The following is a 57,138-nucleotide window of genomic DNA, read 5'->3' as shown; positions in this document are numbered from 1 at the left end:
TTCCAGGTCGAGCGCTACAGCCAGGTCATGCACATCATGTCGGAGGTGGTGGGCCGGCTGCGCCCTGGCCTCGATGCGCTGGACGCGCTGGCGGCGGGCTTCCCGGCCGGCACCCTCTCCGGCGCGCCCAAGGTGCGGGCGATGCAGATCATCGAGGAGCTGGAGCCCTCCCGCCGCGGCATCTATGCCGGCGGCGTCGGCTATTTCGGCGCCGACGGGGACATGGACACCTGCATCGCGCTGCGCACCGCGCTGGTGAAGGACGGCGTCATGCATGTCCAGGCCGGGGCCGGCGTGGTGGCGGATAGCGATCCGGAAGCCGAATACCAGGAGACGCACCAGAAGGCCCGCGCCCTGTTCCGCGCGGCCGAGGAAGCGGTGCGCTTCGCGGCGCAGCGGCGGTAGGGGCGCTGCCCATCGGCAGTTCGAGCCCTACAACCGACGCCGATTATTGTTGCTGGACCATACCGTTCCGTTCTAACCCCATGAGCGGAGAGGCAGCACCGGCGTGATCGGCACCGCGCCGTGATCATCCGGGGCATGGGCAGCAGCGAAAGGCGGCGTGTGCCGGCTCGGCCGCTTGGCTGAGGCCGGCGCCAAGCCGGTGGTGAGCCATGACACTCGTATCGGATTACGCCGTGGCTGGGATCGAGGCCATGCCCAGCTTCATCCGTTTCCCCGCCGAACTGGCCTTGGCTCTCCCAGGTCGGCGATCGCCCGCCGAACGCCTGATCACCGGACTGGATCAGGGCAAGCTGATCTTCCAGGGCGCCGATATCGGCACGGCGAAGCTGTCAGCCGAAGCGGTGGAGCGACTGCGCGCCGAAGGGGCCGAAGTCTACGCTGACATCCAGTTCTCCGCGGTGGATCCGACCCCGACGGCGGAGTCGTCCTCCGTCCATTTCTGGGATGTCGCCCTTGGGGCGGCCGGCAATCATGGGTCCATGGCCGACGTCATGGATCATATCCATGCGCCCCTGGCCTGGACCAGGAGCCGCGGCCGGGGCGTTACGATCGCCATCGTGGACACCGGCATCTGCGGAACGCTGCCCGACTTTCCGGTCGATCGCCGGTCACAGGTCGATCCCGGCGGCCGGTACACGGGCCAGCATTGGGTCGACCTCATCGGGCACGGGTCGATGTGCGCCGCCATTGCTGCTGGCAGCGGCGGGTCGATCTCGCCTGGCGTGGCGCCGGAAGCAACGATCCTCGCCGCGCGTACCGACCTCACCGCGGTCGATATCGCGTCCATCTACGGGGGACTGATCAGTGCACGCCGAAGCGGCGCGATCCCGGGCCCCCTGGTGATCAGCAACTCCTGGGCGTTGTATACGTGTCAACCTCCTGACATATTGCCGCGTGATCATCCGTTCATGGATGTGATCCTGCAGGCGATCGTCGAGGGCATCGTTGTCGTGTTTGCCGCCGGCAACAATCACGGGCACCTGAAGTGTGGATACCGCTGCGACGCCGATGGCCCCAACAGCATCTGGGGCCCCAACTCCCACGATCGCGTCCTCTCGGTCGGTACCGTGGATCGGCTGGAAAGCAACCGGACACCCGGCACCGATCACTGCAATTCAAGCCGCGGACCCGGCGAATGGGCCAGCCGCCGGCCGAAGCCGGATTGTGTTGCGCCAACCTATGGTAGAGTCGTATGGGGTTGCGAGACGCGGGATATGCCGTGGTGGGGCACAAGCGGAGCCTGCCCGCAGGTGGCGGGACTAGCGGCGCTGCTCCTTTCACAGTCGCCCGAACTCAGGGTGGATGACGTGCATTCACTTGTCCTTGATGGTTGCCGTGCGATCCCCGGGGGCCCGAACTGCGTTGGCAGGGGCATCATCGATTGCGAGGCAAGCATGCGCCTTCTGGCGAACAGGCTCGTGAACGGGACCCCGGTCAGGTGATGCCCGCGGCGCACAGCGATCGCGTCCAGACTGGAGCCGGCTCATGAGCCTCATCCTGAAATTCCCGGACGCCAGCCGGCGCGCCGAGTTCCTGGACGTCGTGAAGACCCAGCGGCCGGAACTGCTCCAGTTCCTCGAACCCAGCGCGATCCTCCCCCATCTGATGGCGCGAACGGACCCTGCGGCCGATGCCTGGCTGCGAGCCCGTGCCGACGGCTACGGGAAGGCGTTCGCCGACGTGCAGTTTCGAACGCTCGCCACCTCCTGACCACGACCGACCAGGCCCTCCGAACCACGCCGGTTCCGCCGCGTTCGATGTCGGCAGAGTCGGAACGTCATCTTGCCTCCTCGTATCGAATGGTGTTGCCCGCCGCGCCGCCATGGCATAGGCGCACGCATGGTCGCCCTGACCCGCCGCGCCGCCCTCTTCGCCATGCCGGCCCTCGCCTCCTGCGGCGCCGGGCCGCGGCCGGGCGTGGTGGGCGGCATTCCGGCGGGGGAGATGGCGGTCCCGCGCCTCGCCGCCCTCTCGGCCCATGGCACCCTGCCCGGCGAGCCCGATGCCGCGATGCGCTGGACCGCCATCCCCGCCGGTGCCACGCAGTTGCGCATCGTCATCCACCTCCACGGCTTCAGCGCGCCCAACGAGCCGCTGCGCCTGGTGCAGGGCCGGCTTCCCGGCAGCGGCCTGGTGCTGCCCGCCTCGCCCCCCACCATCGCCATCCTCCCCCGCGGCCGCCCCGTGCCCGGCCGCCCCGGCGCCTTCGACTGGCCCGCCATGGGGGTACCCGGCGGGCTGCAAGCGATCGTCGAGGAAGCTCTCGCCCCCTTCGGCCCTAGGCTGCCGGCGCCGACGCAGCTGATCCTCACCGCCCATTCCGGCGGCGGCTCCGGCCTGGCCCGCATCCTGGAAACCAGCCTCCGCGGCGCGCTGCGCGTGGATGAGGCGCATCTCTTCGACGCGCTCTATGGCGACCACGGCCCCGTTCTGCGCTGGGCGCGCGCGCGGTCGCAGGACATCCGCCCCGGCGTGCCGCTGCCGGCGCTGGCCGTCATCGCCCGCCCCGGCACGGCGACGGAAGCACCGTCACGCCGCCTCGCCGCCGGGCTCGGACAGGCAGGCCTCGGCGCGCCGCGCTTCCGCGTGCTGCTGACCAGCGCGCCTCACAACGACATCCCGCGACTCTTCGGCCCGACCCTGCTGGCCGATGCCGCGGCGCCGCTGCCGGCGACCTTCCTCGCCTGATCAGGCGGGGTTGATTGGGATCTCCACCTCCAGCAGCGGCGCGTGCTGCTGCGCGCCATAGACATCCGTGTCCCCGAAATCCCCGGCCGGGACCAGGCGCGGCAGCGTCGCCTTGAAGGCGGAGGCGGTGTCATAGGGCGTGAACAGCACATCCGCCTCCGCCACATTGTAGAGCCGCGCGAAGAGCGCGGCGTTCAGCACACCGGTCGCCTTCACCTGCCGGTAGACCGCCGCATCCTCGAACAGCACGTCGATGGTCAGCATGAAGGGGCCGGCATTCTTGCTCTTGCAGATCTGCGCGATGTCGCGAAGCCGGGCCATCAGCCGACCCTCTCATGCTCGATGGGGAACATCTCATAGGGATCGTCCGGCGCCACCGTGTGGAAGACGCTGAAGCGATAGAGCGGGCCGAGCGCGATATCCGAGGGCGAGAAGGGAAACGCCATGTTCCCTTCCTTGCAGAGCCGGCCCTTGAAGTCCGCATGCAGCAGGCTGGTCCGCGCCATGGCGAGGACCGCATTCGCCACCTCCTGCGTCTCCGCCAGCACCTCCACCACGAAGCCGAGTTCATGCGGCTGAGCGCCCTGCACGATCTCCCGCGCCCCCATCACGCCATCGCGCCCGATGGTGCGGATCGCCATCTTCCAGGCGGAGGCCGGCACGCCGAAATCCGCCGCCTTGGCCTCCACCTTCGCGCGATGGGTGGCGAGATACTCGTCGATCTGCGCGATCAGCCCGGGGTCGCGCGTGCCGCAGAGCGTGATGGCGCGGTAGCCCGCGAGTTCCACGCCCTCCAGCTTCACCGTGTAGGTGTCGGCGGGATGCCAGGTCATGCCGCTGACGCGGACGATGCGATCGGTCACCGCCTCGAACCGCACCGCGGAGGTATCCAGCAGCCCGCCGGGCTCCGTGTGGTGGATCGGGCTCGCATTCTCATGCAGCGCGAAATTGGCGACGGAAAGCGGTGTGCAGCGGCGGATCGGGTTGGGCGGCTCGCAGACCAGGTGGTCGGGATGCACCGTCACCAGCAGGCAGTCCGGCTCCTTCGGCGTCGTCGGCTCCGCGCCGCATTCCAGCATCTTGCCGGCATACCAGCAGGGTGCCGGCGGCAGCCCTGCGCGCATCGCCGGCGCCACCCATTGCGCGGGGTCGCTGCTGCGCCCCGCCAGCACCACCTGCGCGCCCTGGTCCAGCGCACGGGCGATGGGCTCCGGCCCCATCATGCCGACGATGCGGGTGGCGCGGTCGACCGTCGCCTCGTCCAGCGCCGGCAGCTTCGCCAGCGCCTTGACCCGCCCTTGCCCGACGCGGCGCTTCAGCACCGCGCGATCGGCCTCCGCATGGATCAGCGCCATGGGGAAGCTCAGCCCCTCCTCCCGCGCGATCTCCCGCACCAGCGCGGCCGTGTCCTGCAGATGGGGCTCCCCGCCCGCACCGCCGGAGGTCCCGATGATGCAGGGGATGCGCGCCGCCACCGCCGCCTGCAGCATCAGCCGCAGGTCGCGCTTGACCGAGAGGCGGGAGCAGAAATTGGTCCCGGAGCCGAGATAGTGCGGCCCAGGATCCGTGCTGCCCCCGTCGCAGCCGATCACCTGCGGGTTGCGGGACATGCCGATGCGCAGCGATTCCTCGGCGAAGCCGTAGCCGAGGATGCCGCTGGTCGACAGCATGGTGTAGCCGGTGGTGCTCATGCGTCAGGGCTTCGGCAACAGGCCGGCGCGCGCGGCCTCGGCCCAGAGCTGCTCTTCCCGCACCAGGGTGCGGGCCAGCGCGGCCAGGTCCATCGGCGCCGCATCCACCGCCAGGCTGCGCAGCCGCGCCTGCATGGCGGGCGTCGCGGCGATCTCGTTCAGCGCCGTGTTCAGCTGCACCGTGATCGCCTCCGGCAGTCGCGCGGGACCGAACAGCCCGAACCAGCCATCGAACTCCACATCCGGCACGCCGCCTTCCCGCAGCGTCGGCACATCCGGCATGGTCGCCGAACGCTGCGGGGAGCTGACGGCGATGATCTTCATCCGCCCGCCCGGCAGCAGCCCCATCGCGGTGGCCGGGCTGCCCCAGGCCAGCTTGAGGTGCCCGCCGGTGAGGTCGCCGAGATAGGCGCCGCTGCCGCGATAGGGCACTTCCGTCAGCTGCAGCCCCGCCGCCTGCGCGAAGCGGTTGGCGGTGTAGGAGGATTGCGCATCCGACGTCGCATGGGCGAGCTGCCCGGGATTGGCGCGGGCATAGGCGATCAGCCCCGGCAGGTCGCTGAAGGGCGCATCGACATTCATCATCAGCACCAGCGGGTAGCGCGCCATCAGCCCGATCGGCGTGAAGTCCGTGGCCGGGTCGAAGGGCAGGCGCGCCACCATCTGCCGGTTCATGACATGCGTGCTGGTGACGGCGAGCAGCGTGTAGCCATCGGGCGCGGATCGCGCGACCGCATCGGTCCCCACCACGCCATTGGCGCCGGGCCGGTTCTCGACGACGAAGGTCTGGCCGAAGCGCTGGCCCAGCGCCTCGGCGAAGGCGCGCGTCGTGATGTCCGTGCCGCCGCCCGGCGCATAGGCGACGACGATGCGCACCGGCCGCGCGGGCCAGGCTGCCTGCGCGAAGGCCCGCGGCGCCGCGAGCGTCAGCGCCATGCCGCCCAGCAGGCGGCGTCCGATCTTCTGATTCATGAATTTCCTCCCTTCCATGCGCCGATTCCCGGCCTTGGCAGTCCCAGATTCTCGCGCAGCGTCGCGCCCGCGTAGTCACGGTGATAGAGGCCGCGCCGCTGCAACTCCGGCACGACGAGCCGCGAGAAATCCTCGAAGGAGCCGGGATATTGCGACGCGACGAGCACGAAGCCGTCGCAGGCGCGACCCTCGAACCACTCCTCCATCTGGTCGGCCACCTGCTTCGGCGTGCCGGTGAAGTTCGGGAATTCGCGCGTGGTGCCGCGGCCGGAGAAGCTGACGAAATCGCGCACCGTCGGGTTGGGCTTGCCGCTGAGCTGCACGACGCGGTCCTTGAAGCCGCCCCAGGACAGGCGCTTCAGCTCCTCATCGGTGAACTCGCTGTCCATGTCCTTCGAGGCGAAGTCGAAGTTCAGCGCTTCCGACAGCAGCACCACGGCATCGACCGGCTTGGCCAGCGCCTCCGTGAAGGCGCGCTTGTCTTCCGCCTGGGCGCTGGTCTCGGCGACATTGACGTAGCAGGCGGGCGCGACCGCGACGCTGTCGGGGTCCCGCCCCGCTTCCGCCACCGCCGCCTTCAGCTCCGCATACTGCTTCTTGCCCGCGGCGAGGTTGGGATAGACGACGAAGATCAGCTCCCCCCAGCGCCCCGCGAAGCGGCGGCCGCGGCCGGACTGCCCGGCCTGGATCAGCACGGGATGCCCCTGCGCGCTGCGCGGCACCGGCAGCGGGCCGTGGGTGCGGAAGAACTTCCCTTCATGCTTCAGCGCATGGACCTTGTCGCCGTCGGCGAAGCGGCCGCTTTCCTTGTCGAGGATGATCGCGTCATCCTCCCAGCTGTCCCAATGGCCCATGACCGCTTCCATGAACTCATCCGCGCGGTCGTAGCGGAGGTCATGCGCCAGATGCTCAGTGCGGCCGAAATTCGCGGCCTCCGAATCATTCAGCGAGGTCACGACATTCCAGGCCGCGCGGCCGCGCGACATCAAATCGAGCGTGGCGAAGAGGCGCGCGACGTGGAACGGCTCGTAATAGGTGGTGGAATAGGTGCCGCCGAGGCCGAGCCGCGTCGTCGCCGCCGACATCACCGCCAGGATCGTGGCGGGATCCATCTTCACCACGCGGATGCCGTTTTCCACCGCCGCACGGTGGTCGCGGCCATAGATGTCGGGCATGGCCAGGCGATCATCGAAGAAGGCGAGGTGGAACTTCCCCTCCTCCAGCACCCGCGCCACCCGCGTGAAATGGTCGGGGCCGAGATAGTCGGTGGAGGCGGCGGGATGCCGCCAGGACCCCGGGGCGATGGAGCAGTTCTGCGCCTGCAGGAAGCCCACCATCTTGATCGTCCGGCCCTTGGTGGCCATGCGCTTCTTCCCTTCTCAGTCTAGATGACGCCATTGCCGCGCAGCGCAGCAATGTCGCGCAGTGCCAGGCCGAGCCATTCGCCCAGCACGGCATCGGTATCGGCCCCGCGGCCACGCCCGGCATGGCGCAGCGTCGCGGGTGTCTCGGTCAGCCGCGGCACGGGGGCGGGCAGCACCAGCTCCCCGGCGCGCTCATCCAGGATGCGCAGCAGGTTGCCGCGCTCCGCGATGTGCGGATCGGCGAAGATGTCGGCGATGCTGTTGATCGGGCCCCAGGGCACTTCCGCCGCGTCGCAGGCCGCGCCCAGCTCCTCCATCGTCATGGTCGCGGCCCAGTCGGCGACGATGCCGTTCACCTCCGCCCGCCCGGCGATGCGCTGCTTCGTCGTGGCGTAGCGATCGGGCGCCGCGAGCTCCGGCCGCCCCATGCCGTGTGCGAGGCGCGCGAAAATCTTGTCGCTGGTGCAGGCGATGGCGACCCAGCGCCCTTCCTTCGTCTGCCAGTGGCCGTGCGGCACCACGGTCGGCACATCGGCGCCCATCCGCTCCCGCACCGTGCCGTTGCGGGCATAGGCAGGCGCCGTCTCGTCCAACAGGCGGAAGACGGATTCATAGAGGCCGATATCGACATCCTGCCCCCGCCCCGTGCGTTCCGCGACGCGCAGCGCCATCAGCACGCCGACCGCGCCCCAGATGCCGGAGAGGTAGTCGGCCAGCGAGGTCGATCCCGGCACCACCGGCGGCCCATCGGCCTCCCCGGCCAGGTAACTGAGGCCGCCGAAGCCATGCGCCACGCGCGCGAAGCCCGGCAGGCCGCGCTTCGGCCCCGTCTGGCCATAGGCGCTGACCCGCAGCACCACGAGCTTCGGATTGATCTCCCGCAGGCTGTCCGGCGACAGGCCCCATTTCTCCAGCGTGCCGGGCCGGAAATTCTCCAGCAGCACGTCGGATTGCGCGACCAGGCGGCGGAACAGCGCCGCGCCCTCGGGGTGGCGCAGATCAAGCGTCATGCACTGCTTGTTGCGGGCCTCGCTCAGCCAGGCCAGCGTGTCGCCGCATTCGGTCGGCGTGCCGAAGGCGCGCATCGGGTCGCCCATGGCGGGATGCTCGATCTTCAGCACGGTGGCGCCGAAATCGCCGAGGATCGTGCCGGCGAAGGGCGCGGCGAGGAAGGTCGCGATATCCAGCACCTTCACGCCCGCCATGGGCTGCGGCCTCGCCGTCTCCGTCATGTCACCTCCCACCTCGACCTTCGCACCCGTCACTGTCACGATCCCCTGCCCCATTCGGCGCGCGCGATGTCGGTCAACCTCAAGCTGCTCAACGCCTTCCTGCTGATCGCGGAACACGGCAGCTTCCGCCGCGCGGCGGAGCTGTCAGGCCGTTCGCAATCCGCGCTCTCGCTGCAGGTGCGGGAGCTGGAGGGGCAGCTCGGCGCCTCGCTCTTCCACCGCACCACGCGCAGCGTCTCCCTCACCCGCGAAGGCCAGGCGCTGCTGCCGCATGCCCGCCGTGCGATCGCGGAGATGGAGGCGGGGCTCCGCCAGGTGCGCGCCGCCGCCGGCATGCAGGGCGGCATGATCTCGCTGGGCTGCCCGCCGCATATCGCGGAACGCGCGTTGCCCGCGCTGCTCGCCCGCTTCCACGCCGCCCATCCCGGCGTCGCGCTGCGGATCCGGGAGATGCCGCAGGCCGAGGTGCTGGAAGGCATCAGGCGACAGGAGCTGGATTTCGGCATCGGCCCACGCCCCGCCAATGCGCCGAGCCTGACCTTCCTGCCGCTGATGGAGGAGGAGATCCTGGCCCTCGCCCCCGCGGGCACGGCCGGGCGCGACGGCAGCATCACGCTGGCGGCGCTGGGGTCGCTGCCGGTCATCATCACCTCCGGCACCAACTCCATGCGCGCCATGGTGGAGGAGGCCGCCGCCAGCATCGGCGTGTCCTTCCAGTTGCGGTGCGAGGTGCAGACGCCGGAGACGGCGATCGCGCTGGCGGCGGAGGGGCTCGGCGTGGCGATCGTGCCGCAGCTCGCCCTCGCGGGCCGGCGCGTACCGGGCCTCGCGGCGCTGCGCATCACCGATCCGCCACTGCTGCGGGAAGTCGGCATCGTGCAGCTGCGCGGCCACCGGCTCTCGCCCTCCGCCGCCGCCTTCCAGGCGCTGCTGCGGGCGAGCTTCCCCTCCATGCCGATGATGGGCGCGACGACGCCCCTCGAGCCCGGCGACTGCGCCAAGACCATTTCCTCCGAACCCGCCCGCTCCGTGGCGCTGGCCGGATCAAAGCCCGCCGGCCGGCGTCACGGCAAACGAGTTTCGGCGAGCGATTGATCGCTTTTCCGAATTGGAAAGGCGGTCAATCCAGCAGCGCGGGGGTGATGGCGCCGAGCCTGTCCACGCCCGCGAGGCGCATCGCGGTGGCGAGTTCCGCCGCCAGCCGGTCCAGCATCGCCTGCACTCCATCGGCTCCGCCGCTTGCCAGCGCCCAGGCGGCGGGCCGGCCGACCAGCACGGCATCGGCGCCGGCGGCGAGCGCCTTCAGCACATCCTCGCCCCGCCGTATGCCGCCATCCATCAGCAGGGGCACGCGGCCGCGGACCGCATCCGCCACGCGCGGCAGCGCCGCGAAGCTGGCGGGATGGCTCTCCATCTGCCGGCCGCCATGGTTGGAGACGATGACGCCGCAACCCATCGCCGCCGCCCGCGCCGCGTCATCGGGGTGCAGGATGCCCTTCAGCACCACGGGCAGTCCTTCCCGCTGCAGCGCCTCGATATCCCGCCAGGTCGGCGCGGGGTCCGTGCCGCCCTGCAGCGGCCGCGCATAGCCGGGCCGGTCATTGCCGTTGCCGCGCGCGGGGTCGGGCGCGAAGCCGTTCGCGATGTCCCGCTCCCGCCAGGCGGCGACGGGGGCAGAGAGCGTGACCACCAGCGCGCCGTAGCCGGCCGCCCGGGCCCGCGCCGCCAGGTCGCGCGTCGCGCCGCGATCGGCCTGGAGGTAGATCTGCATCCAGCGCGGCGCGCCGGGCGCGGCCGCGGCCACCGCCTCCAGCGACCGCGTCGCCACCATCGGCACGATGAACAGCGCCCCGCCGGCACCGCGTGCCGTCGCCGCTTCAGCCTCGGGGTGCATCAGCCCATGCAGGCCGAAGGGGGCGATGCCGATGGGATGCGGCAGGTCGATTCCCGCCAGGCGCAGCCAAAGCTCCGCCTGCCCGGCGCCGGTCAGCAGGCGGGGGGTGATCGTCGCGGCTTCCAGCGCCGCACGGTTCCGGCGCAGCGCCGCCTCCCCGCCCGCGCCGCCGGCGATCCAGTCCGCCACGCCGCGCGGCAGCACCCGCGCGGCCTGCTCCTCCGATGCCGATACCGGCGCGGCCGCCAGCATCCCGCCGGCGAGCACGGCGCGGCGCGGCGCCTTCACCCCCCTTCCTCCGGCCAGCAACGCGCGACCGTCTCCGGGTCCACCCGGCGCTCCGCCGGCGTGGCCAGCAGCGCCGCCAGTGCGCCCTCGGGCCAGGGGACCACGTAGTGGGACCAGTCCGTGTCGGTGAAGACGGATTGCGCCGCGGCTTCCGGCAGGGTGCAGCCGCGGCTCGGCGCCCAGGGCTCGTTGAACAGGATGGAGGCCTCCATCGCCTGACCCAGCGCGGCGACGCCGAGCAGCCCCGCGAGCATGGTCCGCCGCCAGCCCGGCGCGGCGTGCAGCAGCGCCATCGCCGCCGCCACGGCGAGGCAAGCCAGCGCCGCGATGCCGCCGCGCATGGTCATCTCATTGCCCGGCCCGAAGACATAGAGCGGCAGGATCGCCAGCAGCCCGACCGCGACGGCCAGCAGCCGGGACGTCGCCAGCAGCCGCACGGCCAGCGCCACCGCGCCGACCTCCACCAAAAGGAACAGCAGCAGGCGCGGCAGGCTGTCCCAGCCATGGACGCTGAACAGGAAGCCATGCGGGATGGAGGAGGACCCGGCCATCAGGAAGAGCCCCGCCGGCACCACCAGCGCGACCGACAGCCAATTGGCCGGCCCCGCCAGCGCGGCCCGGATCATCGGCCATCCCCCCAGCAGGAAGGCCGCCCCCGCCAGCACGCCCGCCCCCAGCGCCGAAAGCGGCGCCCAGACCGCCGCCGCCGCCAGCGGCAGCCCCGCCACCGCCGCAAAGCGCGGCATCCTTCCGTGACGCAGCAGCAGCAGCGCCGGCAGCCAGGCCGGCAGCGCGTGGTTCGGCACCCAGAGCAGCAGCGTCACATGGCCGGAGAACTGGAACTCCCGCGCCCACCATTCCCCGCCCCGGCCCCAGTAGCTGGCGATGCCCGCGCCCTCGACCCCGTCCAGCCAGAGGTTCGGCAGCAGGTCGAGCCCGCCGAAGGTGACGAAGACCAGCGCCAGCACCAGCGCCGCGTGGCGCCGCCCCGGCAGCACATCCCGCGCCAGCGCCGCCAGCAGCGCCAGCACGAGGAAAAGGCCCAACGCGGTCCAGAGGAACAGCGCGAATTGTGCCAGGCCGACACCGCCCAGCCGCCCGACCAGCGCCGCCGGCATGTAGTAGCCAAGCGGCGCGCGCAGCAGCCAGGCGAGGTCGCCGATGGCGTAGAGCACCGGCCAGGGACCGGTCGCGAGGTCATGCAGCACCGCGTCCCGGATCTGCCAATCCATCGCGGCGTAGAGCCAATGATGCGTCCCGCTCGCCCCGAAGCCCCAGGCCAGCGCGGCAAGGCCGCAGGCGAGCGTTGCCCGCCGCGACAGCGGCCAGGCATGCCGCCACCCCGGCGCCAGGGCGAAGGCCGCCCCACCCGCCGCGAGGCTCAGCAGCGCCCAGCGCCATTCGAGAAAGCCGCCAGCGAAGATCAGCGCCGGCAGCAGCAGGTAAGCCGTGGTGGCAAGAAACAGCCGGTCCGGCGCCGCGCGGGCCAGCGCGGCGTCGAGGTCGATCCTTCGGTGGCCTAGGCCCGGCTTTCCCGCACGCTCGCCCGCTTGCGCGTGTCCGGCTGCAGCGCCGTCCCCAGCCCCGGCCCCTGCATGGGCAGGCAGTAGCCCCGCTCCACCCGCGGCAGCACCGTCACCAGATCCCGGTACCAGGTGGCCAGCGTCGCCCGCACCACCTCCTGGAAGATCGCCGTCGCGGCGTGCAGCGCGAAGTGGAGCGACGCCACCAGCGTCACCGGCCCCGTGCAATCGTGCGGCGCCACCGGCCGCGCCCAGGCTTCCGCCATGGCCGCGATCTTCCGCGCCTCCGTCAGCCCTCCGCACCAGGTCAGGTCCACCATGACGATGTCGGTGGCGCCAGCCACCAGAAGGTCCCGGAACGCCACCTTGCCGCCGAGGGTTTCACTGGCGCAGATCGGCACGCCCGGTGCCATGCGCCGCAATTCGGCCAGCGCCGCCGTGTCATCCATCTTGAGGATCGGGTCCTCCACCCAGAAGGGCCGGATGGGCGCGAGCGCGTTGCAGATGCGCGATGCCGCCGGCAGCGACCACATGGAGTGCAGCTCCGCCATCACCTCCATCCGGTCGCCCACGGCGGCCCTGATCTTCTCGAAGAGCTCCATGCCCTTGTTCAGCGCATCGAGGTTGATGAGCTGCCCGCCCGATTCCGCCGCATGGATGTCGAAGGGCCAGATCTTCATGGCGGTGAACCCTTCCTCGAGCAGCGAATGCGCCAGCTCGTCGGGGGCGTTCATGAAGGCGACCTGGTCGTCATAGGGGCCGGCGCGATCCTCCGCGCCCTGCACCTCCCGCCGGTTGGGGCGGGAATTGTAGTCGTAGCCCGCGCAGGTGTTGTAGGCGCGGATGCGGTCGCGGGAGAGGCCGCCGAGCGCTTCATGGACGGGCACGCCGAGCCGCTGCCCCGCCAGATCCCACAGCGCGATATCGACGGCCGAGGCCGCACGCATTTCGGCGCTGGAAGCCCCGAAGCCGACATAGGGCGTCATCAGGAAGCGATGGTGCCGCTCGATGTCCCGCGCATCGCGGCCCAGCAGATAGGGCGCGACGAGGTCATGGATCTGCCCCTCCACCGCCGCGGCGCCCCGGAACGCCTCGCCAAGGCCGGTGAGGCCTTCCGCCGTCTCGATCTCCACCCAGCAGAGATTGGCGCGTTCCGGCACCCGCAGCGTGCGGACGCAGGTGATCTTCGACGAAGCGCTCATTCCGCGCGGATCCCCTGCTTGCGAACCACGTCGGCCCAGCGCGCGACTTCGCCGCGCATATAGGTGTCCATCTGCTCCGGCGTGCCGCCCAGCACGACGACGCCGAGTTCCGCGAGCCGCCGCCGCACCGCCTCATTCTCCAGCGCGCGGCCGAAGGCGGCGTTCAGCGCGGCGATGGCGGGGGAAGGCGTGCGCATGGGCGCGAGAAAGCCGAACCAGCTGTCGATCGCCATGCCCTCCACGCCCTGTTCGGCGAAGGTCGGGAGGTCCGGCAGTTCCGGCAGCCGCGCCGCGGAGACCGCCGCCATCGGCCGCACCGCGCCGGCGCGGATATGCGGCAGGATGGAGGGGAGATTGTCGAAGAAGACGTCGATGCGCCCCGCGATCAGGTCGGTCGTCGCCGGCCCCGATCCGCGATAGGGCACGTGCTGCATCTCGATCCCCGTGAGCGACCGCAGCAGTTCCGGTCCGATGTGGTTGGAGGCGCCGACGCCCGACGACCCATAGGTCAGCGCCCCCGGCCGCGCGCGGGCCAGCGCCAGCAATTCCTGCACGTTCTGCGCCGGCAGGTCGCGCCGCACGCTCATCACGTTGCGCACCGCGCCGGTCAGGATGACGGGCGCCAGGTCCCGCAGCAGGTCATAGCCCGGATTGGCGTAGAGCGAGGGGTTCGCGCCGCAGGGACCGAAGCTGCATTGCAGGATGGTCGTGCCATCCGCGACCGCGCGCGCGACCTCGGCGGCGGCGATGTTGCCGCCGGCCCCGCCGCGGTTCTCCACAACCGCGCCGCGCGGCAGCAGCGGCCCCGCGGCCTCCGCCAGCACCCGCGCCATGATGTCGCTGGTGCCGCCCGGCGGCGCGGGCACGATGATGCGGATCGGGCGCTCCGGCAGATCCGCCGCCGCCGCGGGCAGCACGAACAGCAGCGCGGAGAGCGCGCCCAGCAGGCGTCGCTTCATGACACGTTTCCTTCCCCAACCGGCTACTTCAGCCGGCGTTCTTGTCCCAACCCGGCGGCGGCGTCAGCCGCTCGCCTTCTGCCACCCGGCCAGCACGCCGCGCAGCGCATCCGTCGCCGCCGGCGCCAGCGGCCAGGCCGCGGGCGGTCGCGCCGCACCGACATCCTCGCCCTTGAGCGCCAGCGACGCCTTCACGACGGAGACATTGGCGCCATTGCCTTCCTGCGCCCGCAACTTCTCGAAGCTCTCGATCGCCAGCACGGCGCGGTCTGCCGCCTCGAAATCGCCCGCCTCCAGCGCACGGAGCACCGCCATCGACAGATGCGGCGCCACGTTGATGACGCCCGACGTAAATCCGCGCGCCCCCATCGCCGTCATCGGCGGCGCCCAGGGCTCCGCGAGCCCGCAGATCCAGGCGAGGTGCGGCGCCGCGCGCCGGGCCGCCGCCAGCGTCAGCAGGTTCGGCGTCGCCCATTTCACGCCGGCCACCCCCGGCACCGCGCAGAGCCGCGCGATGGCATCGAGCCCGCCGCTGTCATCCCGGAGATACAGCAGCACCGGCAGCCCATCCGCCGCCTCCGCCACCCGCTCCACATAGGCCGCCACACCGCGCGGCGCGCGGAAGGGGTCCGGCGGCTGGTGGATCATGATGGCGTCGCAGCCATCCGCCTTCGCCGCCTTCGCGAGCGACGCCGCCTCCTTCACGCTGCGTCCCACGCCCGCCACCACGATGGCGCGGCCGCCGACCAGCCCCGGCACCGCGGCCTGCATGCGCCGCGCCTCCTCCAGCGTCAGGCCGTAGAACTCGGAGGTATTGCCGTTGACCGTCAGCGCCCCGATGCCGGCGCCGACCGCGCGATCGATGATGGGCGAGAGCTTCCCCGGCACCGGCTGGTCATCGCCATCGAAGGGCGTGACCAGGATGCCGGAAACGCCGCGCAGCGCCGCCGCCACGCGTGCCGATACTGCCATCAGTCTCTCACTCCACCCGAAGATTGGCGCGCCGCGCCACGTCGCCCCAGCGCCGCGTTTCCGCCGCGATGAAGGCCCTGAACTCGTCCGGGCTGCTGCCGACCAGCGTGAAGCCCAGCTCCGTCAGCCGCGCCGCCAGCGCCGGCTCCCGCAGCGCCGCCACCGCTTCCGCATGCAGCCGCGTCACGATCGCGGGCGGGGTGTTGGCGGGGGCGAAGAGGCCGTGCCAGGACAGGCTCTCGAAGCCCGGCAGCGCCTCCGCAATCGCGGGCACGTCCGGCGCCGCCGCGATGCGTTCCTTGGCTCCGACGCCGATCAGCCTGACGCGGCCTTCGCGGGCCAGCGGCAGAACCGAGGACAGGTTGTCGAAGGACATCGGCGTCTCGCCCGACATCACCGCCGTCATCACGCCGCCGCTGCCGCGATAGGGCACATGCACCACTTCCGCGCCCACCAGCTGGGCGAAGGATTCGCCGGCCAGATGGGTGGAGGTGCCGACGCCGGAGGTGGCGTAGCTGTAGAAGCCCGGCCGCGCCTTCACCAGCGCGATGAACTCGGCCAGATTCCGCGCCGGCACGTCGTTGTTGATGACCAGCGCATTGGGCTGGTGCGAGAGCTGCGTGATCGGCGCGAAGTCGCGCAGATTGTCATAGGGCATCCGCGCCATGATGGCGGGGTTGATCGCGTGGCTGCTGATCGTGCCCATGCAGATGGTGTTGCCATCGGGCGTCGCGCGCGCGCAGGCCTCCGCGCCGATATTCCCGCCCGCGCCGGGCCGGTTCTCCGCCACGAAGGTCTGGCCAAGACGGCGGCCCATCTCCTGCGTCACCAGCCGGCCGAGCGTATCGGTCACGCCGGCGGCGAAGGGGATGATCACGCGGATGGGCTGGGACGGCCAGGCGCGGGCCTGGGCGAAGGCCGGCAGCGGCAGCGCGGCGGCGGCAAGCGCCCCCAGCAGGTGGCGACGGTTCATTGTTCTTTCCTCCCTCGATGCGTTGACGCCGCCCCGTCAGGGCAGGGCGACGGATAGTGATCGCAAGGCATGCGCCTTCATCGCGGCCTCCGCCGCCTGGGGCTCGCCCGCGATGATGGCGTCCACGATCGCCTGGTGTTCCGCCAGCGCGGTGGCGCGTTCCTCGGCGGTGGAGAGGATCCGCTCCCGCGTCAGGTGGTCATAGGCGCGCAGCCCCTCCAGCAGCCGCGTCACGTCGCGGCTGGCGGCGGCGGCGTGGATCGCATCGTGCAGCGCTTCGTTCGCCAGCGTCACCGCGGCCGCATCCTCGCTCCGCATCGCGCCCGCGATCGCCTCCAGCCTGGCCCGCATCGCCGCGTGGTCGGCCGCCGTCGCGCGTTCCGCCGCCAGCCGGGCGGAGACCGCTTCCAGCGTCGCGCGGATCAGCCCGATCTCGAACAGCCGGTCCCGGCCGAGATCCGCCACATAGGTCCCGCTGCGGGGCCTCGTTTCCACCATCCCCTCGACCTCGAGCCGCCGCAGCGCCTCCCGCACCGGCTGGGCGGAGATGTCGAGCGCCGCGGCCAGGCCGCGTTCGGAGATGCGCTGGCCCGGCGCCAGGCTGCCGGCCACGATCGCCTCCCGGATCCGCGCATAGGCGCGGGCGGCGAGCGACTGGAGGTCGGTCTCGGTGAAGGGACGGAGGACGGACAGGGCGGACGTTCCCGGTTGGTGTTGATCTACCATGGCAGATGGCAGGGCGGCGTCAATCCATTCCGCGTGTGCGGGAAACGCCCTCAGGCCGTCGGTGTTGGACGGCCATGACGATATCCGGGCTGCTTCCCTCCGCGCTGATCGGCGCCGTCGCCAGCGCACGCTCCATGACCCCGATGGCGACCATCGCCACGGCCCGCCTTGCGGGTCGTCGCACGCCCGGGCGGCTCCTGCTGCTCGACCATCCCGTCTTCAAGCTCGGCGCGCTTGCCATGGGCGCGCTGGAACTGATGGGCGACAAGATGAAGACGGCGCCCGACCGCACCGTCTTCCTCGGCCTGCTGGCGCGCATCGCGAGCGCCGGGATCGCGGGCGCCGCCTTGGCCCCGCGCGGGCGCGAACGGCAGGGCGCGGCCGTCGCCGTCGCGGCCGCCGTGCCGCTGGCTTACCTCACGCTGGATGGCCGCAAGCGGGCCATGTCCCGCATCGGCCAGACGCGCAGCGGGTTGATCGAGGATGCGCTGGTCGTGGCCGCCGGCGCGCTGACCGTCGCCCTGACCATCGACCGGAACCGCTGACCCGATCGCCGGACAGCCCCGCCCCGCTTCCGCCACACTTGATTAACCGCGGGCGCGGGGCGACCATCCCACCGCATGATCCTGCTGATCGACAATTACGACAGCTTTACGTGGAATCTCTACCACTTCCTGGGCGACCTTGGAGCGGTGGTGGAGGTTCGGCGGAATGATTCCCTGTCGGCCGACGAAGCCCTGGCCCTGAAGCCGGACGCCATCGTCCTCTCCCCCGGCCCCTGCACGCCGAACGAGGCGGGCATCTGCCTCGATGTCATCGCCGCCGCCGCGGCCGAACGCCTGCCGCTGCTCGGCGTCTGCCTCGGCCACCAGGCCATCGGCCAGGCCTTCGGCGGCAAGGTGGTGCGGGCGCCGACGCCCGTACATGGCAAGGTCTGGGACGTGACCCATGGCGGCACGGACATCTTCGCGGGCCTCCCCTCCCCCTTCCGCGCCACCCGCTACCATTCCCTGGTGGTGGAGGACCTGCCCGAGACGCTGATCCCCACCGCCCGGACCTCGGATGGCCTGGTCATGGGCCTGGCGCATCGGGACCTGCCGATCTGGGGCGTGCAGTTCCACCCCGAGAGCATCGCCAGCGAGCACGGCCACGACATGCTGCGCAATTTCCTGGCGCTGGCTGCGCAACGCAACGCCTTCGCTACCGCCTGACCCAATGGCACCCCGAGACACCTTCGCCATGCAGACCGCGGCAGCATGAAGAAAATCCTGGCGCGCCTCGCGCAGGGCGAGCGGCTCGCGGAAAGCGAGGCCGAGGCCGCTTTCGGCATGATCATGGCCGGGGAGGCCACCCCCGCCCAGATCGCCGGCCTGCTGATGGCCATGCGCGTGCGGGGCGAGACGGTGGCGGAGATGACCGGCGCGGTGCGGGCCATGCGCGCCCGCATGATCGCGGTGGAGGCGCCACCGGATGCCATCGATATCGTCGGCACGGGCGGCGACGCCGCCGGCACGCTGAACATCTCCACGGCTGCCGCCCTGGTCGTGGCCGGCGCCGGCGTGAAGGTGGCGAAGCACGGCAACCGCGCCCTCTCCTCCCGCTCCGGCGCCGCCGATGCGCTCTCGGCGCTTGGCATCCCCGTGATGGAGACGCCGCTGGAGCGCCTGCCCGCCGTGCTGGCGGAAGCCGGCATGGTCTTCCTGATGGCGCCCCGGCACCACTCGGCACTCCGCCACGCCGCCGGCCCCCGCGTGGAACTCGGCACCCGCACCATCTTCAACCTGCTGGGGCCGCTCGCGAATCCCGCCCGGGTCAAGCGGCAGATGACCGGCGCCTTCGCCCCGGAATGGCTGCGCCCCATGGCGGAGACGCTGGGGCGCCTCGGCACCGAGCGCGCCTGGCTGGTCCATGGCATGGGCCTCGATGAGTTGACCCTCGCCGGCCCCTCCCAGGTGGTGGAGCTGAAGGACGGCACGATCCGGGAGTTCGAGGTCTCGCCGGACGATGCCGGCCTGCCCCATGCGCCGACCGAGGCGCTGCGCGGCGGCGACCCCGCGGAGAACGCAGCCGCCCTGGTGGCGTTGCTGGAAGGTGCCCCCGGCCCCTACCGCGATGTTGTCCTGCTCAATGCCGCGGCCGGCTTGGTCGTGGCGGGCGCGGCCCCCACCTTGCGGGACGCCGTGCCGATCGCCGCGCGCGCCATCGATGGCGGCGCGGCGCTCGGTGTGCTCAATCGCCTCCGCGCCGCCGCGGCGCCGCCTCCCCCCGAACCGACTGCCTGAGTAGCCCGATGAACGCCCCCACCCCCGTCATGTCCGACACGCTGGCCCGCATCCTCGCCGACAAGTACGAGGAGGTGCGGGAGCGTTCGGCCGCCGTCACCCTCTCCGAGATGGAAAAGCGCGCCGCCGCCGGCGATGCGCCGCGCGACTTCACCCGCGCCCTCTGCGACGCGGTCGCGGAGGGCCGCGTCGGGCTGATCGCCGAGATCAAGCGCGCCTCCCCCTCGGGCGGCCTGATCCGCGACCCCTTCGAGCCCGCCAGCATCGCCCAGGCCTATGAGAAGGCCGGCGCCGCCTGCCTCTCCGTGCTGACGGACGGCCCCTGGTTCCAGGGCGACCTTGGCCACATGGTCCAGGCCCGCGCCGCCTGCTCCCTGCCGGTTCTCCGCAAGGACTTCATGGTCCACCCCTGGCAGGTCTTCGAGGCCCGCGCGATGGGCGCCGATGCCATCCTGCTGATCCTGGCGGCGCTGTCCGACGACCAGGCGCAGGAGCTGGAGGACGTGGCGCGTTCGCTCGACATGGCCGTGCTGGCGGAGGTGCATGACCGGCGCGAGCTGGATCGGGCGCTGGGGCTGGAGACGCGGCTGATCGGCGTGAACAACCGCAATCTCAAGACCTTGGTGACCGATCTTGGGACATCGGACGAGCTGATCCCGCTGATCCCCGCGGACCGCATCCCGGTCGGCGAGAGCGGCATCCGCACCCCCGACGACGTCCGCCGCATGTGCCGCGCCGGCGCCCGCTGCCTGCTGGTCGGCGAGCACCTGCTGCGCCAGCCGGATGTGGAGGCGGCGGCGCGGGAACTGATCACCGCCCTCGACTGAGCCCCCCGTGACGAAGCTCACCCATTTCGACGAGGCCGGCCGCGCCGCCATGGTGGATGTTTCCGCCAAGGCGGAGACCAGCCGGACGGCCACCGCCCGCGGCCGCGTGGTGATGGCGCCGGAGACGCTGGCCCTGATCCAGGCCGGCCAGGTCGGCAAGGGGGATGTGCTGGGCGTGGCGCGCATCGCCGGCATCATGGCCGCCAAGAAGACCAGCGACCTGATCCCGCTCTGCCACCCCCTGCTGATCTCCAAGGTCACGGTGGACCTGACCCCCGCGCCGCCCGATGCGGTGGAGATCGAGGCGACGGTGAAGCTGACCGGCCAGACCGGCGTGGAAATGGAAGCGCTGACCGCCGTCACCGTCGCGGCGCTCACGGTCTATGACATGGTCAAGGCCGCCGACCGCGCCATGCGGATCGAGGATGTGCGCCTGGTCCATAAATCCGGCGGCAAATCCGGGACTTACGAGGCGAGCTGATGCTCTCGGTCGAGGAAGCAAGGGCCCGAATCCTGGCCGGCCTCGGCCCCACCCCCGCCGAGGCCGTGCCGCTGCCGGAAGGCTGGGGGCGCATCCTGGCGCGGCCCGTGGTCGCCCGGCTGACGCAGCCCCCGGCCGACGTCTCCGCCATGGATGGCTATGCCGTCCGCGCCACCGATGCCGCGCTCGGCGCGCGCCTGGCCGTGGTGGGATCCGCGCCGGCCGGCCACCCCTATGAGGGCACGGTCGGCCCCGGCCAGGCGGTCCGGATCTTCACCGGCGCCTTCATCCCGGAAGGCGCGGACGGGATCCTTCTCCAGGAAGATGCCGTCGCGGCCGACGGCGTGGTCGAGGTGCGGGAGGCCGTGCGCGCCGGCCGCTGGGTCCGCCGCCGGGGCCTCGACTTCGCCGAGGGCGAGGCGCTGATCGCCCCCGGCCGCCGGCTGACGGCCCGCGATATCGGTCTGGCCGCCGCCGCCAACCACCCCTGGCTGATGGTCCATCGCCGCCCCCGCATCGGCATCCTCGCCACGGGCGACGAGATTGCCCTGCCCGGCGACCCGATCCCCCCCGGCGGCATCGTCAGCAGCAATGCCCATGCCATCGCCGCGATGGTCCGCGCCGGCGGCGGCGATCCCCTGGTCCTGCCCATCGCCCCCGATGACCGGGAGGCGATCGCCGCCACCGCCAGCGCCGCCCGCGCCTGCGACCTGCTGGTGACGACCGGCGGCGCCAGCGTCGGCGACCACGACCTCATCCAGACCGCGCTGGGGCAGGACGGCTTCGCGCTGGATTTCTGGAAGATCGCGATGCGGCCGGGCAAGCCGCTGATCTGGGGTCGCCTCGGCGCCACCCCGGTGCTGGGTCTGCCGGGCAACCCCGTCTCCGCCATGGTCTGCGCCGTGCAGTTCCTGATGCCGGCCCTCGCCGCCCTCTCCGGCGCGCCTGCCGGCCCCCCGCCCACCATCCCGGTCCAGGCCGGGGCGCCCCTGCCGGAGAACGACAAGCGCTTCGACCACCTGCGCGCGACGCTGGCCACCGACCGCGACGGCCGCCTGGTCGCGACGCCCTTCCCGCAGCAGGATTCGTCGATGCTGAAGACGCTGGCGCGGGCGGAATGCCTGATCCTGCGTGCGCCCTACGCCCCCGCGCTGCCGGAAGGCGCTGTGGTGGAGGCGATTCCGCTGGACCGGCTCGGCCTCTGATTCGGCCGATTCCTGGGCAATCCGCCGATCAAGAATCTCGATTCACCCCAGGTTTTTCCTGGGTCTGTGGAAAACATTTGACGACGCCGCAGGAACCTACATAGAACATCCACGTCGGTTGCTTGTTTGTTCGGGGCAACGGCGCCCCTACCCCGCGGAACGCCCGCCGGGAACCGGCAGTGGAGAGACCCATGCTCACGCGCAAGCAGCACGAATTGCTGATGTTCATCGACCGGCACCTGCGCGCCACCGGCTTCTCCCCCTCCTTCGAGGAGATGAAGGAAGCGCTGCGCCTGAAGTCGAAGTCGGGCATCCATCGCCTGATCACGGCGCTGGAGGAGCGGGGCTTCCTCAAGCGACGCGCCCATCGCGCCCGGGCGCTCGAAGTGCTGCGCCTGCCGGAGAATGTCTCGCCCCGCCGCGCCGATCCCGCGCCCGTGGCCGCGCCGCCCCCGGCCGCGCCCGCCGCGCCGGCCTTCTCCCCCAACGTCATCCGCGGCAATTTCGCGCCGGGCCTGGCCGGCGTGCAGAAGACCGCCAACGACACCGCCGCGGTGCAGCTTCCCCTCTATGGCCGCATCGCCGCCGGCCTGCCGATCGAGGCGCTGCGCGACGCGGCGGCGAGCGTGGACGTGCCGGCCGCCCTGCTGGGTGGCGGCGAACACTACGCGCTGGAAGTCGCCGGCGATTCGATGATGGAGGCAGGGATCCTGGACGGCGACACCGTCATCATCCGCCGCGGCGACACGGCCGAGAACGGATCCATCGTGGTGGCGCTGGTGGATGAGGCGGAGGTGACGCTGAAGCGGCTGCGCCGCCGGGGCAATTCCGTCGCCCTGGAACCCGCCAACCGCGCCTATGAGACGCGAATCTTCGGACCCGACCGGGTCCGGGTGCAGGGCCGCCTGATCGGCCTGCTGCGGAAGTACTGAACCGCGAAGGCCCGGCCGCGAGGCCGGGCCCTTCAGCCCCTCAATACGGGTCCCATTCGGACAGGCGCTGCTCGCGCCAGGCATGCAGGCGCTGCCACGCCATGAGCGCCCCGACGCCCAGCAACAGACCCATGCCGACAAGGCCGAGGTCCATCAGCGCGGGATGGGCGGCGATCGTCGTCATCATGTCCTTCATTCCCTCGTTTCCGTCCCTGCAGTCTGCGCGTCGAAGGGATAAGAAACGGTAACCGTCACCGTTCCGTCATGGCAGGCAGTTGATCATCCACCCGGATCGATCGGTGCCAGGGGCAGGCTTTCCGCCCGGCCCGGCAGCGGCACCGGCGGCACCCAGGGCCGATCTCCCCGCCAGGCACGGTCCGACACCACCCGCACGCCCTCCCCGCCCAACCAGGCCGCCTGCGCGCCATCGCGCCACATGGCGAAGCGGTCGATAGTCTCCCCCGACCGGCAGCGCGGCCGGACCGGCTCCAGCGCCAGGATCAGCGCCGCGCGACCGCAGGCGGCCGCCAGCGCGGCTGCGTCGGGCGGATCGGCCCGGCGGCCCCGCGCGGGTGGGGGGCTGCGCAGCAGCACCGCCTCGCCCACCCCCGGCCGGGGTTGGAAGCGGCAGGAAGCCGGCGTGCAGGCGATGGCGCCGCCTGCCACCTCCCCGCTGTCCGGCAGCGGGGTCGCCGCCGCCGCGCCCATGGCGCGCAGCATCGAATCCCGGGTGAAGTTGCTGGCGCCGGGCAGGCGATGCAGGAACACGCCCTCCGCCGTCCGCAGCGCCACGATCCGGGCATCCGGGGAGACCAGCAGGTCCGGCGCCGGCGTCACCTGCCCCGCCGCCAGCCCCGCCACCACCACCGGCACCCCCAGCAGGCGCGGCCAGCCCCGCCAGAGGCAGAGCCAGCAGAAGCCGAAGACGGCAACCCCCAGCCCCCAGCCCGGCAGCGGCACCATCACCGGCGCGGCATCCGGCCAGGCGGCGATTAGACGCGCCACCCAGAGGATGCCCTCCGTCCCCCAGCCCATCACCGCCAGCGGCCACGCCTCCAGCCCCAGCGGCATGGCCAGCATCGCGACAAGCCCCGCCGGCATCACCAGCAGCGACGTCAGCGGCACCGCCACCGCATTGGCCGCGATGCCATAGATCTGCAGCCGCCCGAAATGGTGCAGCCCGAAGGGCGTCGTCGCGGCGCCCGCCAGGGCGGAGGTCGCGACCAGCCCGAACACCACCAGCACCGCCCGCCGCCAGGCCCGCGACCCCGTGGCGCCGCCCGCCCGGAAACGCGCGACCGGCCCGCGCAGCGCCTCATGCCCCGCCACCAGGGCCAGCACCGCGCCGAAGGACATCTGGAAGGACGGCCCCGCCACCTCGTTCGGTGCCACCAGGATCACGGCCGCGGCCGCCACCGCCACCACGCGCACCGAGAGCACGCGCCGCCCCGCCAGCATGGCCACCGTCATCAGCGCCGCCATGCCAAGGCAGCGCTGCATCGGCACCTGCGACCCCGTGAGCAGCATGTAGAAGGCGCCCGCCGCCAAGGCGGCCAGCGCCGCCACCGGCTTGGCCGGCACCCGCAGCGCCAGCCAGGGCACCAGCGCGATCGCGGCCCGCAACACCCCGAAGACCAGCCCGATCACGATCGCCATGTGCAGGCCGGAGACGGAGAGCAGGTGCGCCAGCCCCGAATCGCGCATGGCCTGCATCGCCGGCTCCGGGATGGCGCTCTGCGTGCCCGTCAGCAGCGCCGCCGCCACCGCGCCGGCCGCGCCCGGGATGGCTTCCGCGACCCTCCGATCCAGCCAGGCGCGAAGCCCCGCCAGCAGCGGCGCCTCCTCCCCCGGCTCCACCGTCACCGCCCCCAGCGCGAAGCCCGACCCGCCCAGGCCGGAGAAGAAGGCCGCGCGCTGGAAGTCCCACCCGCCCGGCACGACGGGCGCGCCAGGTGGCCGGATCAGGGCGCGCAGGGACACCACGTCACCGGGCAGGGGCCGGGCCGGATCGTCGGCCCGCAGGCGCACCCGGATCGTGCGCGCCAGCGTCTCCCCCTCCCCGATCCGGGCCTGCTCCAGGACCAGGCGCCTGCCATCCGGCAGCGGCTGCACCTCCGCCACCACCCCCGAGAGCTGCACGGCGCTGAAGGGCAGGGTCAGCGGCGGCGGAAGGCGCGCCGCATGCCAGCCGGCGATCCCCAGCCCAAGCAGGAAGGCCGCCCCAAGCCCCAGCGCCCAGCCCGCCAACAGCCATCGCCGCGCCAGCCAGAAGCCGAACACCCCCAGGGGCAGCACCAGCCAGAGCGGCTGCCAATCCGGCTCCCGGTCCAGGTTCAGGTAGTGCAACACCCCGGCGCCCAGCGCCACCGCCAGCCAGGGCGCGAAGCGCCCCTGCTGGCAGGCAAGCGCCGCCTGCATCCCCGCCCGGAGACGCGGGATGAAGACCAGCCGCTCGACAGGGCGCAGGGCCAGGGACATCACGCCGGATGGTCGTCAGCCCCGGCGCGAATTACAACCTATTGGTTCGATCTATTCATCCCGGCCCGCATTGGCCTGACGACCGATCGGGCGCACCTCCACCGGCGCCGTCCCGCTCTCCCGCATGCCGAGTTCATCCGCCGTTCGCGGCGACAGATCGATGATGCGGCCGCGGATGAACGGCCCGCGATCCTCGATCACGACGGTCCGGCTTTCGCCATTGCGCAGATTCGTCACCTCCGCGACCGTGCCGAGCGGCAGGGTGCGATGCGCGGCCGAATTGGACTCCGGGTCGAAGGGCTCGCCATTCGCCATCGGCCGGCCGGTGAAGCGCTCGGGATGGTAGAAGGACGCCTGGCCGCGCTGGGCATCACCGCGCGTTTCATTGGCGATGGCGCCTTCCGGCGCCACCGGGTTCAGGGCCGGGGCCGCACAGGCAGCCAGGGCCAGGGCCGCCACCATCGTCATCCGCGTGATCCGCATCGCTCTCTCCTCCTGCTGTCCGTGCCCCCGCCACGGCATTCCGCCCTATCGGCGCGCAGGGGACGTCAGGCCCCGGTCAGGGTTGCGGAGGACTCACGCCATGGTGGGCCAGGAGCCGGCCAGACGGCGCGATCCGTTCGGATTCGGCCAGTGCGGCAGCGATGGATAGGAAGAAAACCTCCCTGCCATCGCTTCCACGGGCGAGGCCATCCAGGTCCAGGCCCGTCAGCGCCGCCAGCGCCGTGGCGCCACCACCACCCGGCAGCGCCGTCACCAGGCCGCGCAGATGCCCCGCCTCATCCAGGGCAGGCCCGCCCGAATACCCCATCAGCGCGCCGATCCTGGCGGTGAATCCGGACCCTCGCCCCGGCATGACCGCGGCCGGCCGCGTCACCACGCCCACCGCCATCGCCGCCCCGGCCGAAGGCGATCCCAGCGCCCAAAGCCGCTGCCCCGCCACCACCGCGCCCTGCTCGACCGGCACGGGCTGGAACAGGCCCAGCGGCACCGCCAGCACCGCCAGATCCATCGCCTCGCTACGCGCCAGTACCCGGGCCTGGGCCCGGCCGATGCCATCCCCCCGCCGCGCCTCGACAACCTCCACCCCCGCCGGCAGCAGATGCGCGCTGGTCAGCAGCCGTCCCGGCGCCACCGCCACGGCTGAACCGAGCGGCGCCCCGTGGCTCGACAAGGCCGCAAATCCCCAGGCCGCGACGGCCGCCGCCGGCGTCGCCCGCGCCTCCTCGGCCGGCAGCCGCGCACAGGCCATGAGCGGCAGGCACAGGCCCATCACCAGCCAAGCCCTGCGCGACAAAGGGGCGACTCGCATTCCGGGGCTCCCGCCATGGAGACCCCGGGTTGTGCGGCAGCAGGATTAAGAAGCCGTTCGGTTGAATGGAAGCGCCATGCGAAACCTCCACCAACTTCTCATCGACGACGCACAAAACGCTGTTTTCAAATAATAAAACAAGATCGTATCGGCACCGTCTTTCCAAACTGCTTGACTGCGACCACCTCGGGGTCGGAACATAGCAAGAACAGCCATGGCCCCCGATATCCCTCCCCCCCTTGCCGCGAACACCCCGCCGGACGGTCTTCCCATGGACCGGCCCGCCCTCATGGCCGCGCTCCGCGCCCGCATCGGCCGCCTGGAACGCGGCGGCGCCGCCTCCGCCCTCGCCCGTGCCGAAGCCGGCAGCGTGCCCCTGGCCGACACCATCGACGCCACCCTGCCCGATGGCGGCCTGGCCCGCGCCGGGCTGCACGAGATCCTCGCCGCCGAAGCCGGCGCCGCCACCGGCTTCGCCAGCCTCATCCTCGGCCGGGCCAGCAGCCTGACCGGCGCCGCCGGGGGTGGCCCCATCCTCTGGATCGGCCCGGACCCGGATGCCTGGCCCTCCGGCCTCGCCCGCTACGGCCTCTCCCCCGCCGACCTCATCATGGTCCGCGCCCCCCGCCCCGCCGACGCCCTCTGGGCCATGGAGGAAGCGCTGCGCTGCCCCGCCGTCGCCGGCGCCCTGCTGACCCTGGCCGACATCGACCTCACCGCCGCCCGCCGCCTCCAGCTCGCCGCCGAAGCCGGCGGCGCCCTCGGCCTGCTCCTCCGCCCGGATACCGAAGACCCCGGCCCCTCCGCCGCCCTCACCCGCTGGCGCGTCAACGCCCTGCCCAGCCTCGGCGGCAACCAGCACAGCCTCGGCGACCCCCGATGGTCCCTCGACCTGCTGCGCTGCCGCGGCGGCCAACCCCGCAGCTGGACCGCCACCTGGCGCACCACCCTCGACCGACTGGACACCGAAGCGGACACAACCCCGATCCCGGCGACAAGGCGACGGCGGGCGTAGCGGGGCGGTGTTGCGCTGATGATTCACGAGGGGGCGTTGCCCCCTCGCGCTCCCCCACCAAAGGCCAGCGGGCCTTTGGAAACCATGGAAATGGGATGGGGAAGGAGGGGGCTGGTGCGCCCGTTCCACCGGTGCGCCAGCCCCCTCCTTCCCCATCCCATCACCTCGCGGTCCAGGGTCCCGTTGGACCCTGGTGGGGAGGGTCCGGGAGGGGCAAGGCCCCTCCTGGAAGCAACCAGCGCAACACCCGCCCCGCTACTCCACCGTCACGCTTTTCGCCAGGTTCCGGGGCTGGTCCACGTCGGTCCCTTTCAGGGCGGCGACGTGGTAGGCCAGGAGTTGGACGGGGATGCTGTGCAGGATCGGCGCGGCGAAGGGGTCGATGCCGGGCAGGGTGATGACCTGTTCGGCGAAGCGGCTCAGGGCCGGGGCGCCGGTGGCGTCGGTGAAGGCCATGATGCGCCCGCCGCGTGCCGCGGCTTCCTGCAGGTTGGAGGCCGTCTTCTCGAACAGCGGCCCGGAGGGGCAGAGGGCGATCACGGGCACCGCCGGGTCGATCAGGGCGATGGGCCCGTGCTTCATCTCACCCGCCGCATAACCTTCGGCGTGGATGTAGCTGATCTCCTTGAGTTTCAGCGCCCCTTCCATGGCGATCGGGAACATGGATCCGCGGCCGAGGAAGAGCACGTCCCGCGCCGCCATGATCTCGGCCGCCAGGGCCTTGATGCGGTCGTCCTGTTCCAGCACGGCGGCGGCGTGGCCGGGGATGGAGAGCAATGCCTGGGTCAGCCGTTCCTCCTCCGCCACCTCGATCGTGCCGCGGCTGCGGGCGAAGCCCAGCGCCAGGCAGGCGAGGACGGAGAGCTGGGCGGTGAAGGCCTTGGTGGAGGCGACGCCGATCTCCGGCCCCGCCACGGTCAGCAGCGCGGCGTCCGACAGGCGGGCCATGGTGCTTTCCGGCACGTTGACGATGGACAGCACCCGCTGCCCGCCTTCCTTCAGCAGGCGGAGTGCCGCCATGGTGTCCGCCGTCTCCCCGGACTGGGAGACGAGGATGGCGCCCCCGCCCGGTGCCAGAGGCGGGTCGCGGTAGCGGAGTTCGCTGGCGACGTCGGCGTCGCAGGGGATGCGGGCGAGCTGTTCGATCCAGTAGCGCCCGACATGGGCGGCCAGGAAGGCGCTGCCGCAGGCGGAGAGCGTCAGCCGCGGCACCACCGCCGGGTCGAAGGGCAGGCGCGGCAGGCGCACCGCGTGGGTGCCGGGGTCGAGGTACTGGCGGAGCGTGTCGCCGATGACGGCGGGGTGCTCGTGCAGTTCCTTCTCCATGAAGTGGCGGTAGTTGCCCTTGCCGACCGCGGCGCCGGAGACGGCGGTGACGACGACGGCGCGGTCCACCGGCCGGTCGGCGGCATCGTGGAAGCGCGCGCCGCCTTCCGTCACCTCCACCCAGTCGCCCTCCTCGAGGTAGGCGATGCGGCGCGTCAGCGGCGCCAGGGCCAGGGCGTCGGAGCCGAGGAACATTTCCCCCTCCCCGAACCCCACGGCCAGCGGCGCGCCCTGCCGGGCGCCGAGCAGCAGCTTCGGATGGCCGGCGAAGATGGCGGCCAGCGCGAAGGCGCCGTGCACGCGCTTCAGCGCGGCCGCGAAGGCGGCGGTGGGGGCCAGGCCCTGGGCCAGCAGGTGGTCCAGCAGCCGGACGAAGGTCTCGGTATCCGTCTCCGTCTCGAACACCGCGCCTTCGGCTTCCAGCTCGGCGCGGAGCTCGGCGTGGTTCTCGATGATGCCGTTGTGGACCACGGCGACCCGGGCAGTGGCGTGCGGGTGGGCGTTGCGTTCGGTCGGCGCGCCATGCGTCGCCCAGCGCGTATGGCCGACGCCGGTGGTGCCCGGCAGCGGGTCCTGGCCCAGCACGGCGGCGAGGTTGCCGAGCTTGCCCTCCGCCCGGCGGCGATCGATGTGACCGTTCACCAGCGTCGCGATGCCGGCGCTGTCATAGCCCCGGTATTCCAGGCGCCGCAGCGCATCCAGCAGCAGCGGACCCGCATCCGCCCGGCCGATCACCCCCACGATCCCGCACATGAAGCCGGCAGTCCCCCTGTAGCCTTATCCGCGCGGGACATTAGGCGATGCTGTCGCGCCGGCGGAATGCTGCGCCGCCGCAAACCCGGCCGCGGGGCGATCATAAGATGCTTCCGGGCATTGCGCCGGCGTCCCGGGCATCGCCCCGGCGCATCGCCCCCCTCGCGCCATGTCGGTCGTCATGCCCGCCCTGGTCGCGGGGCTTGGCAGCCCCGGGCTACAGGCGCAGTAGTGATCCATGAGCATCGACCCCGTCCGCGCGACACCGGCGGCGCTGCCGCCCGCCAGGCCTCCCCTCTTCTTCCAGCATGTCCGGCGGCAGATGCCGGACTACGCCTTCAGGGTGATCTTCGACGTCGGGGCCAATATCGGGCAGAGCTGCACCGCTTTCGCCGTGGCGGCGCCGGAAGCGGAGGTGATCCATGCCTTCGAACCGGTGGCCTCCACCTTCGCCGTGCTGGCCGGCAACGTCGCGGCCAATCCCCGGATCAAGCCCTGCCACGCCGCGCTCGGCGCCACCTCCGGGGAGGCGATGATGACCGCGCGCGCCCTGAGCACCAACAACCGCGTCATCCCGGCGCGGCCCGGGGCGCGGAACACCGAAAGCGTCACCATCCTCACGGGCGACCAGTTCTGCGCCCATCATGGGATCGAGGCGATCTCCTACCTGAAGATCGACACCGAGGGGCATGACCTCGATGTGCTGAAGGGCTTCGCCGGGACGCTGCCGCGAATCGACTTCGTGCAGGTGGAAGCCTCGATGAACCCGTACAACACCCTGCATGCCCCCTTCCGGGCGCTGGAGGACCTGCTGCGGGATGCCGGTTTCCTGCTGTTCCAGTTCTACGACCAGACCTTCCAGAACCAGCTGCCGGTCCTGCGCCGCGCCAACCCGGTCTTCATCCACAGCCGGTTCTACGAGGCCGCCAAGGCGCTCAAGGATGCGCAGGGCGCCTGAAGAGGTCAGCGACCAGGGGGGCTGACCGGGTCAGCCCGGCACCCCCAGCCACTCCAGCACCGGCGCCGCCATCACCGCCGCGTTGAAGCGCGACGCCTGCGGCACGGCATGGGCGGCGAGTTCCGCCTGCAGGGCCGGATTCGCCATCTCCTCCAGCGCCGCCAGGAAGCCATCGATGCTGAAGGGGTCGAAGAACAGCCCCGCCGGCCCGATCACCTCCGGGAAGCTGGAGCTGAGCGAGGCGAGCACCGGCTTGCCGAGGCTCATCGCTTCCACCGCCGGAATCCCGAACCCCTCATAGACCGAGGGATAGACCAGGAATTCCGCGTGCCGCAGCAGCCGGTACTTCGCGAATTCGGAAATGAAGCCGGTGAAGCTGATCCGCGCCTGCGCTTGCGGCGACAGCTGCGCCAGGGCCTGGTCCGCCATCCAGCCCCGCGCCCCGATGACCACGAAATGCAGGTCGGCCGCGGCGACGGAGGGTTCTTCCAGCGCCCGCAGCAGCAGGCGCAGATTCTTGCGCGGCTCCACCGTGCCGATCACCACGGCATAGCGCCCCAGCCGGATGGCCGGCTGGTTGCGGTCCATGGCCTCGAACCCCTCGGGCCAGTCGACGTACTGGTACATCACCCGCGTCTTCGGGCGGACCCAGGGGACATAGGCACAGAGCGCCTCCTGCGTCGCCTCCGAACAGCAGAACACCACCTCGTCCGACGCCATCTGGTCCCGCAGCGGGTCCAGGTGGAAGGCCACGTTCTCCGGCACATGGGTGTCGGGCATCACCAGCGTGCTGATGTCGTGGATCGTGCTGGCCTCCCGCGCCACCGCGCCGGGGCTCGGCTTGACGGAGGGGTAGAGCAGCGGGATGGCGGGGTCGATCGCCGGCCGCCGCGCCTCCTGCTGCACGCTCTCCACCTCCGTATGGATGGCGTCGCGCAGATAGGTCCCGGTGCCGATGCGGATCGCCTGGCGCACCGCCTCCTCCGGCACCCCGTTCGGGCCCTGGCAGAAATGCAGCCGCAGATGCGGGTCCAGCGCCTGCACCAGGCGGCGGGTGAAGACCGGGATGCCCGTCCACTGGCTTTCCAGCAGCGGGGTGATGTCGATGGTGAGCGCGGGCTTCATGGCACCTGCCCCGTCGTCACCGGCAGCAGGCCGAGTTGCGGCCGGATGCGCCGCACCGGCACCGCGCGGCCGAGCCAGGTGGAGAAGAGGGAGGCGGGGCCGGAAAGCGACCCGCTGCCGGTCAGCGTCACCTCCCCCACCGCGTCGAAGATGTCCCGCCCGAAATGCCAGAAGGGGACATGGGCATGCAGCGTCAGCCGGGCGCCGGCCAGCGCGGCGGGATCCGGCATCCCCGCCACGAAGCGCACGGCCCAGGAGGAGAGGCGGGGCAGCGCGATGCCGCTGCGGCTGAAGGCTTCCAGCACCGCCTCCACCTGGTCCTTGGTGGCGGCATCGTCGCGGTCCAGCGCCGGCAGGCCGATCAGCAGCGGGCCCTTCGCGGGGTCCAGCACCACCTCCCGCACCTGCCTCGCCAGTTCCACCACGAAGGGATGGTCGCTCAGCGCGCCGAGGGTCAGCGGCACGTAGTGCGGCGGCTTCGGCAGGGGCACGCCCTCCATCGCCTCCTTCGCGCTCAGCACGCCGGCATAGCCATGGTTGCCGGGCAGCCAGACGAAGGGCGTGTATTGCGCGGGCTCGCCCACCGGCGTCACCGCGAAGCCCAGCGGCAGCATCGGCGGCCTGATCCAGCGCGACCCCAGCCGGAAGGTCAGCGTGCCGTTGACCTGGGAGGCAAGGCCCGCGAAGGCCTCCGGCACCAGCCGCACCAGCCGGTTCAGCGCCCCCTCCCGCGACGTCATGCCGCGGGGGAAGAAGAACATGTGGTTGCGCAGCCCCGGGATCAGCCGGAGCGTGTTGCCATCCGTCAGCGCCAGGTGGTCCTGCGCGCCGCCGGACTGCGCATCCAGCCAGTCGCGTGCCGCGCCATGGGTGAAGATTTCCGGCCGGGCGACGAAGCGGATCTCGGTCTGCTGCGCCTCCGCCGACTGCATCACCAGCAGCAGCGCCAGCCGCAGATCGGGCGGCAGCACCGCATCCCGCAGGCAGCGCCAGGGGTAGAGGGAGCCGGGCAGGTCCAGCCCCGAGAGATGCACCGCCGGGACCGAGACAAGCAGGACGGAACCACCGCTCACGCCGCGTCCGCCCCGTCATCCAGTGTCAGCTCGGGCGCAGCCGGCGGCGCCGCGGCGGTCGCGAAGACGAAGGCCGGCTGCACCGGGGATGGCAGCAGCCGCGGCCGGGACCGGAACTCCCCGCTATCCGCCAGGATGGCCAGCAGGCCGAAGGGCGTCAGCGCGCCGCGGCGCATCAGCTTCTCGTAGCTGGCGAAGCCGACCGGATCGGCCGGCCGTCCGAGCACGTAGCCATAGGCGGCGCGGATGAAGGCGGGCAGACCTTCCTGCGCGATGAAGGCCGCGAACAGATCCCCGCACCCCGCCAGCTGGTCGATGGAGCGCAGCATGGTGGGGTCTTCCGCCACCACCGCCTCCACCGTCTCGCAGTCATGGTGCTCGACATGGCGGATCGGCAGCTGCGGCTGCACATGCAGCACCGCGCCCGTCGTGGCCTCCACCAGCCGCAGCCTCTGCGCCGCCAGCGCCTCGGGCCCCAGCGCCGCGCGCAGGCGGAAGGCGCACCAGCCGTAGCGGAGTTGGGCGTCCATCAGGTCCTCGCGGAACAGCTCCGCCCGCCCGGCCGCCACCGCCGTCCCGTCATCCAGCAGCACCGCCAGCGCCAGGGTCTCACGCGGCCGCTGCGGGTCGCAGGCCCAGCCCTCGATGATGCCGGCCTGGGTCACCGCATCCAGATGCGCCAGGGTCATGGACCGGTTCTAGTCAAGGCGCACGCGCCGGGCGATGAACTGGGTCGAGATCCGGTCGAAGCCCGGCAGGCTGTGGTCGCGCGCGACATGCAGCGGCTGGAAGCCAAGTTCCTTCAGGATGCCGAAGACGATGTCCTGCCGCAGCACATGCACCTCCGGCTCCTCCGCCGGCGGCGCGGCCATCCAGGCGGCGGTATCATAGGCATAGCCTTCCAGATGCGTCAGCAGCTGGAAGACGGCGATGCCCCCGATCCGCACCCGCGCCAGGCAGCGCCGCAGGATCTGCGCCTGCAGCGGCGGCGGGTTCCGGTGCAGCACCATGCGGGAATGGAAGAAGTCGTGCTGCGGCACGTCCAGCGTGCGGATGTCCTTCACCACCGCCAGCGTGACGTTGCGCCGCCCCTCCGCCCGCACTGCCGCCTGCGCCAGGTCGAGATGCGGCTGGGAGATGTCGAACCCCGTCACCTTCTTGAAGACCGCGCCGAAGGGCACCGTCACGCGGCCCACGCCGCAGCCGTAATCCACCGCCTCCGGATGGTCCGCCACATCGATCTCGAGGGCCGCCAGCCGCCGCTTCAGCACATCGGTCTCGTCCCGGCCGGTCTTCTCGAAGGCCTCCCGGTTCTTCTCCACCTGGTCGGGCGCGAAGCGACGCTCCCCGAGCACGGAGAAGAAGGGCCGCTTCTGGCCCAGCTCCGTCCAGACGCGGCGGACCTGCGCCAGCATCCGCTCCGTCTCCTTGGAGGAGACCTCGATCTCCATCGGCACGGGCTCGTAGCCCGCCGCGCGCCGGATGCCGGGCGTCGCCATGGCGGCATAGGCCACGCGCTGGAACTCGGCGGATCCCATGATGCGGTCGCGCAGCGCGCCGATATCCTTCACGGCGGCCAGGTGGCCGGCCACCACGGCTTCCGATTCAGGCTCCCTTCCCAGCAGCAGGCGGTAGGCGGCGGCCACGTCGGCGGCGGTCGCGGTGCGGTCGATCGGCTTCGGCGGAGGCTTCTTCGCGGCGGCTTTCGGCGCCGGCGGCGCCTTCGCCGGCGCGGGCTGGTCCGCGCGCGGCGCGGCTGCGGGTTCGGAGGTCTTCACTGCGCTCACGAGCGATCCCTTCTCCGTCTCAAGCCTACCCGTGCCGGGGCTCACACCCCCGCCCTGGCGGCCCCCCGTACGCCGCCGGTTGCCGGCGCCCGAGCCCTGGACCGCCTCAGCCACAAGCGCCACCCTGGGTTGCACGCCACGGGCCGCCGGTCCTGCCCGGCGGGGGCGGCGTCTGTCGAGGATGCGCTTGTTGTTGAGCCCCCCTGCCCCACGGCTCCCCACCCCATCGCGCAGGGTTGCCGCCTGACAGCCGTGGCGCTTTTGCCACCGTTGCGCGAAGCGTAAACGTGTTCGTCCACGACGCCAATATCGCAGCGCAGCAAATCATGAATAAATCGTTAGGTTGTGCATGTCTCGGGGAACCGGGGTTGATCGATCGGCCGTCACGGCACGGCGGGTGGCCGCGCGACCATGTCGAATCGGTCAGGTGATTTCGAAGATGTGGCCCAGCAGGGCGGCCAGCAGCCGTTCCGGGGAAACGCGCTGCCGCGGCGACATGACGCAGAGGCTGCCCGCCTGCTCCTCCAGGTGGAAGTAGTCGAAGACCCGCTGGTAGCCCGGCCGCCGGTCATTGATGTCCTGCATCATCACCAGTGGCATCGGCCCCTGCCCGCTGCGCGCCGCGGCCATCAGGGCGACGGAGACGCAGCAGGCCACGCGGAAGCGGCCGTCGACGAAGACCAGGTCGGGGCTGCTGCCGCGACGGTCCCAGGCGTCCCACATCGCCGCGATGTAGCGCGGCCAGGGCTTCACCTCCTGCCGGTCGGCCGGCGCGCCCCAGGCGCCGACCGCCCCGATATTCCCGTGCACCAGGCTGCACCGACCCGCCGCGACCTCCGCCGCGACCTCCTCGTGCCGCGATACGGCGGCGAGCCAGGCCGGGTCCGATTCCACCCCGACCACCGCCTCGAAGCCCTGCCGCACCGCCAGCAGGGTGGAGGCGCCGAGACCGAATTCCGCGTAGCGCCGCCGGCCGCTCCCCAGCACGCGGCCGAACAGCGCGAGTTCCTCCGGCGTCATGCGCGGCTTGCCGATGGCGCCCTCGTCCCTCCCCCGGGACGGGGCCTTGCCATCCGCCAACTCGTCCGGGACCTCCGCGCCGGAGGCAGGCTCCGCTTCAGCCGTTGCGGCGTCGAGGGAGAGCGCAGGCGCCGCGACAGCGGCCTTCGCCGCCCCGCCCGTCCTGGCTGCCCGGGCAGCCGCCTTCTCCGCCGCGGCGGCGGCCTTGGCGGCGGCGGCGGCGGCCTCCCGCTCCAGCGCCCGGGCCCGCGCCGTCGCCTCCTCCTGCCGCAGCGTCTCCAGCCGCGCCGCGTCGGGGAAGTCGAAGGGCTGGTCCTGCAGCCCGAGCACCACGGTGCGCGCGAAGCCCGCGGCCTCGAACTTCGCCTCGTTCATGTGCAGGCCGACCGCGCCGATGTAGCGCGCATTCACCACATTGGTGTTCAGCGCGACCCGGCCGAGGAAGTAGGTCACCGCCTTCTTCACATCGTCCTGGGAGGAGACGCCCGCCATGATCCCGCGCGACCGGTAGTGCCGCAGGATCTCCGGCGTCGGCCGCAGCCGGTAGTCCCGCCCCAGCACCATGGCGTAGTAGTCCGCCATCACCGGCTGCATCTCCTCCCAATGCCGCCGGAACAGGCCGAAGCCCCAGAGATGGCCGAGCCGCCGCAACACCCGCGCATTCTTGCGCTGGTCGGCCTCCGTCGCCTGCAGGTTGCCGTAGCAGGCGAAGTAGCCGACCTGCCCGGATTCCGCGCAGGCGGCGCGCATCCGGTCCAGCGTCGCCAGGTAGTTCGGCTCCAGCACCAGGTCGTCCTCGAAGAAATAGGCGCAATCGGCGCCGATCTCCCGGAACATGTGCGTCTCGGCGCGGAAGAAGTTCTCCGCCACGCCGAGGTTGCTCGGCGCCGCCATCACCTGGCCGCCCGGGAAGATCTCCCGGAACACCGCGATGCAGGCCTCGATATCCGCGGCCTCGGCGCAGATGCGCCCGCTCTGCGCGTTGCGCCAATTGTCCTGGAACAGGATGACCTGCCGTTCCTCGATCGCCGCCCCCTGCTGGGCCGCCAGGCTCGACAGCACCTGCCGCAGGTAGTCCGGCCGGTTGAACGACATCACCGCGATGGGCGCGTGCATCGGTCTCGTCTTCCCATCCTGTACGGCCGCAGCCGCCTGTTCGCCCGACGGGCAGGCGGCCACCGCCGCGTCCCGCTTCACCCTCAGCCGAGGTAGAACCCCTTGCCCTGCGCCTCGCGGCTGCGGAGCAGCGACCGGCGCACCTGCCGCAGCGTGCGCACGCCGACATTCTTCGCGTAGTATTCGTCGTCGGTCGGCAGCCGGTCCATCAGCAGCCGCCACAGCGCCTCCAGCTCCTCCCGAGTGACCAGGCGGTCGGGGTTGAAGAAGGTGCGGCGCATGACGGCCAGTTCGCGCTCATAGGCATCGCGCCGATGGGCGCTGCAGGCCTCGAACTTCTCCGCCGCGATGCGGTCCAGTATCTCGGCCGAGCCTTCGGGCAGCGTGGCCGGCAGCGTCTCCGCCACCGGCACCTCGGCGAAGCCATGGGCGGCGAAGCGATCCTCCCGGAAGCTCTCCCCCACCGCGCCGATGTAGCGGGCGAAGCCCACATCCGTGTTGATGCGCGCGAAGCCGAGATCGGCGCAGGCCATGGTCTTCGCCACGTCCTGCGACGACGCCATGGAGGAGACGCGGCAGCTCTCGAACAGCTCGACGATCCGCAGATGCGGCCGCGCCTGGTAGTCCACCTGCTGGTAGACCTGGTGGAACGGCTTCAGCCAGGGCTGCAGCGCCTGCCAGCAATGCCGCGTCAGCCCGAAGCCCCAATGGTGTTCCAGCGGCACGATCTGCGGCGCCTGCGGGTCGCCCTGCCGGCGGTGGTCGCCATAGGCCGCGAAATAGCCGAGCCGCTTGTGCCGCCCGAAGCGCGCCGCCAGCACCTCCATCATCGCGAGGTAGGCGGGGCCGAGCTCCAGGTCCTCCTCGAAGAAATAGGCGATGTCGGCCCGCAGCGTCTGGAAGGCGTGGCGCTCCCCCCGCAGGATGTTCATCGCGACGCCGAGGTTCTCCGGCGCCGGATGCACCTGGCCGCGCGGGAAGACCTCCCGGAAGGCGGCGATGCTCGCCTCGATCAACGCGGGATCGGCATAGGTGATGGCCGAACGCCGGGACTTCGCACCATCCTGCATCAGGTGGATTGAGGCCTCGTCCAGCAGGACGCCCTGCTGCGCCTTCAGCGACCGGCACAGCCGGCGCAGGTAGTCGGGCCGGGCGAAGGCGAAGATGATGATGGGCGCCTGCACCACGGATAGGTCACTGGACATGGATCGGACCGGGCCGGATCAGCCGAAATGGCCGCGCCACCAGCCGACGAAGCGCGTCAGCCCGGTGCGCAGGTCGGTGGTCGGCTGCCAGCCGAAATCACGCTTCATGGCGGAGACGTCGGCGAAGGTGGCGGGCACGTCGCCGGGCTGCATCGGCAGCAGCTCCGTCACCGCCTTCGCGCCCAGCAACTCCTCCAGCATGCCGACCATGTCCAGCAGCTCTTCCGGGTTGCTGTTGCCGATGTTGTAGAGGCGATGCGAGGCCGCGGCCGGCGCATGGTCCAGCGCCGCGATGATGCCGGCCACGATGTCGTCCACGAAGGTGAAGTCGCGACGCATCTTCCCCTCGTTGAACAGCCGGATCGGCCGGCCCTTCAGCATCGCGTCGGTGAAGAGCCAATAGGCCATGTCGGGCCGGCCCCAGGGGCCATAGACCGTGAAGAAGCGAAGCCCCGTCAGCTTCAGCTTGTAGAGGTCCACATAGACCTTCGACATCAGCTCCCCCGCCGCCTTGGTCGCGGCATAGAGGCTGGCCGGGCTGTCCACCCGGTCACCCTCCCGGAAGGCGCCATCGGTGCGGGAGCCGTAGACCGAACTCGTGGAGGCATAGACGGTGTGGCCGATCCGCCCCTCGCTCCGCCGCACCGCCTCCAGGATCGCCAGGTGGCCGGTGACATTGGCGGCCGTATAGGCGAAGGGCGCTTCCAGCGACCAGCGCACGCCGGCCTGCGCGCCCAGATGCACCACGCGGTCGATCGCGGGATCGGCCTTGAACAGCGCCAGCACCGCATCCTGGTCCGACAGGTCGATCTGGTGGAAGGCGAAGGCCCCCGCCTCGGCCTTTCCCGTCAGCGCCGCCAGCCGCGCGCGCTTCAGCGCCGGGTCGTAATAGGGGTTGAGGTTGTCGAGCCCGACCACCTGCTCACCCCGCGCCAGCAGGGCCTGGGCGACATGCGCGCCGATGAAGCCGGCGGCACCGGTGACGAGGACCTTGCCCATGCTCAGCGCACCGGCGCCGGAAGGGGGATGCCGGGCATGACGGGGGTAGGGAGGGGCATCGGGCGGCTTCCTTGGTCTCCGCGTCCCGCCGGAAGGCGGGGTGCGGGAAAATCCCCTGGGGCGGGATCGGACACCCCCGCCCTATACCGGCCAGGGCGCCGCCCGGCCAGATGCAAGCCCGGCAGGACGCAACCGTGCGAAACGCGGGATCGGCCGGCCGCCACCCCGACACAACGCTGTGGTGCTACGGCATGAGGCAAGGTTGCACCCGAAATCATCAACCACAACCCTGGGATGCCATGGCGATTGCATTAAGAGTCGCTCTCAGGGCTGGCAACGCCATCACGCTCCGCGTTAAACAGCCCGGCGTGCCACAGCCAGCCTCCCCACCCCTGATCGAACCAGGCGATGCCAGAACGGAATCGCGGCACGGTTGCCGGGTCGTGACCAGCATGTTCACTTCACCGGCTTGCCGGCTGCCGGGCATCCACCCGGACGGCGACCTCCACTCCCTCCGGCCCCTCGGGGCCAGGCAGGCCTCGCGGTAGACCTTGGGACGAATCGACGCATGACAACGGTGAACATCGTCACGTCTGACCGTGGCTGGATCCTGGAGAAGCTGGCCTCCGAAGTCGCCGACCGCCTTCCCTACGTCACCTTCGGCGATGGCCGCGATCCCAAGGCGGCCATCCAGTACTACGTCACCTATTCCTGCCGCGGGCAGCGCCTGTCCCCCGTCGAGGTCGCCTATTTCGCCCATCTGGAGCCGGAGGGCCCGGCCTACGACCAGTTCTTCAATGTGGCGAGGGAGGTGGAGCACTGCATCTGCCATGCCCGCCTCTATGAAGGCGTGCTGCGCGACGCAGGCATCGGACACGTCACCACCATCTCGCCCGGCGTGGATACGGAGACCTTCAAGCCGAAGCTCCGCATCGGCGTCGTCGGCCGCACCTACCACACCGGCCGGAAGGGGGAGCACCTGGTCGCCGCGGTGCAGGACATCCCGGAGATCGAGTGGTCCTTCACCGGCACCGGCTGGCCCGGCCCCGCCCTGGAACTGCCCGGCGCCGAACTGCCGGACTACTACCGCAGCCTGGACTACGTGCTCGTCCCCGCCCTCTATGAAGGCGGCCCGATGTGCGTGGTGGAGGCGCTGGCCAGCGGGACGGAGATCATCGCCCCTGCGATCGGCTGGGTGCCGGAATTCCCGCATGTCGAATACCAGGTGGGCGACGTGGCGGACCTCCGCCGCGTGCTGCTGGAGCTGGTGGAGAAGAAGCGGGCACTGCGCGCCTCCGTCATGGACCGCACCTGGGATGCCTGGGCGGAGGGGCATGACCGCGTCTTCCAGGCGCTGGCGAAGCAGCACGGCATCACGCTGAGCGCGCCGGAGACCAAGGCCCGCCGCGCCGACCGCCCGCGCAAGGTCGGGCTCTTCCTGCACGGGAACGAGAACAAGTCACAGGGCGGCCCCACCGTCCGCGTGCCGCGCCTGGCGCGGGAACTGACGCTGTCGGGCATCGAGACGGAGCTCCGCGTCCATCCCGCCGCCAAGGGCTTCGGCGACCTCGACCTGGTGCATGCCTTCAACACCTGGTCGCCCTGGTCGGCGCTGGACCTGCTGCGCCGCGGCCGGCAGGCGGGCCGGCCGCTCGTCTTCTCCCCCATCTTCCTCGACCTGACGCGCCGCGACCTGTGGCAGGAGAAGCTGCCGAAGCTGCTGGCGGATGCCGAGCCCGGCGCCGCCACCGACGCCGCCCTCGCCCCCTTCATCGCCGAACTCCGCGCCCGCCGCGCCAGCGACGAACCGGGCGCCGAGGCCGTGCCCGGCTTCCACGCCGCGGTGCGGGAGATGGCGACGCTCTCCGACCACATGATCTTCCTGAGCGAGCGGGAGCGCACGCGCCTCGCCCGCATCGGCGCGCCGGTCGAACACGGCACGGTCGTGCACAATCCCGTCGACGCGAAGCTCTTCGCCGATGCCGACCCCGCGCTGTTCGAGCAGGAATACGGCCTCAAGGACTTCGTGCTCTGCGTCGCGCGGATCGAGGCGCGGAAGAACCAGGTCATGCTGGTCCATGCGCTGCGCGACACCAACCTGCCGATCGTGCTGATCGGCCACACCGCCAACCAGCCCTATCGCGACATCCTGGAAAAGCACCGCACGCCCAACGTGACGGTGATCGACCGGCTGCCGCCCAACTCCCCCCTCCTCGCCTCCGCCTTCGCCGCGGCGCGCGTCGCCGTGCTGGCCAGCTGGGCGGAAGGCGCGCCGCTGGCCGCCCTCGAAGCCGCCGCCTCCGGCGCCAACCTGGTGCTGAGCGACGAGAGCGGGGAGAGCGAGTATTTCGGCGACCGCGCCCGCTACTGCGACCCGGGCGACCCCGCCTCCATCCGCCGCGCCGTGCTGGAAGCCTATGAGGCGCCGCTCGATGCCGCGGGGATCGCGGCGCAGAAGGACTTCATCGCCACCACCTACAGCTGGGAACGCCACCGCGACGGCACGGAAGCCGTCTATGCCAAGGCGATCGGCAGCGCCAAGGCCCGCGCCTCCGCAATGCCGGAACGCGCGGCCATCCTGCCGCGCGCGCTCGCACCCTCCGGCAGCCAGGACGTCGCCTCGGCGGGCGACTACAAGCCCGTCACCATCGTCTATGACGTGACCACCAGCGCCAACCACAGCGGCCGCTGGACAGGCATCGCGCGCGTCGAAGCCGCGCTGGCGCTGGCGCTGCGCGCCGATGCGCGCGCCGACATCCGCTTCATCGCCTGGAACAACAAGGCCAAGCAGTTCGTCGAGATGCCGTTCGAGGGCATCCGCGCCGGCAAGCTGTCCCGCCTGCTGGCGCATTACGACGACAACCCGCCGCCCCTGCTCTCCCTGCCCGCCGGCGCGCACTACATCGTCCCCGGCAGCGGCTGGATGCAGAACGCGCTCTATGCCGAGAACGTGGTGGCGCTGGCCCGCCTGCACCGGCTGCGCCTGACGCCCATCATCCACGACATCATCCCGACCAAGTTCCCCTTCTGGTTCAACGAGGGCTATGCCCCGGTCTTCGAACAGAACCTGACCATGCTGCTCGACGGCGCCGACCAGATCGTCGCCATCTCCCAGGCCACGCGCCGGGACGTGGAGGAATACGGCGCCCGCATCCAGGGCCTCTTCATCCCCGATGTCGTCGTGCTGCGCGAAGGCGACGAGATCCAGCAGATCCTGCACGCGGAGGACCCCAAGGCCACCGCGGCGATCGAGAAGCAGTTCGGCCGGAAGCCCTTCGTGCTGACCGTCGGCGCCATCCACCAGCGCAAGAACCACAAGCTGCTCTACGACGTGTGGCTGAAGCTGGCGGAGCGCATGGGCCCGCGCTGCCCCCACCTCGTCATCGTGGGCGGCGTCGCCTGGAACGGCCATGACGTGGCCCGCGCGCTGCGCGGCGACGCCCGCCTGAAGGACCACGTCACCATCCTCGATGGCGTCGATGACCTCGTGCTCGACTGGCTCTACGAGAACTGCCTGATGACGGTCTATCCCTCACTCTATGAGGGCTGGGGCCTGCCGGTCGGGGAGAGCCTGCGCCACGGCAAGCTCTGCATCGCCGCCGACACCTCCTCGGTGCCGGAAATCGCGCCTGGATTGGTGGAGCTGCTGGACCCGCTGGATGTCGCGGCCTGGGCCACCAAGCTGCAATTCTACGCCGGCAGCCGCACCGCCCGCGCCGCGGCGGAGGCGAAGATCCGCGACGGCTACCGCCCCTTCGGCTGGAACGAATCCGCCGAACACCTGCTGGACCTGCTGGCGGACAGCCAGGACCGCGCCCGCCCGCCGCGGCCCTATACCCTCGGCGCCGTCGTCAACTTCGCCGACCGCGTGGCGGCATCGCGCATCCGCGGCGGCGGCTGGCACCCGCTGGAACGCTGGGGCTGCTGGGCCAACCATGTGCGCAGCGAACTCCTCTTCGAACCCGGCGTGCCCCCCACCGAACCGCTGGTGCTGATGGCGGAGGCGCGCGCCCTCTCCTTCCCCAACACGCCCTTCGAGGTGCGCGTGCTCGCCAATGGCACGCCGGTGGCGCGCTGGAAGATCCGGGGCGGGGACCTGCAGGTGCTGCACGCCGTGGTGCCGGCCGCCCTCGCCGCCCGCGGCAAGATCGTGCGCATCGAGTTCGAGAGCAGCACCCTCACCCCCGTGCGCCAGGTCAGCAAGTCCGACGACCCGCGCCTGGTCGGGCTCGGCATCGCCAAGGTCGCGCTGGCGCAACTCTCCGGCGTGAAGGATGCCAGCGCCTATTTCGGCGCGCCGCCCAAGCTCGCCCATCGCGTGACGCTCGGCCAGCCCTATGGGCTGGGGGGCGAGACGCCGATCCAGCCCTTCCTGGCCGGCGCCTGGGGCACGCGGTCGGGCTGGGGCATGATCAGCACGGATCTCCGCCCGCGCCTCGAATTCTCGGTCTCCGCGATGCCGGGCCGCGACCTCGACATCGATCTCCGGCTCCGCCCGGTCGCGACCGCGGCCGCGCCGCTCCTCCTGCTCGCGCTCGCGAATGGGGAGGAGGTGGGCGCCTGGACCTTCACCAGCGACGCCCCCGCCACCGTCACGCTGCGCCTGCCCGCCACGCTCCGCGCACGGTCGGAACCCATCACCATCGACCTCGTGGCGGCCGATGCCCGTGCGCCCAAGGCGCTGGAACTGGGCGCGGCGGAGGAAGGCTACGGCTTCGGCGTGATCGGCTTCGTCGCCCGCCTCGCCGGCACCAGCCCCACCCGCGGGCGACTCGCGGTGGCACCCGGCGGCACCCTCGCCATCACCTCCAGCCAGCAGGCGACGGAGCTTGCGGCGCTGCGCGCGGCACTCGGCTTCGACTGGCACGCCCCCGAACGGGTCGCGACCTGGAGCTTCGGCGACACCGCCATCCTGCCCCTGCAACTGGGGGAGGAGGCGGCGCAGGACGGCGCCCTGCTGTCGCTCGACGTGGAGGGCTTCAGCCCCGCCCCCGGCGCGACGGCGGTGAACGTCGTCGCCTCGGCCGGCAGCCGCGTGCTCGGCCGCTACGCGCTGGAAGCCGGGAAGATGGGCGCCATCGACGTGCCGATCCCCCCGCATGCCGTCGATGCCGAGGGCGCGGTGGACCTGACCCTCTCGGTCGATGCCGCGCTGTCGCCCTTCACCGTCAAGGGCTCCACCGATGAACGCCCGCTCGGCCTCCGCCTCGCCCGCGTCGCGCGTCGCCCGCTGCCCGTCCTCCGCAGCGGCCGCATCCTGAAGTTCGGCGCCGACCCCGCCACCAAGGCGCAGGAGGAGGAAGCCGCCATCACCATGCGCGGCGAGTGGTATCCGGCGGAGCATTCGGGCTGCTGGAGCCGCGGCGATGCCGGCGGCCTGGCCATAGCGCCCGTGGTCGGCGACGACCAGGCCTGGAGGCTCTTCGTGCTCTGCCGCACCATCGCCGGCACCCCCGCGGAACCCGCGGTGGTGGAGGTGGAGCTGAACGGCACGCTGCTGGACCGCTGGGAATTCACCGGCGACCGCACCGTGCTGGCGGAGGTGCGCGGCCTGGCGGAGCGCCTGGGCGACACGCCCGTCGCGACGCTGTTCTTCCGCCGCCGCGGCGCCGTCTCGCCGAAGGAAGCCGGCATCAACAATGACGGCCGCCTGCTCGGCATGCAGCTGACCGCGGCGCTGCTGGTCGGCCCCGGCACCAATGAACGCAAGGCGCGCGATCGCTTCGCCACCGCCGGCCTCGGCCGCCACCGCCTGCTGCAGGAGGTGGAGCGCCCGCCGGAGCCCGAGCCCCCGCCCCCGCCCCCGCCGCCCCCGGCGCCGGAGCCCGAGCCGGAGCCTGTGGCGCAGGAAGTCGCCGCCCCCTCCGTCGCCGAACAGGCCGCCGCGGAAGCGACCGAGGCGCCGGCCCCGCCCGCCGTGCCCAAGCTCAGCACCATGCTGGACTTCTCGGTCGACGGGCAGATGGAAGGCGTCGCCCTCTCCGGCTGGTTCGACCCGGAACCGGATGGCCGTTGGTCGCATGCCGAGACGGCGGAGATCCGCCTGCCCCGCCCGGCGGAAGCCGGCCAGACGCTCAGCATGGAGCTGTTCGGCCGCGTCTTCGGCACCCAGGTCAGCGGCCCCGCCATGGTCGAGGTGCGGGTGGACGGCGTCGCCGCCACCACGCTGCGCTTCGAGAATGACGACTTCACCCACCAGAAGGTGGAGATCGACTGCGCCCGCCTCAGCCGCGATGGCACCGAGGTGCCCGTCAGCCTGCGCCGCGCCGCCGCCGTCTCCCCGGCCGAGGCCGGGGAGGGCAATGACGAGCGCAAGCTCGGTGTCCTGGTGCACACCCTCGGCGTGGTGTGGCAATAGACCGCTGGCCGGGCGTTAACCCCGCCCGGCGATGATCCCGGAAGGCGCCGACCGGCGCCTTTCCCCCGCTTGGTCCGCATTCCGGGCTCCCCTCGCCCCCGGCCGGACAGATGGAGCACTGCCATGCGCGTGACGATGATTGGTTCCGGCTATGTCGGCCTGGTCTCCGGGGCCTGCTTCGCGGATTTCGGGCATGAGGTGATCTGCGTCGACGTGAACCAGCAGAAGGTGGACGACCTGAAGCAGGGCCGGATCCCCATCTATGAGCCCGGCCTCGATGCGCTGGTCGCCAGCAACGCCGCCGCCGGCCGCATCTCCTTCACCACCGACCTCGCCAGCGCGGTGGCGGAAGCGGACGCCGTCTTCATCGCCGTCGGCACGCCGTCGCGCCGCGGCGATGGCCATGCCGATCTCAGCTATGTCCGCGCCGCGGCGAAGGAGATCGCGCAGGCGATCACGCGCTACACCGTCGTCGTCACCAAATCGACCGTCCCCGTCGGCACCGGCGACGTGGTGGAGCGTATCATCCGGGAAACCCGCCCGGACGCCGAATTCTCCGTCGTCTCCAACCCGGAATTCCTGCGCGAGGGCGCCGCGATCGAGGATTTCAAGCGCCCCGACCGCGTCGTCATCGGCGCGAATGAGGAACGCGCCAAGGCGGTGATGGCGGAACTCTACCGCCCGCTCTCGCTCAACGCCGCGCCGATCCTGTTCACGGATCGCCGCACGGCGGAGCTGACGAAGTACGCCGCCAACGCCTTCCTCGCCACCAAGATCACCTTCATCAACGAGATCGCCGATCTCTGCGAGGAAGTCGGCGCCGACGTGCAGCTGGTGGCGCGCGGCATCGGCATGGACAAGCGCATCGGCTCCAAGTTCCTGAACGCCGGCCCGGGCTATGGCGGGTCCTGCTTCCCGAAGGACACGCTGGCGCTGATCCGCAGCGCGCAGGATTACGGCGTCTCGCTCCGCGTCGTCGAAAGCGTCGTCGCGGTGAACGATGCGCGCAAGACGGCGATGGCGCGCAAGGTGGTGCGGGCCTGCGGCGGTTCCGTCCAGGGCCGGACCGTCGCCGTGCTCGGCCTGACCTTCAAGCCCAACACCGACGACATGCGCGACGCGCCCGCCATCAACATCATCGATGCGCTGCAGCGCGCGGGGGCGAAGATCCGCGCGCATGACCCGGTCGGCATGGACCAGGCCAAGGCCGTGCTGCACAACGTCACCTACACCGACAGCGCCTATGACTGCGCGACGGGCGCCGATGTGCTGGTGCTGGTCACGGAATGGGATGCCTATCGCGCGCTCGACCTCAAGCGCCTGCGCCAGGTGATGAAGGGCGCCGTGATCGTGGACCTCCGCAACGTGTACCGGGAGGAGGAAGTGGCCCGCGCCGGCTTCGACTACATCCGCGTCGGCGCCATGCCGAAGCTCGGCAAGGTCAGCGTCGCGGCGGAGTGAGGGTCATTCCCTCAACCAAAGATGACGCTCACGTCATCTTTGGTTGAAGGGGCGCGCGGGCGCTCCAACCTCCGCCTCATGATGAACGCGAAATCACTGCTCGACAGCTTCCTCGGCCAGGCGCGGGGCGCCGCTTCCCAGGCCAATGCGCCGGGTGGCCTGGTGGACCCCGCCGCCGCAGGCGGCCTGCCCGCCGCCGCAGGCGGCCTGATGGATCGGGCGCGGGGCGCGCTTGGCGGCATCGACCGCGGCAGCTTCGCCGGCGGCGCCGCGGCGGGCGGCATCCTCGGCATGGTGCTGGGCGGCAAGCGGCTGCGGAAGATGGGCGGCGGCGTGCTCAGCCATGGCGGCGCCGCCGTGCTGGGCGCGCTGGCGCACCGCGCCTGGCAGAACTGGCAGCAGGGCCAGGCGCCCGCCACCGCCCCGGTCGTCACCCCGTCCGCCACCCCGGCGGACGCCGCGGCGCTGCCTCCCGCCTTCCAGCCCGGTGCCACCCCCGCCGCCGACGGCCAGCCCTTCGAACTCGCCCTGATCCGCGCCATGGTCGGTGCCGCCAAGGCCGATGGCCATGTGGATGCGGCGGAGCGCAACCGCATCGTCGAACGGGTGGAGGCGATGGGCCTCGATGCCGAAGCCCGTGCCTTCGTCTTCGATGCGCTCGAACAGGACATTCCCGTCTCCGCCATCGCCGCCGCGGCCGGGACGCCGGAGCAGGCGGCGGAGCTCTACCTGGCCGCCCGCATGGCCATGGACCCGGACCAGCCGGCGGAACGCGCCTGGCTCGGCGCGCTTGCCCATCGCCTGAAGCTGGACCCGGGCCTGGCGGCGCATCTCGACCGCCAGGCGGATGCCGCGCCCGCTTCGGCGGGCTGACGCCGTCGTCAGTCCTCGGCGTCCGTCGTCGCCGTCCCGCCCGCCGGGGCGGCGCCCTCCACCACCTCCGCGATCCGTGCCGCGATGCGCCTGGCATCCGGCCGGCTCGCCCGGCTCCAGGTCACGCCCTGCCGCAGCACCCGCGCCGGCACGCCGGCCACCAGCGTGCAGGGGGCCACATCCGCCGTCACCAGGCTGCGCGCCCCCACCGCCGATCCCCGGCCGATGGTGACGCCCTTCATCACCACCACGTCCCGCGCCAGCCAGACATGCGGCTCCACCACCACATCCTCCGGCATGTTCACCTGGCACCCGCCCGCGATGTCGAGGATGGCGTGGCTGTCGGAGGTGCGAAGCTGCACGCCGTAGGAGATCATGCACCCCGCGCCGATGGCGATCCGCCGTCCCTCGCCGTCCAGCAGGCAATCCAGGCTGTTGGCCGACCCCTCCGCGCCCTGGATGAACAGGTTGCCGAGGCCGTTCATCGTGAGCTTGAGGTTGACCGTGCCCGTCGTCCCCCCCAGCACCACCACGCCACGGTGGCCGCCGACCGTCAGCGCGGCACGGCAGCGGTCGCTCCGCGGCCCGAGCAGGATGGCATTGCCGGATGCCTGGCGCAGCAGGCGCAGCGTCACCTGCCCCACCGTGCCGGTACGCGGCAGCCAGACCCAGTTGTCCGCGCCCGCCGCCCCCGTCACCGCCACGCCCCGCGCCGCCAGCGCGGCGATCCCGCCGGGCGAGAGGTCGAAATCCACCATGTCTGCGGGCTCGGGCAGGCCGGCGCGATCCGCGCCCAGCAGCCCCGACCGGTAAAGCCCATCGGGGTCCTTCGGCGCGTCGATCATGCCGGCAGGCTATCCGCCGATCAGCAGCTCCGCCAGATGCGCCCGGATGCGCGCCCCCACCTCCCGGTCCCAGAGCGGCACCGGCAGGGCCCGTGGCCAGGCGCCGGCCAGCACCTCCGCCACCGCCGGCACCAGCGTGGCCGGTGAGACCAGGCGCCCGCTGGACAGCGTCAGCGGCCGTTCCGTGCTGTCCCGCAATGTCAGGCAGGGGGTGTCGAGCAGCATCGCCTCCTCCTGCACGCCGCCACTGTCGCTGGCCGCGAAGGCGGCGCCATCCAGCAGCGCCACGAAATCGAGGTAGCCGAGCGGCGGCAGCACCCGCACCCCCGGCGGCGGCTTCAACCCGAAGGACTGCATCCGCAGCCGGGCGCGCGGGTGCATCGGCCAGGCCAGCGGCAGGTGGCGGGCCACTTCCGCGATCGCGTCGAGCCAGTCGCCGAGGCGGGGCGCGTGGTCCACATTCTCCGCCCGGTGCAGCGTCACCACCCCGTAGCCGCCGCGCAGCAGCCCGGACGGCAAGGCGCGGGCGCGGGCGCGATCCAGGCTGTGCAGCAGCGTGTCCGCCATGGTGTTGCCCACGGCGCGGACGCGCATGGGGTGGTGGCCGGTCGCCACCAGCATCGCCGCATCGGCCTCGTTCGTGGTCCAGAGGATGTCGCTGATGGCATCGACGGCGCGGCGGTTGATCTCCTCCGCCATCGCCCAGTCGCCGCCGCGCAGCCCGGCTTCCAGATGGGCCACGGGGATGCCCATCTTCCGCGCCGCCAGCGCCGCCGCCAGCGTGCCATCGACATCGCCGACCACGACGACCAGCCCCGGCCGCTCTACCCGCCAGGCGGCCTCGCAGGCCATCATGGTGCGGCCCGTCAGCTCCGCATGGCTGCCGCCCGCGACGCCGAGCGCGATATGCGGCGCCGGCAGGCCGAGGTCGCCGAGGTGCTGGCCGAACAGCGCGTCGTCATGGTGCTGCCCGGTATGCAGGATGCGCGGCGTGCAGAAGCCGTCATCCCCGCCGAGCGCACGCCACAGCGCCGCGATCTTCGGCAGGTTCGGCCGCGCGGCCGCGACCAGGTGGAGGAGCCTCACGCCTTCACGATGTGCGGGCCGTGCACGCCGGCCCGCGCGCAGGCATTGCGCGTATCCACCACCAGCCGCGCCGCGCGCGCGATGGCGGCGTGGTCCACCGCGTCATGGTCCGTCGCCACCAGCACCGCGTCGTAGCGCGCCACGCTCCCTGCATCCGCCGGCACGGACCGCCGCCCCGCGAGTTCCGGATGCTCCCGCGTGCGCGGCACCTCCGGCACATGCGGGTCGTGGTAGTCCACCCGGGCGCCGCGGGCTTCCAGCAGCCGCGTCAGCACCAGGGACGGGCTTTCGCGCAAATCGTCCACGTTGCGCTTGTAGGCCATGCCGAGCAGCAGGATGCGCGCCCCGTTCAGCCCCCGCCTTGCCTGCCGGTCCAGCGCCTGGGCCAGCTTCTCCACCACCAGGCGCGGCATCAGCGTGTTCACCTCGCCCGCCAGTTCGATGAAGCGCGTGTTGACGCCGAATTCCCGCGCCTTCCACGTCAGGTAGAAGGGATCGATCGGGATGCAGTGGCCGCCGAGCCCGGGGCCGGGCTGGAAGGGCATGTAGCCGAAGGGCTTGGTGGAGGCCGCCTCGATCACCTCCCACACATCGATCCCCATCGCGTCGTAGATGGTCTTGAGCTCGTTCACGAGGGCGATGTTGACCGCGCGGAAGATGTTCTCCGTCAGCTTCACCGCCTCCGCCGTGGCGGCGGAGGAGACGGGCACGACGCGGGAGACGATGCCGGCATAGAAGGCGCAGGCGAGGTCGAGCGCCACGCGCCCGTCCCCCCCGACCACCTTCGGGATGGCCGCGGTGGTGAAGACGGCGTTGCCGGGATCCTCGCGTTCCGGCGAATAGGCCAGCAGGAAGTCGAGGCCGCTGCGCAGCCCCGTTTCCTCCAGGATCGGCTTCACCAGTTCCAGCGTGGTGCCCGGCCAGGTGGTGGATTCCAGCACCACCATCTGCCCGCTGCGCAGCCGCCGCGCGATGGCGCGGGCCGTGCCCTCGACGAAGGAGAGGTCGGGCTCCCGGTGCCGGTCGAGCGGCGTCGGCACGCAGATGAGGAGGATATCCGCCTCCTCCAGCCGGTCGAAATCGGTGGTGGCCTGGAAGTCGCCGGCGGCGATGGCGTCGCCGAGCGCGGCATCGCCGATATGGCGCAGCGGCGACCGGCCGCCGTTCAGCCCCGCGACCTTCGGCGCATCGATGTCGAAGCCGATCACCCGGTGGCCGGCGCGGATGGTGGCGAGCGCCAGCGGCAATCCGACATAGCCGAGGCCGATGACGCCCACGATGGCGTCCCTTGCCTCGATCCGCCGCAGCAGGTCGGCGGCGGCCAGGGGGATCGATCCGGCCGCCGCATTCGTATCGGGCATCCTGCCTCGTCTTCGCCGGGTCTCGATGGCCGCCCGGTCACCTCACGGTTCCGTGATGAAACCGCGTCTGTTCGGTATACGCAACCCTGGGGTGATTATTGTCACCCGATTCCGCCTCGATGGAGAAGTATTGCGGCTTGATCGCCACACCCGCCATGAGTACAAATAGCGAACATTAGCCATGGCAGCCCGGGATGACCGCCACAATGACCGTCACCACGATGGGCGCCGGCACCGACCTGCCCCTCGAATCGTCCGCCCGCCGCCATTTGGCCCTGCTGCTGCCTTCCCTGCCCGTGGACCGGCTGCGGCGCCTCGGCCTGGAAGGCCCCGTGCTGCTCTGGCAGGGAATCGGGCCCCGCCGCGCGGTGGTGGCCTGCGATGGCGTGGCCGGCATCCGCCCCGGCCAGGCGCTGGGCGATGCCCGGGCCGTGGCGCCGGAGGCGCAGGCGCTGGAGGCCGATCCCGCCGCCGATGCCCTGTTCCTCCGCGACCTCGGCCTCTGGTGCCTGCGCTTCACGCCGCTGGTCGCGACGCGTGGCGCCGATGCCCTGCTGCTCGACATCGCCGGCGCCGCCCATCTGGCAGGGGGAGAGGCCGCGCTGATGGCCCGCGCCACGGCCGGCCTGGCGCGGCTCGGCGTGCAGGCCCGCGGCGTCGTGGCCGATGCCGCCGCCGCCGCCCTGGCCCTGGCGCGCGGCGGGCGGGACGGGCTGGTGGTGGCCCCGGGCGGGGACCGGGAGGCGGTGGCGGCCCTCCCCCTCTCGGCCCTGCCGATCGATCCCGACACCGTCGCGGCGCTCTCGCGCCTCGGCCTGCGGCGTGTCGCGGACCTGCACCGCCAGCCCCGCGGCCCGCTCTCCCGCCGCTTCGGCGCGGCGCTGCTGCGCGCGCTGGACGAGGCCTCCGGCCTGCTCGATACCCCCATCACGCCGCTCCGCCCGCCCCCGGTCTTCGAGGTGTCGCGGGAATTCCTGGAACCCATCGCGACGCGCGCCGGCATCGATGCGGTGATGCCGCTGCTGCTCGATGCCCTCTGCGCCCGGCTGACGGCCCAGTCCCAGGGCGCGCGGCGCCTGGTGCTACGGGCGCATCGCGTCGATGGCGGGGTGCAGGAGATCGCGATCGGCACCAGCCTCGCCAGCCGCGATCCCGCGCATCTCGCCCGCCTGTTCCGCGACCGGCTGGATGCGCTGGAGCCCGGCCACGGCTTCGAACGCATGGGCCTGGCCGCCGCCGTCACCGAACCCCTGACCGGCCTGCAATCCGGCTTCGCCGGCGCCGGCGCCGCCGCGCGGCAGGAGGAGCTGGCCCGCCTCTTCGACCGCCTGGCCCAGCGCACCCAGCTTTGGCGCCTGGCACCCCGCCCCTCCCACTGGCCGGAGCGGGAGGCGATGCGCGTCGCCGCCACCGCCGCCGTCACGGTGCCGGAAGGCTGGCCCCGCGCCATGCGCCCCGTCCGCCTGCTGCGCCGGCCGCGGGAGGTCTCGGCCATGGCCCTGCTGCCCGACGCACCGCCGCAGCTGCTGCGCATCGGCAACCAGGCGCTGCGGGTGCGCGCGGCGGAGGGGCCGGAGCGGCTGGAGCCCGAATGGTGGCGCGACCCGCCCGGCCGCCAGGCGCGGGACTATTACCGCGTGGAACTCGCCACCGGCGCCCGCCTCTGGGTCTGCCGCCTCGGCTTCGGGGCGGAGGCGCGGTGGTTCATCCATGGGCATCTCTAGGCGTGTTCGCCGAACTCGCCGCGCTGTCGAACTTCACCTTCCTCGAAGGCGCCTCCCACCCCCGCGAACTCGTCGCCGCCGCCAAGGTGCTGGGCATGCCCGCCATCGGCATCGCGGACCGCAACTCCGTCGCCGGGCTGGTGCGCGGCATGGTGGCGGCGGAGCAGGTCGGCATCCGCTACGTCCCGGGCATCCGCCTCGTGCTCGACGACGCCACCGAATATCTCGCCTGGCCGTCGGACCGCCCCGCCTGGGGCCGCCTCTGCCGCATGCTGTCGGAGGCCCGGATGGAAGGCGAGAAGGGCGAGACGCGCCTGACCCGCGATGCCCTCATCGCCGCCGCGGAGGGCCAGGTCCTCGCCCGCATCCCGAACGCCGATCCCGCCCTGGCGCAGCGCCTGCGCGCCGATGCCAATGCCTTCGGCAGGCGCCTCGCGCTCCCCCTCATGCTGGCCGTCGATCATCGCTGCCGCGGCGACGACCAGGCCCGGCTCGATCGCCTGGCGGAGGCCGCGGGCAGCGCGGGGCTCGGCCTCATCGCCGCCGGCGGCGTGCGCTACCACGCGCCTGAACGCCGCCGCGTCGCCGATGTGCTCGCCGCCATCCGCCTCGGCACCACGGTGGAGGAGCTAGGCTTCGCCGCCGAACCCAACGCCGAGGCCCATCTGCTGCCGCCCGAGGAAGTCGCCCGCCGCCTGCCCCGCCATCCGGAAGCCCTCGCCGCCACGCTCCGCGTCACCCGCGCCTGCAGCTTCTCGCTCCGCGACCTCTCCTACGAATATCCGGAGGAGATCCTGGACCCCGGCCTGACCGCCCAGCAGACGCTGGCGCTGCGCGTGGAGGCCGCCTGCCTGGAACGCTACCCCCTTGGCACACCGCCCAAGGTGGCGCGGCAGATCGCGCATGAACTCGCGCTCATCGCGCAGCTCGACTACGCCGCCTATTTCCTGACGGTGCATGAGATCGTGCGCTTCGCGCGGTCGAAGGAAATCCTCTGCCAGGGCCGCGGATCGGCGGCCAATTCCGCCATCTGCTACGTGCTCGGCATCACCGCCGTGCCGCCCGACAAGCACGACATGCTGTTCGAGCGCTTCATCAGCGCCGCCCGCGACGAACCGCCCGACATCGACGTCGATTTCGAGCATGAGCGCCGCGAGGAGGTCATCCAGCACATCTTCTCGAGATACGGCCGCGATCGTGCCGCGCTGACCGCGACCCTGATCCGCTACCGCGAGCGCAGCGCCATCCGCGAAGTGGGCAAGGCGATGGGGCTGACGGAGGACGTCACCGCGCGCCTCGCCAAATCCGTCTGGGGTTCCGGCGACAAGTCACTCAATGACCTCGCCGCCGACAATGGCTATGCGCCGGAGGGCGATCCGAAGCTCCGCATGGCGATGGAGATCGCGGAGGAGGTGCAGGACTTCCCCCGGCACCTCGCCACCCATGTCGGCGGCTTCGTCATCACCAAGGGCCCGCTGATCGAGCACACCGTCGTCGTGAAGGCCGCGATGGAAGGCCGCACCACCATCGAATGGGACAAGGACGACATCGAGGCCTTGCGCATCCTCAAGGTCGATGTGCTGGGCCTCGGCATGCTCACCTGCATCCGCCGCGCCTTCGACCTGATCGAGGGCGCGACGGGCGAAAAATGGACCTTGGCTTCCGTCCCGCAGGACGATCCCGCCACCTACGCCATGCTGCAGCGCGCGGATTCCGTCGGCGTCTTCCAGGTGGAAAGCCGCGCGCAGATGAACATGCTGCCGCGGCTGCGCCCCGCGAAGTTCTACGACCTGGTCGTGCAGGTCGCGATCGTGCGCCCCGGCCCGATCCAGGGCGACATGGTCCACCCCTATCTCCGCCGCCGGAACGGGGAGGAGGAGCCGACCTACCCCTCCAAGGAACTCGAAGGCGTGCTGTCGAAGACGCTCGGCGTGCCGCTGTTCCAGGAACAGGCGATGCAGATCGCGATCGTCGGCGCCGGCTTCTCCCCCTCCCGCGCCGACCAGCTCCGCCGCGCCATGGCGACCTTCCGCAACACCGGCGAGATCTGGAAATTCCGCCAGGACTTTTGCGGCGGCATGGTGGCCCGGGGCTACGAACCCGACTTCGCCGAACGCTGCTTCAAGCAGATCGAGGGCTTCGGCACCTATGGCTTTCCCGAAAGCCACGCGGCGAGCTTCGCGCAGCTCGTCTACATCTCCGCCTGGATCAAGCGCCACCACCCCGCCGCCTTCGCCGCCGCGCTGCTGAACAGCCAGCCCATGGGCTTCTACGCGCCCGCGCAGATCGTGCGCGATGCGCGGGAGCATGGCGTGGCGGTGCTGCCCGCGGATGTCACGCGGTCGGATTGGGACTGCACGCTGGAGATGCCCGCCGCTTCTTCGAATCCCTCTCCCTCTACTGCCCAAAAGCCCTCTCCCCCCGACGGGGGGAGAGGGTTGGGTGAGGGGGGCGCGCGCAGCGCTGGTGGCGAGACAGCGTCGGCGCAGCGCAACGCCAACATCCCACACGATGACGTCTTGGCACGGCCCCCCTCACCCAACCCTCTCCCCCCGCTGGGGGGAGAGGGCTTCAGCGGCACGCCACAGCCCTCCCTCCGCCTCGGCCTCCGCCTCATCGCCGGCCTGCACCAGCACCACGCGGAAGCGCTGACCGCCGCGCGCGCCGAAACCCCCTTCGCCGACATCCCCGACCTCGCCCGCCGCGCGCGGCTCGATCGCGGCGCCATGCAGGCCCTCGCCCGCGCCGATGCCTTCGGCCCGCTGTCGCAGGGCCGCCGCGGTGCCCTCTGGGAAGCGGCCGGCATCGAGGCGCCCCTCCCCCTCTCCGAGGCCCGCGACGCGCAGCTCCCTTTGCTGCCGCCCGAGACCGCCGGGGAGGAGACGGTGCTGGACTATGCCGCGACCGGCCTCTCGCTCCGCCGCCACCCCATGGCGCTGCTGCGCGCCGCCATCCGCGACCGCGGCGCCGTCGATACCCGCGCCCTCACCGCCGCGCGGCAGTCACGCTGGCTGAAGCTCGCGGGCCTGGTGCTGGTGCGGCAGCGCCCCGGCAGCGCCAAGGGCGTGGTCTTCTTCACCGTGGAGGATGAGTTCGGCACCGCCAACCTCGTCCTCTACCCCGATATCGTCACCCGCGACCGCGCCGCCGTGGTCGGCGCCCGCCTGGTCATGGCGGAGGGCCGCGTCGAACGGCATGAGCAATCCGCCGTGCCCATCATCCACCTGCTGGTGAAGCGCCTGCATGACTGGTCCGCCATGCTGGATGGCCTGCATCGCCTCGACGATGACGACCCCGCCTGGAAGCGCACCCTGGCCCGCGCGGATGAGGTGGAGCGCCCCAACCTGCACGACCCCCGCGACCCCGCGATCCGCGACGCGAAACGGAACGCCGCTGCCCTGCCGCCATCCCGCGACTTCCGGTAACGCAACAAGCAGTCCAACACCTAGACTGCCATCTGTTCCCAGCATGCGGAACATCCATGGGCGATCCCGCGCCGCTCGCGTTGCCCCTCCGAACCACCAACGGAGACGCCCCCGATGTTCATGCGCATGGACAAGCTGCTGATCGACCTGCCGGAGCCGAAGCGCGCCGACCCCAACGCCGCCTCCGCCCTGCAGGAGCTGCTCGGCGGCAAGTTCGGGGAGATGTCGACCCTCAACAACTACATGTTCCAGTCCTTCAACTTCCGCTCCAAGTCGAAGCTGCGGCCCTTCTACGATCTGGTCGCCTCCATCACGGCGGAGGAGCTGGGCCATGTCGAGCTGGTGACGAATGGCTGCGCGCTGCTCGCCAATGGCCCGCCCGGGGCGGCACCCAAGGGCGAGCCCGGCGACACGCCCTTCGACATGATGAAGGACGTCCGCGACCCTGGCAGCTTCTTCACCGGCGGCGGCGCCGGCCTGCCCTTCGACAGCAGCGGCCGCCCCTGGAACGGCACCTTCGTCTTCCACACCGGCAATTTGGTGCTGGACCTGCTGCACAACTTCTTCCTGGAATGCGGCGCGCGCATGCACAAGCTGCGCGTCTATGAGACCGTGTCGGACGAGACGGCGCGGGAGGTCTGCGGCTACCTCCTGGTGCGCGGCAGCGTGCACGCCCAGGCCTATGCGCTGGCGCTGAAGAAGATCACCGGCGTGTCGATCGAGAAGATGCTGCCCGTGCCCAACATCCCGCTGGCCAACATCAAGGAATCCGCCAAGTACGAGGCGGAGGGAATCCACCGGCGCCTCTATACGAACAGCCCGGAGGACTACAAGGCGATCGCCGGCATCTGGTCCGAGGACGAGACCACCTATGACGGCACCGGCCCGCTGGTCGTGATGAACGGCCCCCCGGAGTCCGGCAAGATCCCCGACCTCGCCGGCGCCTCCTCCGCCTTCACGCCGGACTATGCGCCGGAGGAGATCTTCGAGATCGCCCAGAAGCTCTGGAAGGCCTCGTAACCAAACCCTCCCTCCCCCGCGCTTCTCCCTCGCCCGCGCCGTGCCTCTCCCTCCCCCGCGCTTGCGCTACGGCATTCACACAACTCGGCTTGCGCAAGGTTGTTTGTGCTGATTCGCTGCTGTTAGAGGCGATGGAGCGGCA

47 protein-coding genes (1 of these 47 only partly in view) are annotated in these 57,138 nt (G+C 71.7%); 20 read left to right on the top strand and 27 right to left on the bottom strand.

Features of this window, described 5'->3' with window-relative positions; genetic code table 11:
- The 4 genes from trpE to G3576_RS17610 form a co-directional block, all read left to right on the top strand.
- Window positions 1-405 carry the end of an anthranilate synthase component I gene (gene trpE, locus G3576_RS17625; protein ID WP_164695754.1) on the top strand. It extends 1,101 nt beyond the left edge of the window, so only the last 405 of its 1,506 coding nucleotides appear in the window; its start codon lies off the left edge, out of view; its stop codon occupies window positions 403-405.
- 251 nt (window positions 406-656) lie between these two features.
- Entirely contained in the window at window positions 657-1,907 is a 1,251-nt protein-coding gene (locus G3576_RS17620; RefSeq protein WP_164695753.1) for a S8 family peptidase, read from the top strand.
- Window positions 1,908-1,950: 43 nt separating this feature from the next.
- On the top strand, window positions 1,951-2,175 hold the full coding sequence (locus tag G3576_RS17615) for a hypothetical protein (protein WP_164695752.1): 225 nt from the start codon (window positions 1,951-1,953) through the stop codon (window positions 2,173-2,175).
- Window positions 2,176-2,304: 129 nt separating this feature from the next.
- Window positions 2,305-3,153, top strand: coding sequence for a hypothetical protein (locus G3576_RS17610; protein WP_164695751.1), 849 nt, complete (start codon window positions 2,305-2,307; stop codon window positions 3,151-3,153).
- On the opposite strand, the gene G3576_RS17605 is transcribed toward G3576_RS17610, so the two are convergent.
- Genes G3576_RS17605 through G3576_RS17585 form a run of 5 tightly spaced genes read right to left on the bottom strand, consistent with a single transcriptional unit; the run spans window position 3,154 to window position 8,412 of the window.
- Window positions 3,154-3,474 (bottom strand): DUF4387 domain-containing protein, encoded by a 321-nt coding sequence (locus tag G3576_RS17605; protein ID WP_164695750.1) that lies wholly within the window; start codon window positions 3,472-3,474, stop codon window positions 3,154-3,156.
- The gene (locus G3576_RS32330) at window positions 3,474-4,844 is read right to left on the bottom strand and encodes an acyclic terpene utilization AtuA family protein (protein ID WP_268888554.1); all 1,371 of its coding nucleotides are present in this window, start codon (window positions 4,842-4,844) and stop codon (window positions 3,474-3,476) included. Before G3576_RS32330 ends, G3576_RS17605 begins: the two co-directional genes overlap by 1 nt.
- Before the next feature lie 3 nt (window positions 4,845-4,847).
- Window positions 4,848-5,816 (bottom strand): Bug family tripartite tricarboxylate transporter substrate binding protein, encoded by a 969-nt coding sequence (locus G3576_RS17595; RefSeq protein WP_164695749.1) that lies wholly within the window; start codon window positions 5,814-5,816, stop codon window positions 4,848-4,850.
- On the bottom strand, window positions 5,813-7,180 hold the full coding sequence (locus G3576_RS17590; RefSeq protein WP_164695748.1) for an LLM class flavin-dependent oxidoreductase: 1,368 nt from the start codon (window positions 7,178-7,180) through the stop codon (window positions 5,813-5,815). Before G3576_RS17590 ends, G3576_RS17595 begins: the two co-directional genes overlap by 4 nt.
- Window positions 7,181-7,200: 20 nt before the next feature.
- Window positions 7,201-8,412 carry a CaiB/BaiF CoA transferase family protein gene (locus G3576_RS17585; protein ID WP_164695747.1) on the bottom strand — a complete coding sequence of 404 codons (1,212 nt, stop codon included), beginning with the start codon at window positions 8,410-8,412 and terminating at the stop codon, window positions 7,201-7,203.
- 66 nt (window positions 8,413-8,478) lie between these two features.
- On the opposite strand from G3576_RS17585, the gene G3576_RS17580 reads away from it, so the two are divergent.
- Window positions 8,479-9,507 carry a LysR family transcriptional regulator gene (locus G3576_RS17580; protein WP_164695746.1) on the top strand — a complete coding sequence of 343 codons (1,029 nt, stop codon included), beginning with the start codon at window positions 8,479-8,481 and terminating at the stop codon, window positions 9,505-9,507.
- A 25-nt stretch (window positions 9,508-9,532) separates the two neighbouring features.
- Here G3576_RS17580 and G3576_RS17575 read toward each other — a convergent pair whose 3' ends face one another.
- The 7 genes from G3576_RS17575 to G3576_RS17545 all read right to left on the bottom strand — a co-directional run bounded on the left by G3576_RS17575 (window position 9,533) and on the right by G3576_RS17545 (window position 16,949).
- Complete coding sequence (locus tag G3576_RS17575) at window positions 9,533-10,594, bottom strand: alpha-hydroxy acid oxidase (protein WP_164695745.1); 1,062 nt, start codon at window positions 10,592-10,594, stop codon at window positions 9,533-9,535.
- Complete coding sequence (locus G3576_RS17570) at window positions 10,591-11,826, bottom strand: hypothetical protein (RefSeq protein WP_164695744.1); 1,236 nt, start codon at window positions 11,824-11,826, stop codon at window positions 10,591-10,593. The genes G3576_RS17575 and G3576_RS17570 overlap by 4 nt, the downstream gene beginning before the upstream one ends.
- Before the next feature lie 287 nt (window positions 11,827-12,113).
- Window positions 12,114-13,319 (bottom strand): mandelate racemase/muconate lactonizing enzyme family protein, encoded by a 1,206-nt coding sequence (locus tag G3576_RS17565; protein WP_164695743.1) that lies wholly within the window; start codon window positions 13,317-13,319, stop codon window positions 12,114-12,116.
- A complete protein-coding gene (locus G3576_RS17560; RefSeq protein ID WP_164695742.1) occupies window positions 13,316-14,278 on the bottom strand; it encodes a Bug family tripartite tricarboxylate transporter substrate binding protein in 963 nt (320 codons plus the stop codon). The genes G3576_RS17565 and G3576_RS17560 overlap by 4 nt, the downstream gene beginning before the upstream one ends.
- 63 nt (window positions 14,279-14,341) lie before the next feature.
- On the bottom strand, window positions 14,342-15,250 hold the full coding sequence (locus G3576_RS17555) for a dihydrodipicolinate synthase family protein (protein WP_164695741.1): 909 nt from the start codon (window positions 15,248-15,250) through the stop codon (window positions 14,342-14,344).
- Window positions 15,251-15,257: 7 nt separating this feature from the next.
- Window positions 15,258-16,223, bottom strand: a complete 966-nt coding sequence (locus G3576_RS17550; RefSeq protein ID WP_164695740.1) for a Bug family tripartite tricarboxylate transporter substrate binding protein — start codon at window positions 16,221-16,223, stop codon at window positions 15,258-15,260.
- A 36-nt stretch (window positions 16,224-16,259) separates the two neighbouring features.
- Window positions 16,260-16,949, bottom strand: coding sequence for a GntR family transcriptional regulator (locus G3576_RS17545; RefSeq protein WP_164695739.1), 690 nt, complete (start codon window positions 16,947-16,949; stop codon window positions 16,260-16,262).
- A 74-nt stretch (window positions 16,950-17,023) separates the two neighbouring features.
- On the opposite strand from G3576_RS17545, the gene G3576_RS17540 reads away from it, so the two are divergent.
- The 7 genes from G3576_RS17540 to lexA all read left to right on the top strand — a co-directional run bounded on the left by G3576_RS17540 (window position 17,024) and on the right by lexA (window position 22,676).
- Window positions 17,024-17,494: a hypothetical protein gene (locus G3576_RS17540; RefSeq protein WP_164695738.1), complete on the top strand. Its 471-nt coding sequence runs from the start codon at window positions 17,024-17,026 to the stop codon at window positions 17,492-17,494.
- A 75-nt stretch (window positions 17,495-17,569) separates the two neighbouring features.
- Window positions 17,570-18,160, top strand: a complete 591-nt coding sequence (locus G3576_RS17535) for an anthranilate synthase component II (protein WP_164695737.1) — start codon at window positions 17,570-17,572, stop codon at window positions 18,158-18,160.
- Window positions 18,161-18,205: 45 nt separating this feature from the next.
- Complete coding sequence (gene trpD / locus G3576_RS17530) at window positions 18,206-19,231, top strand: anthranilate phosphoribosyltransferase (RefSeq protein ID WP_164695736.1); 1,026 nt, start codon at window positions 18,206-18,208, stop codon at window positions 19,229-19,231.
- Window positions 19,232-19,239: 8 nt separating this feature from the next.
- A complete protein-coding gene (gene trpC, locus G3576_RS17525; protein WP_235952171.1) occupies window positions 19,240-20,058 on the top strand; it encodes an indole-3-glycerol phosphate synthase TrpC in 819 nt (272 codons plus the stop codon).
- A 7-nt stretch (window positions 20,059-20,065) separates the two neighbouring features.
- On the top strand, window positions 20,066-20,539 hold the full coding sequence (gene moaC, locus G3576_RS17520; RefSeq protein ID WP_164695735.1) for a cyclic pyranopterin monophosphate synthase MoaC: 474 nt from the start codon (window positions 20,066-20,068) through the stop codon (window positions 20,537-20,539).
- The gene (locus G3576_RS17515; protein WP_164695734.1) at window positions 20,539-21,744 is read left to right on the top strand and encodes a molybdopterin molybdotransferase MoeA; all 1,206 of its coding nucleotides are present in this window, start codon (window positions 20,539-20,541) and stop codon (window positions 21,742-21,744) included. Before moaC ends, G3576_RS17515 begins: the two co-directional genes overlap by 1 nt.
- 191 nt (window positions 21,745-21,935) lie before the next feature.
- A complete protein-coding gene (gene lexA / locus G3576_RS17510; protein WP_164695733.1) occupies window positions 21,936-22,676 on the top strand; it encodes a transcriptional repressor LexA in 741 nt (246 codons plus the stop codon).
- A 40-nt stretch (window positions 22,677-22,716) separates the two neighbouring features.
- On the opposite strand, the gene G3576_RS17505 is transcribed toward lexA, so the two are convergent.
- The 4 genes from G3576_RS17505 to G3576_RS17490 all read right to left on the bottom strand — a co-directional run bounded on the left by G3576_RS17505 (window position 22,717) and on the right by G3576_RS17490 (window position 26,466).
- A complete protein-coding gene (locus G3576_RS17505; protein WP_164695732.1) occupies window positions 22,717-22,872 on the bottom strand; it encodes a hypothetical protein in 156 nt (51 codons plus the stop codon).
- 83 nt (window positions 22,873-22,955) lie between these two features.
- Entirely contained in the window at window positions 22,956-25,154 is a 2,199-nt protein-coding gene (locus tag G3576_RS17500; protein WP_268888553.1) for a ComEC/Rec2 family competence protein, read from the bottom strand.
- A gap of 51 nt (window positions 25,155-25,205) precedes the next feature.
- Entirely contained in the window at window positions 25,206-25,637 is a 432-nt protein-coding gene (locus tag G3576_RS17495; RefSeq protein WP_235952170.1) for a septal ring lytic transglycosylase RlpA family protein, read from the bottom strand.
- 76 nt (window positions 25,638-25,713) lie between these two features.
- Window positions 25,714-26,466 (bottom strand): S1 family peptidase, encoded by a 753-nt coding sequence (locus G3576_RS17490; protein WP_164695731.1) that lies wholly within the window; start codon window positions 26,464-26,466, stop codon window positions 25,714-25,716.
- Between the two features lie 271 nt (window positions 26,467-26,737).
- On the opposite strand from G3576_RS17490, the gene G3576_RS17485 reads away from it, so the two are divergent.
- On the top strand, window positions 26,738-27,481 hold the full coding sequence (locus G3576_RS17485) for an ImuA family protein (protein ID WP_164695730.1): 744 nt from the start codon (window positions 26,738-26,740) through the stop codon (window positions 27,479-27,481).
- Window positions 27,482-27,736: 255 nt separating this feature from the next.
- Here the strand turns inward: G3576_RS17485 and glmS are convergent, their stop codons facing one another.
- Complete coding sequence (gene glmS / locus G3576_RS17480; RefSeq protein WP_164695729.1) at window positions 27,737-29,560, bottom strand: glutamine--fructose-6-phosphate transaminase (isomerizing); 1,824 nt, start codon at window positions 29,558-29,560, stop codon at window positions 27,737-27,739.
- 238 nt (window positions 29,561-29,798) lie between these two features.
- Here glmS and G3576_RS17475 point away from each other — a divergent pair, with 238 nt between their 5' ends.
- Window positions 29,799-30,518, top strand: coding sequence for an FkbM family methyltransferase (locus G3576_RS17475; RefSeq protein ID WP_164695728.1), 720 nt, complete (start codon window positions 29,799-29,801; stop codon window positions 30,516-30,518).
- Window positions 30,519-30,548: 30 nt separating this feature from the next.
- Here G3576_RS17475 and G3576_RS17470 read toward each other — a convergent pair whose 3' ends face one another.
- From G3576_RS17470 to G3576_RS17440, 7 genes are all read right to left on the bottom strand, one after another.
- Window positions 30,549-31,643 (bottom strand): glycosyltransferase family 4 protein, encoded by a 1,095-nt coding sequence (locus G3576_RS17470; RefSeq protein WP_164695727.1) that lies wholly within the window; start codon window positions 31,641-31,643, stop codon window positions 30,549-30,551.
- The gene (locus G3576_RS17465) at window positions 31,640-32,716 is read right to left on the bottom strand and encodes a hypothetical protein (RefSeq protein ID WP_164695726.1); all 1,077 of its coding nucleotides are present in this window, start codon (window positions 32,714-32,716) and stop codon (window positions 31,640-31,642) included. The genes G3576_RS17470 and G3576_RS17465 overlap by 4 nt, the downstream gene beginning before the upstream one ends.
- Window positions 32,713-33,405 carry a hypothetical protein gene (locus tag G3576_RS17460; RefSeq protein ID WP_164695725.1) on the bottom strand — a complete coding sequence of 231 codons (693 nt, stop codon included), beginning with the start codon at window positions 33,403-33,405 and terminating at the stop codon, window positions 32,713-32,715. Before G3576_RS17460 ends, G3576_RS17465 begins: the two co-directional genes overlap by 4 nt.
- A 9-nt stretch (window positions 33,406-33,414) precedes the next feature.
- The gene (locus G3576_RS17455; RefSeq protein ID WP_164695724.1) at window positions 33,415-34,503 is read right to left on the bottom strand and encodes a class I SAM-dependent methyltransferase; all 1,089 of its coding nucleotides are present in this window, start codon (window positions 34,501-34,503) and stop codon (window positions 33,415-33,417) included.
- A 423-nt stretch (window positions 34,504-34,926) separates the two neighbouring features.
- Window positions 34,927-36,639: a glycosyltransferase family 2 protein gene (locus tag G3576_RS17450; protein ID WP_164695723.1), complete on the bottom strand. Its 1,713-nt coding sequence runs from the start codon at window positions 36,637-36,639 to the stop codon at window positions 34,927-34,929.
- Between the two features lie 83 nt (window positions 36,640-36,722).
- Window positions 36,723-37,844 (bottom strand): hypothetical protein, encoded by a 1,122-nt coding sequence (locus tag G3576_RS17445; RefSeq protein ID WP_164695722.1) that lies wholly within the window; start codon window positions 37,842-37,844, stop codon window positions 36,723-36,725.
- 18 nt (window positions 37,845-37,862) lie between these two features.
- A complete protein-coding gene (locus G3576_RS17440) occupies window positions 37,863-38,843 on the bottom strand; it encodes an NAD-dependent epimerase/dehydratase family protein (RefSeq protein ID WP_164695721.1) in 981 nt (326 codons plus the stop codon).
- Window positions 38,844-39,411: 568 nt separating this feature from the next.
- Here G3576_RS17440 and G3576_RS17435 point away from each other — a divergent pair.
- The 3 genes from G3576_RS17435 to G3576_RS17425 all read left to right on the top strand — a co-directional run bounded on the left by G3576_RS17435 (window position 39,412) and on the right by G3576_RS17425 (window position 47,535).
- Window positions 39,412-45,201 carry a glycosyltransferase gene (locus G3576_RS17435; protein WP_164695720.1) on the top strand — a complete coding sequence of 1,930 codons (5,790 nt, stop codon included), beginning with the start codon at window positions 39,412-39,414 and terminating at the stop codon, window positions 45,199-45,201.
- Window positions 45,202-45,324: 123 nt separating this feature from the next.
- Entirely contained in the window at window positions 45,325-46,662 is a 1,338-nt protein-coding gene (locus tag G3576_RS17430; RefSeq protein WP_164695719.1) for a UDP-glucose dehydrogenase family protein, read from the top strand.
- Window positions 46,663-46,743: 81 nt separating this feature from the next.
- Window positions 46,744-47,535 (top strand): tellurite resistance TerB family protein, encoded by a 792-nt coding sequence (locus G3576_RS17425; RefSeq protein ID WP_328729282.1) that lies wholly within the window; start codon window positions 46,744-46,746, stop codon window positions 47,533-47,535.
- Between the two features lie 8 nt (window positions 47,536-47,543).
- Here the strand turns inward: G3576_RS17425 and G3576_RS32325 are convergent, their stop codons facing one another.
- The 3 genes from G3576_RS32325 to G3576_RS17410 are packed head-to-tail and all read right to left on the bottom strand — an operon-like array spanning window position 47,544 to window position 50,827.
- Complete coding sequence (locus G3576_RS32325; protein WP_164695717.1) at window positions 47,544-48,380, bottom strand: acyltransferase; 837 nt, start codon at window positions 48,378-48,380, stop codon at window positions 47,544-47,546.
- Window positions 48,381-48,389: 9 nt separating this feature from the next.
- A complete protein-coding gene (locus tag G3576_RS17415; RefSeq protein WP_164695716.1) occupies window positions 48,390-49,466 on the bottom strand; it encodes a UDP-N-acetyl glucosamine 2-epimerase in 1,077 nt (358 codons plus the stop codon).
- Complete coding sequence (locus G3576_RS17410) at window positions 49,463-50,827, bottom strand: nucleotide sugar dehydrogenase (RefSeq protein WP_164695715.1); 1,365 nt, start codon at window positions 50,825-50,827, stop codon at window positions 49,463-49,465. The genes G3576_RS17415 and G3576_RS17410 overlap by 4 nt, the downstream gene beginning before the upstream one ends.
- Before the next feature lie 206 nt (window positions 50,828-51,033).
- Between G3576_RS17410 and G3576_RS31810 the strand changes: the two genes are divergently transcribed.
- The 3 genes from G3576_RS31810 (at window position 51,034) to G3576_RS17400 (ending at window position 56,996) form a co-directional block, all read left to right on the top strand.
- Window positions 51,034-52,551: a Y-family DNA polymerase gene (locus G3576_RS31810; RefSeq protein WP_235952167.1), complete on the top strand. Its 1,518-nt coding sequence runs from the start codon at window positions 51,034-51,036 to the stop codon at window positions 52,549-52,551.
- Between the two features lie 2 nt (window positions 52,552-52,553).
- Complete coding sequence (locus G3576_RS17405; protein ID WP_328729281.1) at window positions 52,554-55,976, top strand: error-prone DNA polymerase; 3,423 nt, start codon at window positions 52,554-52,556, stop codon at window positions 55,974-55,976.
- A gap of 114 nt (window positions 55,977-56,090) precedes the next feature.
- Window positions 56,091-56,996, top strand: coding sequence for a manganese catalase family protein (locus G3576_RS17400; RefSeq protein WP_164695713.1), 906 nt, complete (start codon window positions 56,091-56,093; stop codon window positions 56,994-56,996).
- Window positions 56,997-57,138: the final 142 nt, after the last annotated feature.

This window comes from Falsiroseomonas algicola (genome assembly GCF_011040385.1).
Lineage (GTDB): Bacteria > Pseudomonadota > Alphaproteobacteria > Acetobacterales > Acetobacteraceae > Falsiroseomonas > Falsiroseomonas algicola.
Note: the sequence above shows the minus strand (reverse complement) of the source record. Positions and strands in the feature narration are given on the sequence as shown.

Excerpts from the sequence above, each read along its gene's own strand:
- lexA (WP_164695733.1), top strand. The coding sequence starts at position 21,936 with ATGCTCACGCGCAAGCAGCACGAATTGCTGATGTTCATCGACCGGCAC.
- G3576_RS17535 (WP_164695737.1), top strand. The coding sequence starts at position 17,570 with ATGATCCTGCTGATCGACAATTACGACAGCTTTACGTGGAATCTCTAC.
- G3576_RS17425 (WP_328729282.1), top strand. The coding sequence starts at position 46,744 with ATGAACGCGAAATCACTGCTCGACAGCTTCCTCGGCCAGGCGCGGGGC.
- G3576_RS17485 (WP_164695730.1), top strand. The coding sequence starts at position 26,738 with ATGGACCGGCCCGCCCTCATGGCCGCGCTCCGCGCCCGCATCGGCCGC.
- G3576_RS17460 (WP_164695725.1), bottom strand. The coding sequence starts at position 33,405 with ATGACCCTGGCGCATCTGGATGCGGTGACCCAGGCCGGCATCATCGAG.
- G3576_RS17440 (WP_164695721.1), bottom strand. The coding sequence starts at position 38,843 with ATGGGCAAGGTCCTCGTCACCGGTGCCGCCGGCTTCATCGGCGCGCAT.
- G3576_RS17605 (WP_164695750.1), bottom strand. The coding sequence starts at position 3,474 with ATGGCCCGGCTTCGCGACATCGCGCAGATCTGCAAGAGCAAGAATGCC.
- G3576_RS17505 (WP_164695732.1), bottom strand. The coding sequence starts at position 22,872 with ATGAAGGACATGATGACGACGATCGCCGCCCATCCCGCGCTGATGGAC.
- G3576_RS31810 (WP_235952167.1), top strand. The coding sequence starts at position 51,034 with ATGACCGTCACCACGATGGGCGCCGGCACCGACCTGCCCCTCGAATCG.
- G3576_RS17400 (WP_164695713.1), top strand. The coding sequence starts at position 56,091 with ATGTTCATGCGCATGGACAAGCTGCTGATCGACCTGCCGGAGCCGAAG.
- trpC (WP_235952171.1), top strand. The coding sequence starts at position 19,240 with ATGAACGCCCCCACCCCCGTCATGTCCGACACGCTGGCCCGCATCCTC.
- G3576_RS17565 (WP_164695743.1), bottom strand. The coding sequence starts at position 13,319 with ATGAGCGCTTCGTCGAAGATCACCTGCGTCCGCACGCTGCGGGTGCCG.
- G3576_RS17555 (WP_164695741.1), bottom strand. The coding sequence starts at position 15,250 with ATGGCAGTATCGGCACGCGTGGCGGCGGCGCTGCGCGGCGTTTCCGGC.
- G3576_RS17515 (WP_164695734.1), top strand. The coding sequence starts at position 20,539 with ATGCTCTCGGTCGAGGAAGCAAGGGCCCGAATCCTGGCCGGCCTCGGC.
- G3576_RS17445 (WP_164695722.1), bottom strand. The coding sequence starts at position 37,844 with ATGTCCAGTGACCTATCCGTGGTGCAGGCGCCCATCATCATCTTCGCC.
- G3576_RS17590 (WP_164695748.1), bottom strand. The coding sequence starts at position 7,180 with ATGGCCACCAAGGGCCGGACGATCAAGATGGTGGGCTTCCTGCAGGCG.
- G3576_RS17615 (WP_164695752.1), top strand. The coding sequence starts at position 1,951 with ATGAGCCTCATCCTGAAATTCCCGGACGCCAGCCGGCGCGCCGAGTTC.
- G3576_RS17500 (WP_268888553.1), bottom strand. The coding sequence starts at position 25,154 with ATGTCCCTGGCCCTGCGCCCTGTCGAGCGGCTGGTCTTCATCCCGCGT.
- G3576_RS17610 (WP_164695751.1), top strand. The coding sequence starts at position 2,305 with ATGGTCGCCCTGACCCGCCGCGCCGCCCTCTTCGCCATGCCGGCCCTC.
- G3576_RS17410 (WP_164695715.1), bottom strand. The coding sequence starts at position 50,827 with ATGCCCGATACGAATGCGGCGGCCGGATCGATCCCCCTGGCCGCCGCC.
- G3576_RS32330 (WP_268888554.1), bottom strand. The coding sequence starts at position 4,844 with ATGAGCACCACCGGCTACACCATGCTGTCGACCAGCGGCATCCTCGGC.
- G3576_RS17595 (WP_164695749.1), bottom strand. The coding sequence starts at position 5,816 with ATGAATCAGAAGATCGGACGCCGCCTGCTGGGCGGCATGGCGCTGACG.
- G3576_RS17435 (WP_164695720.1), top strand. The coding sequence starts at position 39,412 with ATGACAACGGTGAACATCGTCACGTCTGACCGTGGCTGGATCCTGGAG.
- G3576_RS17545 (WP_164695739.1), bottom strand. The coding sequence starts at position 16,949 with ATGGTAGATCAACACCAACCGGGAACGTCCGCCCTGTCCGTCCTCCGT.
- G3576_RS17550 (WP_164695740.1), bottom strand. The coding sequence starts at position 16,223 with ATGAACCGTCGCCACCTGCTGGGGGCGCTTGCCGCCGCCGCGCTGCCG.
- G3576_RS17570 (WP_164695744.1), bottom strand. The coding sequence starts at position 11,826 with ATGGATTGGCAGATCCGGGACGCGGTGCTGCATGACCTCGCGACCGGT.
- G3576_RS17620 (WP_164695753.1), top strand. The coding sequence starts at position 657 with ATGCCCAGCTTCATCCGTTTCCCCGCCGAACTGGCCTTGGCTCTCCCA.
- G3576_RS32325 (WP_164695717.1), bottom strand. The coding sequence starts at position 48,380 with ATGATCGACGCGCCGAAGGACCCCGATGGGCTTTACCGGTCGGGGCTG.
- trpD (WP_164695736.1), top strand. The coding sequence starts at position 18,206 with ATGAAGAAAATCCTGGCGCGCCTCGCGCAGGGCGAGCGGCTCGCGGAA.
- G3576_RS17495 (WP_235952170.1), bottom strand. The coding sequence starts at position 25,637 with ATGCGGATCACGCGGATGACGATGGTGGCGGCCCTGGCCCTGGCTGCC.
- G3576_RS17585 (WP_164695747.1), bottom strand. The coding sequence starts at position 8,412 with ATGACGGAGACGGCGAGGCCGCAGCCCATGGCGGGCGTGAAGGTGCTG.
- G3576_RS17470 (WP_164695727.1), bottom strand. The coding sequence starts at position 31,643 with ATGAAGCCCGCGCTCACCATCGACATCACCCCGCTGCTGGAAAGCCAG.
- G3576_RS17540 (WP_164695738.1), top strand. The coding sequence starts at position 17,024 with ATGACGATATCCGGGCTGCTTCCCTCCGCGCTGATCGGCGCCGTCGCC.
- G3576_RS17450 (WP_164695723.1), bottom strand. The coding sequence starts at position 36,639 with ATGCACGCGCCCATCGCGGTGATGTCGTTCAACCGGCCGGACTACCTG.
- glmS (WP_164695729.1), bottom strand. The coding sequence starts at position 29,560 with ATGTGCGGGATCGTGGGGGTGATCGGCCGGGCGGATGCGGGTCCGCTG.
- G3576_RS17560 (WP_164695742.1), bottom strand. The coding sequence starts at position 14,278 with ATGAAGCGACGCCTGCTGGGCGCGCTCTCCGCGCTGCTGTTCGTGCTG.
- G3576_RS17430 (WP_164695719.1), top strand. The coding sequence starts at position 45,325 with ATGCGCGTGACGATGATTGGTTCCGGCTATGTCGGCCTGGTCTCCGGG.
- G3576_RS17580 (WP_164695746.1), top strand. The coding sequence starts at position 8,479 with ATGTCGGTCAACCTCAAGCTGCTCAACGCCTTCCTGCTGATCGCGGAA.
- G3576_RS17475 (WP_164695728.1), top strand. The coding sequence starts at position 29,799 with ATGAGCATCGACCCCGTCCGCGCGACACCGGCGGCGCTGCCGCCCGCC.
- G3576_RS17490 (WP_164695731.1), bottom strand. The coding sequence starts at position 26,466 with ATGCGAGTCGCCCCTTTGTCGCGCAGGGCTTGGCTGGTGATGGGCCTG.